Origin of the sequence: Alcanivorax sp. DG881 (genome assembly GCF_000155615.1) — a bacterium.
GTDB lineage: Bacteria > Pseudomonadota > Gammaproteobacteria > Pseudomonadales > Alcanivoracaceae > Alcanivorax.
Genome location: NZ_DS989915.1, coordinates 3,043,225 through 3,095,037, shown reverse-complemented (window position 1 = coordinate 3,095,037; position 51,813 = coordinate 3,043,225). Strand labels below are relative to the sequence as shown.

Sequence of the window (51,813 nt, the reverse complement as noted above, 5' to 3'; positions counted from 1 at the left end):
TAATCCGACGCGAGCTCATCCATCAGCACAAGGCCCGAAGGTCCCCTGCTTTCCCCCGTAGGGATTATGCGGTATTAGCCTGGGTTTCCCCAGGTTATCCCCCACTAATGGGCAGATTCTCACGTGTTACTCACCCGTCCGCCGCTCGACGCCTCCTAGCAAGCTAGGATCGTTTCCGCTCGACTTGCATGTGTTAGGCCTGCCGCCAGCGTTCAATCTGAGCCATGATCAAACTCTTCAGTTAAGAAAAGCGTTTAAAGTGCCTACGCACTTAATACATGCTCAGTTCGTCATCTGAATTAACAAAAACTTTGTTGACTCGTTCAGAACTGAAATCTATTAAAGATTCCATCCCGAACAGGTCCCACACGTTTGCTTGCCTGATTGTTAAAGAGCTTGGAAGCCTTGGCTTCCTGACTGCGTCCTTGGCGTGTTGCCGTGTCCGCCGTCTCTGTGGGGGCGCATTCTAGAGATTTACGGGGGACCGTCAACACTTTTTTCATCACTTTTTTATCAAACGGTCACCTTTTAGCCGGGACGGATGAAAAACCATCAAAAACGGCCTAAAACGCTCGTTTCTTATGCGATTTAAATCCCGAACCAGCAACCTCCCGCTCCAGGAAATACGCAGCCGGGAGAGGAAAATACCATAACCCACCGCTTTTTTTGCGCCAGCTGCCGGTTTTTTCATCACTCCTGTCGCCGCAGCCATCCTCCCCATACAAAAAAGGCGCCCTGCGGGCGCCCTTTATGTGCAACAAAAGCGGTTAATGCTTGCGCAGTTGCCACAAACTCATCAGCAAACCCACCGCCACATAGATCACCGCCACGCTCAGCAATACCAACGGCGGATCCAGAAAAACGATGGCAAAGGCAATAATGACCCCCAGCAGCATCTTGAAGGGCACGCGACCAATGTGAAATTCCTTGAATGAGTGGTATTTCACCGACGACACCATCAGCAGGCCCGCCCCCGCGACCACCACGGCCACCAGCCAGGAGATATCCGCACCTTCGATGCCACGGCTGGCCCCAAGCCACACCAGGGTCGCTACCAGCCCCGCGCCGGTGGGGCTAGGCAAACCGATGAAGAAGCGTTTGTCGGTGGTTTCCGCCTGCACGTTGAACCGCGCCAGCCGCAAGGCAGCACAGGCCACATAAATGAACGCCGCCACCCAGCCAAACTTGCCAAGCCCGGATAGCGCCCAGGCATATGCCACCAGCCCCGGTGCTACGCCGAAGGCCACACAATCGGAGAGGGAGTCGTACTCCGCCCCGAATTTGCTCTGGGTATTGGTCATGCGCGCCACGCCGCCGTCCATCCCGTCCAGGACGCCAGCAATGATGATCCCCAGAGCGGCATTCTCAAAATGCCCGTTCATGGCCGCCACGATGGCGTAGAACCCGGCGAACAGAGCCGCCGTGGTAAACAGGTTCGGCAGCAGATACACCCCCTTGTGGCGAGCGCCTGTGCGATGCTCTGCTTCCACAACCTCAAAGGTTTCCGGCGTATCCGTCGCTGTTGTCTTGTCGTTATCCTGCATGGTTATCCACCCATTAATGATGGCGCTAGTGTAACGCAGTGCCCTCAAACAAAAAACGCGGCCGAAGCCGCGTTTTTTGAAGATCAGGACAAGCGCTTAGTTCTTGCTCTTGTCTACGATCTGGTTCGCCTGGATCCACGGCATCATGCCACGCAGCTTCTCGCCCACCTGCTCGATGGGGTGCGCTGCATTGTTGCGGCGCGCGGCGGTCATGGACGGGTAGTTGTGCGCCCCTTCCGCGATGAACATTTTCGCGTATTCACCGCTCTGGATGCGCTTGAGTGCATTGCGCATGGCCGCACGGGACTCGTCGTTGATCACTTCCGGCCCGGTCACGTACTCACCGTACTCCGCATTGTTGGAGATGGAGTAGTTCATGTTGGCGATACCGCCTTCGTACATCAGATCAACAATCAGCTTCAGCTCATGCAGACACTCGAAGTAGGCCATTTCCGGGGCATAGCCCGCTTCGGTCAGGGTTTCGAAGCCCGCTTTCACCAGCTCAACCGCACCACCACACAGGACTGCCTGCTCACCGAACAGGTCGGTTTCAGTCTCGTCCTTGAAGGTGGTTTCGATGATGCCGGTGCGGCCGCCGCCCACGCCACAGGCGTAGGACAGAGCCAGCTCTTTGGCGCTACCGGACGCATCCTGGAAGATCGCGATCAGGTCAGGAATACCGCCACCTTTGGCGAACTCGGTACGTACGGTATGGCCCGGCGCTTTCGGGGCGATCATGATCACGTCTAGATCGGCGCGCGGCACAATCTGGTTGTAATGGATGGCAAAACCGTGGGCGAAGGCCAGAGTTGCACCTTCTTTCAGGTTCGGCTCGATGTCGGACTTGTACAGCTGTGCCTGGAACTCGTCAGGCGTCAGCACCATTACCACGTCCGCGGCAGCAACAGCAGACGGTACGTCAGTAACGCTGAGGCCATGGGCTTCGGCTTTGGCGATGGACGTGGAGCCAGTGCGCAGACCAACGACCACATCCACACCGGAATCCTTCAGGTTGCAGGCATGGGCGTGGCCCTGGGAGCCGTAACCCAGAATGGCCACTTTCTTGCCCTGGATGATGGAAAGGTCACAATCCTTGTCGTAATACACTTGCATGCTCATAGCTCTGGCTCTTTCAAGTTAGGAGAAAAGGGTAACGGCGCGGCACGCAATACGCGCCCGCCTGATGGGCCAGTACTCTAGGGCATCCGCCTTGTTGCGTAAAATGATATATTTGAAACATTGCATTCCTTTTTCTGCAACAATGGAGCCACAGCACCAACCGGATACCCCATGGACACCAAACCCCTGCGCCTGTTCCTGACCTTGGCCGACACCCTGCACTTCGGACGCACCAGCTCCATGTGCCACGTCAGCCCCTCCACGCTCAGCCGCACCATTCAGCAGCTGGAGGACGAGCTGGGCGTGCCGTTGTTCTACCGGGACAACCGCAGCGTCACCCTGACCCGGGAAGGTCAACGCTTTCAGGAATACGCCCGTGACACCTTGATGCGCTGGGACGGGCTTCGTCATGCCCTGCAAGAGGACCGCCGCATTCTGCAGGGTGAATTGAGCCTGTATTGCTCCGTTACCGCCAGCTACAGCTTTCTCTACGATCTGCTCAGCAGCTTTCGACACCAATACCCGCGTATCGAACTGAAGCTGCATACCGGCGACCCGGCGCAGGCCGTGCAGCGCATCCAGCAGGGCGAAGAGGATATCGCCATTGGCGCGCGCCCCGACCACCTGCCCGCAGGCATCGCCTTTCGCCCTATCGCCCGGTCACCACTGTTGTTCATCGCCCAGGCCGGGCAAACCCAGCAGGCCGAGCGCCTCAACGGCGCGGCGAATAAGTCAGCCTGGGAAGACATCCCCATGATCCTCTCCGAGGAAGGACTGGCGCGGGACCGGGTAGATCGCTGGTTTCGTCAGCTTGGCGTCAAACCACACATCTATGCCCAGGTCAGTGGCAACGAGGCAATAGTGAGCATGGTGAGCCTGGGCTTCGGGGTGGGCGTGGTTCCCAAGATTGTGCTGGATAACAGCCCGTTGGCCGGGCGCACCCGGCAACTGGATGTACAACCCGCCCTGGCACCTTACGAGGTAGGCCTGTTTACCCAGGAGCGACGCCAGGAAGAACCGCTCATCAATGCCTTCTGGTCGCAGGTTAGTGACGCCTGACGCCGAAAGGCCCGATGCCTGACGCTTAAAACCAAAAAAAGCCGCTCCGAAGAGCGGCTTTTTCATCTGGCATACAGCGTCAGGCGTCGGGCTTTCTACAAGCTCAATACCTTTTCACCGCGGGCAATGCCGGACACGCCGGAACGGACCACTTCCAGCACCTGGGTTTCCCCAATGGCGCCGATAAAGGCGTCCAGCTTGTCCGATGCACCGGTGAGCTGAATGGTATAGACCGTGCTGGTCACATCCACGATCTGGCCACGGAAAATATCCACGGACCGCTTCACCTCAGCGCGCTGAGCGCCGGTGGCCTTCACCTTGATCAGCATCAGCTCGCGCTCGATGTGCGGCCCTTCGGTGAGATCCACCAGCTTCACCACTTCGATCAGCTTGTTCAGGTGCTTGGTGATCTGCTCGATTTTCAGATCATTACCGAAGGTGGTCAGCGTCAGGCGAGACAAGGTGCTGTCTTCGGTGGGCGCCACCGACAAGGTTTCGATGTTGTAACCCCGCTGGGAGAACAGACCGATTACCCGGCTCAGTGCGCCCGGCTCATTTTCCATCAGGATAGAAATAATTCGACGCATCAGGTCCGCTCCGTCTTGCTCAGCCACATATCACGCATGGAACCGTCTGCAATCTGCATCGGGTACACGTGCTCGGTGGGGTCAACATAAATATCCATGAATACCAGGCGATCTTTCAGGGCAAAGGCTTCCTCCATGGCCCCGTCCAGATCCTCGATCTTGGTGATCTTCATGCCCACATGGCCATAGGACTCAGCCAGCTTGACGAAGTCCGGCAGGGACTCCATGTAGGACTGGCTATGGCGGCCACCGTACTGCATGTCCTGCCACTGGCGCACCATGCCCAGCGCCTGGTTATTGATGTTGATGACCTTCACCGGCAAGCCATACTGCAGGCAGGTTGACAGCTCCTGGATATTCATCTGGATGGAGCCTTCACCGGTCACACAGGCAACCGTTGCTTCCGGGAACGCAAACTGCACGCCCATGGCCGCCGGCAGGCCGAAGCCCATGGTCCCGAGGCCACCGGAGTTGATCCAGCGACGCGGCTTGTCGTACTGGTAATACTGAGCCGCAAACATCTGGTGCTGACCCACGTCGGAGGTCACATAGGCATCACCCTTGGTGGCCTTGTACAACGCCTGTACCACCTGCTGGGGCTTCATGGGACCGTCTTCGTTGGTCTCATACCGCATGCCATGCACTTTGCGCCAGCCGTCGATTTCTTCCCACCAGCGCTCCAACGCCTTGCGGTCCGGCTCGCCGCCGTGCTCGTCCAGCGCCGCCAGCATCTCTTCCAGCACCTGCTGAACCGGGCCCACAATGGGAATGTGCGCCATGATGTTCTTGGAGATGGTCGCCGGGTCGATATCGATATGGATGATCTTGGCGCCCGGACAGAACTTCTTGACGTTGTTGGTCACCCGGTCGTCCAGACGGGCGCCCACCGCCAGAATCACATCGGAGCTGTGCATGGTCATGTTGGCTTCGTAGGTGCCGTGCATGCCCAACATGCCTACGTTCTGGCGATCGGTGCCGGGGAAGCCCCCCAGCCCCATCAGGGTATTGGTCACCGGAAAATTGAGACGGTGAGCCAACTGGGTCAGCAGCTCGCTGCCCTCGCCCTGCACCACGCCGCCACCGGCGTAAATCACCGGGCGCTTGGCTTTCATCAGCTCGTCCAGCGCCTTGCGGATCTGGCCGGAATGGCCACGGCTGACCGGCGCGTAGGAGCGCATCTTCACTTTCTTGGGATACTCGTAAGGATTCTTGACGTTCGGCGCTGTCTGATCCTTGGGAATATCCACCAGCACCGGGCCGGGACGGCCGGTGGTGGCAATATAGAAAGCCTTCTTCATGATCTCCGGGATGTCTTTCGCGTCACGGACCATGAAGCTGTGCTTCACCACCGGACGGGACACACCAATCATGTCGGTTTCCTGGAAGGCGTCATCGCCAATCCAGTCAGAGCGTACCTGACCGGACAACACCACCATGGGAATCGAGTCCATAAAAGCGGTGGCCAGGCCGGTAATGGCGTTAGTAGCGCCCGGCCCGGAGGTCACCATGACCACACCCGGCTTGCCGGTGGCACGGGCATAGCCGTCCGCCGCATGGGTAGCCGCCTGCTCGTGACGGACCAGAATGTGGCTGACAGAGTCCTGCTGGAACAATGCATCGTAAATGTGCAGTACGGACCCTCCGGGATACCCGAAGATGTACTCCACTCCCTCGTCTTGCAGCGCACGGACCACCATTTCCGCGCCGGATAACATTTCCACGGTTGCTACCTCAAATTTGAATGCATACAACCCACTGCCACGCAGCGGGACGGTGTTCTGCTGCCTGCGGAAAGCACCGTATTTGGGTGCTCAGGGGTCCTGTCGGAGGTGGCCGACACGAACGCAGGCTGGGAAGGGCGACACGGAGGAACTGCAAACCTGAAAGGGAGTACTCCCGCTTTAGCAGGCTGTCAAAAAGCCCCTTGCGTACTCAGCGTGTCCTGAAGCGTGCAGCTGATGTGCTATGTCGCGACGGACAGGGTGGCCCCCTTTCCTAGCGACATAGCGCAGCTGATGGGCGCTTCAGGACTCGCCCTTCGGGTCTTTCAGGCTGGCCCGCACTCGTTGTTGCAATTTCTCGATGGGTCGACACACACCTTCAAAATTGCGCCTAGATTGCAGGCCAGTCTGAAAGACTGAGTTCACAAGCGGCTTTTTAACAGCCTGCCAGGAATGAGAAACCTCCGGAGGCTCCCACAGCGGGACGAGAGTGCAGTGATACTGCTGGCAGGACATCGCGGTAACGGTGCCCCGGGTCCCGGCCTCACACACGCCGGTAAGCGAATGCGGGTCCCGATCTCCGGAAAGCCATAATTTTGGCAGAAATGTGCGGCCAATCAAAGCCCTTGGTCGACTTTAGGTTGCAGAAAATCCCTTTCTCACGTCATGCTAAAGTCTGATGAATCACCCGAAATCATAAGAAGACTGACACCATGACAAAATTCAGCCTGATCCTTGGGGCCGCCCTGCTCGCCATTTCCAGCCTGAGCCCGGCGGCCAAGTTCTATAAGTGGGTGGACGACAAAGGCGTTACCCATTACGACGCCCAGCCTCCACAGGGGGCGAACGCGACCGAAGTAAACACCCGCGCCAATGCCAGCTCGGATCAGAGCGAGGCCATCGAAGCCCTTGAGGCCAAAAGGGAAGCAGCACAAAAAGCCAAGGAGGCTGCGGCCACTCAGGCCAGAGAAGAAAAACGACTGGAAACGGAACCGGAAGCCGTGGCCCAAGAGCGTTGCGAACAGCACCGCAAGAATCTGGAAACGCTGACCAACAAGCCCACCGTACGGCGCAAGAACCCGGAAACAGGCGAGCTGGAAGTGATCGACCAGGACGTCAGGGACAAGATGCTCGCCGACACCCGTAGCGCACTGGAGAAGTGCGAAGCACGCTAATCCCGGGCAAACAGGCACTGCCACAAAAAAGCCGCCGGCATGACACCGGCGGCTTTTCTTTAGCCAAGTCCAAAGGGACGATTAACGGTTAAAGGTAAAGCGCTCATCCTCCACCCCTACATGGATGGTATCACCCTGAAGGTACTCGCCCCTCAATAGCGATTGGGCCAACGGGTTCTCCAGCTGCTGCTGAATGGCTCGCTTGAGCGGCCGCGCCCCGTAGACAGGATCGAAACCGGCATCCACCAACTTGTCCAGCGCCTCGTTGCTGAGTGCCAGACCAATGTCCCGCTCCGCCAGTCTTTTTTGCAAAAAGCCCAGCTGAATCGACGCGATGCCCTTGAGCTGATCCTTCGCCAACGGATGGAACACCACGGTTTCATCCACCCGGTTGATAAACTCCGGCCGGAAGTGGCTACCCACCACCTCCATCACCGCAGACTTCATGGCCTCATAATCACTACCGGATTGCGCATCAGCCCCCGCCAGTTTCTGGATCAGGTCCGACCCCAGGTTCGACGTCATCACTACCACGGTATTGCGGAAGTCCACGGTGCGGCCCTGGCCATCGGTCAGGCGCCCATCATCCAGCACCTGCAACAGAATGTTGAACACATCCGGGTGCGCCTTTTCCACTTCATCGAGCAAGACCACCGAGTAGGGCTTACGGCGCACCAGTTCAGTGAGGTAGCCGCCTTCCTCATATCCCACATAGCCCGGAGGGGCACCCACCAGCCGTGCCACGGAGTGCTTCTCCATAAACTCGGACATGTCGATACGCACCATGGCTTCTTCGGTGTCGAACAGGAAGTTGGCCAGCGCCTTGCACAGTTCCGTCTTGCCCACCCCGGTGGGGCCAAGGAACAGGAAACTACCGTTGGGCCGGTTCGGGTCCGACAAGCCGGCCCGTGAGCGGCGCACCGCGTTGGCCACCGCTTCCACGGCTTCGTCCTGCCCGACGACCCGGTCGTGCAGGGCCTCTTCCATACGCAGCAGTTTGTCTTTCTCGCCTTCCAGCATTTTCGACACGGGAATACCGGTCCACTTGGCCACTACCTCGGCGATTTCCTCGTCGGTGACCTTGTTGCGCAGCAGCTGGGTTTCCGCCTGGGCCTGCTCTTCGCGGTCCTGGGCATCCTGCACTTTCTTTTCCAGCTCCGGAATCTGCCCGTACTGCAGCTCGGACATGCGACTCAGGTCGCCGGCGCGACGCGCCTGCTCCATTTCCACCCGCGCCTGCTCCAGCTCTGCCTTGTATTCCGCAGCGCCCTGCAGGGCAGCTTTTTCCGCCTGCCAGATTTCTTCCAAATCGGCATACTGTTTTTCCAGTTCGTCGATCTCTTCTTCCAGCTTCTCCAGACGCTTGCGGCTGGCATCATCTTCTTCCTTGCGCAGCGCTTCGCGTTCCATCTTTAGCTGGATCAGGCGGCGGTCCAGACGGTCCATTTCTTCCGGCATGGAATCAATTTCCATACGGATACGGCTGCCCGCCTCGTCGATCAGGTCGATGGCCTTGTCCGGCAGCTGCCGGTCGGTGATGTAGCGATGGCTCAAGCGCGCGGCGGCGATAATGGCGCCATCGGTGATATCGACACCGTGGTGCACTTCATAACGCTCTTTCAGGCCACGCAGAATCGCGATGGTGTCCTCCACCGTGGGCTCATCCACCAACACCTTCTGAAAACGACGCTCCAGCGCCGCATCCTTCTCGATGTACTGGCGGTACTCGTCCAGGGTGGTAGCGCCCACGCAGTGCAATTCGCCCCGGGCCAGCGCCGGCTTGAGCATATTGCCCGCATCCATGGACCCTTCGCCCTTGCCTGCGCCTACCATGGTATGCAGTTCATCGATGAACAGAATGATGCGCCCTTCCTGCTTGCCCAACTCATTGAGCACCGCTTTCAGGCGTTCTTCGAATTCACCCCGGTACTTGGCTCCGGCGATCAGCGCGGCCATATCCAGAGACAGCACCTGTTTGTCTTTCAGACCTTCTGGCACTTCACCGTTCACGATACGTTGGGCGAGACCTTCCACGATGGCGGTCTTGCCCACGCCGGGCTCACCAATCAGAACCGGGTTGTTTTTGGTGCGACGCTGCAACACCTGGATGGTGCGGCGGATTTCATCGTCACGGCCAATCACCGGGTCCAGCTTGCCGGACTCGGCCCGCTCGGTCAGGTTGACGGTGTACTTGTCCAGCGCCTCGCGCTTGTCTTCCGCATTGGGATCATTCACCGCTTCACCCCCGCGCACTTCAGCAATTTTTTCCGCCAGCACCTTGCGGGTCACACCGGCGTTCTTGAACAGCTTGCCCAGCTCGCCGTTATCGTCACAGGCCGCCAGCAACACCACTTCTGTAGACAGGTACTGGTCACCGCGCTGCTGGGCCTCACGATCGGCAAGGTTCAGCAGGCGGCCGGTGGCCTGGCCCATCTGCACGTCGCCATTGAAGTTATTCACGGTGGGCAGCTTGTCCACGGCCATATTCAGGGCGGTGATCACATCGGCGCTGTTGGCACCGGCTTTTTCCAGCAAGGGCCGGGCAGCGCCACCCTGCTGCTGCATCAACGCCAGCATCAGATGGACCGGTTCAATGGAGCTGTTGCCTTGCCCCACGGCCAGGGATTGCGCGTCTGACAGGGCTTCCTGCAAGCGGGCGGTGAGTTTATCCATTCGCATTGTTACTCTCCTATCCGGTCGTGATCCGCACAACGCCTCCCTGACGGCAAGGCGCTCTTACCTATAGAGAAGGGATCACCGGTTATCAATCAACTGAGAGTTAAATGGGTCCGATTGGGCCAAACTCAAGAGCAATTAATAGTTAATAATGAATAATTAATAGCTGCGCGTTCAGCGCTGTTGGAACGCTCAAACAATGAGGCCGCGCCCAAACTCTGGGCGCAGCCTCCTGCATTTAAGATCAATCTAAAATCCTGTCGCGCGTTATTAATTATTCATTATTAACTATTAATTATTAATTATTGACCACCGCCATCCAGCCAAATCAGCGACGCAAAACGCCCTGTCTCGCCTTCCTTGCGATAGGAATAAAAACGGGACAGGTCACAGGCTGTGCAGAGATCCCCACCGTGGACATCGTCGACGCCGAGCTGGGCCAGCTCGATGATGGCGGCGTGAGCCACCGAGAATCGCCAGTGGTTGGGAGTAGCATCTTTCTGGAAAGCAGGCTTGAACGCAGGCCGATTCTCGGTAAAGGCACGGTAGACCTCATCCCCCACCTGATAGCACTGCCCACAAATGGCCGGACCCAACCAGGCACTCACGGGCTCACCGTTGGGCGCAATACTGGCCACGCCTTCGGCAATAATGCCGGCCTGAAGGCCCCGCCAGCCGGCATGGACCGCCGCGACAGCCGTTCCATCAGTGCGGGCCAGCAACACCGGCAGGCAATCGGCGGTCAGCACCACACAGGGCCAGCGTTGCTGGTCAATCCAGACCCCATCGGCCTCGTTATCCTGGGCATCGGCGCGTATCACCCGCTTGCCATGGACCTGCCACAACCAGGCGGCAGGGTGATCCGCCTGCAGCAGTTTTTCCACATGATGACGGGCCTGCTCGACCCGCGCCGGCTGGTCACCGCAGTTCAACCCCAGATTGAATCCGTGCCAGGGCCTGGGGGAATGATCACCGGCACGGGTCGTCACGCACACCCGCACGGCCGGGTGTGGATTCCAGTCCGGGCATAGCCATTGGCTCTTGTCAGGCAGTGACATTGCTGGCTCCTTGGTCAGTCGGGGGAACACACCCCTTCCGCCACACGCAACTTGAACAGCACTCCGTGCTGAGACAGGCCGGGAGAACTGAAGTTTCCACCCATGGCATCGCCTCCGGTTCGCACTGGCGCACTGGTCGCCATGTCTGACTGGGCCACATTGCCGTGGATTCGGTGGGTGATATCCGTCACCGAAACAGCTGGCTGGCCCAGTAGCGTCTCACAGCGGCGCTGCAGATAGCCATCCAGCACCGCCCAGTCTGTTCCTTTTTCCGCGTGATAACTTACCGCGTAGGTCTGATCGCCCAAAGGCTGATCCTGATACCCCTTGGCCCCATTCCAGGGGTGGTAGCTGCTGGCGCAGCCGGCCATCAGCAACGTCACACCCAGCCATCCCACGCCTCCCCGAGACAACCCCATACCCTTCACCTCTTATCACTCTTCTTCTTTGATATCGTTTTCCAGTGCGGCAATCAGCCCTGTCATATCCGCCGGCAGCGGCGCTTCGAATTCACGGTATTCGCCCGTGGCCGGGTGAATCAGCCCCAACTTGCGGGCATGCAGTGCCTGGCGGGGGAACTTGTGCAGCGCCTGACGCAGCGCTTCGGTGGCCCCGGCAGGCTGCTTGAGGCGACCACCATAGAGCGGATCCCCCACCAGCGGGTAGTTACGATGCGCCATGTGAACGCGGATCTGGTGGGTGCGGCCGGTTTCCAGTTGCACCTGAATGCGGGTATGGGCCCGGTAGCGATCCAGAACGCGATAGTGAGTCACCGCATTCTTGCCGCCGGTTTTCACCACTGCCTGCTTCTTGCGGTCCACCGGGTGACGCCCCATGGGTGCGTCCACCTTGCCGCCGCCAGTCATCACGCCCACGGCAATCGCCTCGTACTGCCGGAACAGGCTCTTGTCCTGAAGTTGCGCCACCAGGCTCTGGTGGGCCTCCAGAGAGCGGGCCACCACCATCAATCCGGTGGTATCACGGTCCAGCCGGTGAACAATCCCAGCGCGGGGCAAGCTGTTGAGCCGTTCATCAAGGTGCAGCAGACCGTTCAGCAAAGTGCCATCTGCGTGCCCCGCCGCCGGGTGGACCACCAGCCCGGTGGGCTTGTTGATCACGATCAGATCGTCATCCTGGTACACCACGTCCAGATCAATGGATTGGGGCTGATCATCCAGCTCCGGCTCAATTTCCACTTCCAGCGTCAGCGATTCATTACCGGTCAGCTTCTCTTTGGGCTTGGTCTTGGCTCCGTTGACCGTCAGCACGCCATTCTTGATCCAGGTCTGCAGGCGAGACCGGGAAAAGCCGTCAAACAGCTCTGCCGCCACCTGGTCTACCCGCTGCCCGGCGTGCTCCGGCTTCACCTGTTCGGTGCGCTGAATTTTTTCGCCGCCAAGATGTCCCATATAAAAGGTTCCTCAACCTGTGCTTAAATACCGAATTCGCGAATTGTAACCCGTTCAACGAGGAAAGAATGCCACGACTTTTATGGCCACTACTGTGTGTACTGATTCTGGCCGGCTGCGCCGGTAACCCGGAAGATCGCCCGGAACTCACCGAGGCCGATCAATATCGGGAGGCCAGCGAGTCCATTGAATCGAAAAACTACCTGACGGCCATCGACCAGCTCAAGGAGCTGGAGGCGCGCTTTCCGTATGGGGACTATGCCGAACAGTCTGCGCTGGACCTGATCTACGCCCAGTACAAGTCCGTGGACTACCCGGCCACCGTGGTAGCGGCGCAACGCTTCATGCGCAACTACCCCGCGCATCCACGCATGGACTATGCCCTCTACATGCGCGGGCTGGCCAACTTCAACATGGAGAAAGGCCTGTTTGACAACATGGTCACCTCCGATCGCTCCAGCAAGGATATGGATGCTGCGAAAGACGCTTTCCGCGATTTCGAGCGACTGGTTGCCCGCTTCCCGGACAGCGAATACTCCCCCGACGCCCGCGCTCGCATGGTCCACATCCGCAACCAGCTGGCCCGTCAGGAGCTCCACGTAGCCCGTTACTACGCTCGCCGTGGCGCCATTGTTGCCTCCATAAACCGGGCACAATACGTGGTCAAACACTACCAGCAGACCCCGGCGGTGGAAGAAGGCCTGGCCATTATGACCAAAGGTTACCAGCGGCTGGAGCTGCCCGAGCAGGCAGAGAAAAGCCGCGCCGTGCTGGCCCTGAACTGGCCAGACAGCGCCTTTCTGGATGACGACAAGCAAGTGGATCTGGCCTGGTGGCCGGATGAAGATGAAGGGCTGCTGAGCCTGCTGACGTTTGATTTGTTGTAGGACGCCGAATGCTGGACGCCTGAGGCCAGACGCCAAAAAGCCCGCTTACGCGGGCTTTTTTGTTTTTCCGTCAAGCATCCGGCCTCGGGCATCCAGCGTTAAATCAATCCCCCGGGCGCCACCCGTTGGTAATCGGGTACCGCCGGTCCTTGCCGAAGGCGCGGCGACTGACGCGGGGGCCGACGGCCGCCTGGCGTCGCTTGTACTCATTGCGGTCGGTGAGCTTCACCACCCGGTAGACCGTCTCGCGGTCAAAACCATCACGGATCACCGCTTCCGCGCTCATGTCCTGCTCCACGTAACGCTCCAGAATCGCGTCCAGCTCGTCGTAATCGGGCAGCGAATCACTGTCCACCTGGTCCGGGGCCAGCTCGGCTGACGGCGGACGGGTGATTACCCGGTCCGGAATGATTTCGGCTCCGGCTTGCTGGTTACGCCAACGGCACAGGTTAAACACGGAGGTTTTGAAAACATCCTTGAGCACCGAGAAGCCCCCGGCCATGTCGCCATACAGGGTGGCATACCCCACGGCCATTTCGCTCTTGTTGCCGGTGGTCAGTACCACAGAGCCATTTTTATTGGAAAGCGCCATCAACAACACCCCCCGGCAACGGGCCTGGAGATTCTCTTCGGTGGTATCCCGGGCGGTGCCGGAAAATGACTCACTGAGGATATCCATAAAGCCATTGAACGCGGCCTCGATGGGCAACACACGATAATGGACACGCAAAGTACGCGCTTGCTTCTCGGCATCTTCCAGGCTCATGGCAGAGGTGTACTGGAACGGCATCATCACCGCCTCTACCCGTTCCGGGCCGAGGGCATCCACCGCCACCGCCAGCGTCAGGGCAGAGTCGATACCACCGGACAGCCCCAATAGCGCGCCCTTGAAACCATTCTTGTTCACATAATCGCGCGTCGCCAACACCAGCGCCTGGTACATGCCCTCTTCCGGGCCTGGCAACGGCAGCTCCTCCCCACGGGGCTCACAGTGCCCGCCCTGGCACTGCAGATCCACCGGCACCAGCGCTTCGGTAAAACTGGCGGCCTGCACGCAGCGATTTCCCTGGCTATCACAGACAAAGGAAGCGCCATCAAAGACCAGCTCATCCTGCCCCCCCACCAAGTTGCAATACAGCACCGGCAACCCGGTTTCCCGGCTACGGGCCTGCACCTGGGCAAAACGCTCATCCGCTTTGTTGGCACGATAAGGGGACGCATTCAGATTCAACACCAGGTCCGCACCGGCCTGCTGCAATTGGGCTGCCGGGCCATCGTGCCAGATGTCTTCACAGATGGTGATGCCCAGCGTCCAGCCCTCGATATCAAAGGTGCAGATATCCGTGCCCGGCTGAAAATAGCGCTTTTCATCAAATACCCGGTAATTGGGCAGATGCTGCTTGAAATACTCATGACGGGGGCCGGACTCACCGGGAAACACCACGCCGGCCGCATTACGGCGATGCCCGTTGCGCACCGCCGGATAGCCCAGCACCACGGGCACCGAAATCGCCGCACCAATGTCGGCCAGCGCCGCATCGACCCGGCTGTTCAGGCTGGGACGCAACAACAGGTCTTCCGGCGGGTAACCGGTGAGCATCAGCTCCGGGAACAATACAAGGTCCGCGCCTAGCAGTCGGCGCGCTTCGTCTGCAGCGGCAATAACGCGCTGGGCGTTCCCTTCGATATCGCCCACCAGCGCGTTCTGCTGGGCCATAATAATTCGCATGATCAACCGGCCTTTCCTCAAGTGAGCGCTGATTGTACTCTTTAGCCGGCAATCGATGAATGCGCTAAAAACACAGAACACCACAGCAGCTGACAAAAACACCAACCCGAGGGGAGCTCCATGGGCCTGATTCGCCTGATTATTATCGCCGCGTTGATCTATCTGGCCTGGCGGGTCATAAAACGATTGCTGGCCCAGGCCCGGCCCGCAGAATCCGACAATAACGCCGGCAACCCGCAGATCATGGTCAAATGCGCGCAATGCGGCGTCCACGTTCCCACCCCCGAAGCCTTCAGCCACAACGGCCAACACTTCTGCAGCCAGGACCATCAGCGTCAATATCTGGAACACCATGACCGCTAGCCAGGGCTGGACACCGGCACGCATTTATAATGTCTATCGCATTGCCATTGCCTGTGTGCTTCTGCTGCTGCACTACGGACCGGACAAGGCACTGCTCGGCACCCATTTTCCGGCCCTTTTCGAAACCACACTTTTTCTTTACCTGGGCCTGACACTGGCCTCTGCCACCCTGGACAACCGCCGGCACCAGCGGGCTTTCCCTGCCTGGGCACAACCGGCGGCGTTAATCAGTGATCTGGGGATGCTGACGCTGGTCGTGCACTCCAATGGCGGGCTGGAAGGTGGCCTGGCGGTGCTTTTGCTGGTGACCGTTGCCGCCGGCAATATTCTGTTGCGCGGTCGACAGGGCTTTCTTATTGCAGCACTGGCGACCCTGTCCGCCATGTTCGAGCAATTCTATTTTTCCATCCATGCACAATTATCGTCCCCGTTCGCCCTGACCGAATCTGGCCTGCTCGGCATCGCGTTCTTCATGGTATCGCTGATCATCCAACAGATTGCCCAGCGCCTGGAACAAACAGAAAGAATCACCAAACAGCAACAGGTCGCCATTGAACGCCTGGAAGCACTGAACCAACAAATTGTGCAACGCATGCGCACCGGCATTCTGGTTTTCGACGACACCTTCCATGTCCTCATGTCCAACCAGTCCGCCAACAACCTGTTTGACAACCCCATGCTGGGCAAACACTTGCCCGACTCCCTGACCAGCCGCTTTCAGCGCTGGCAAGACAACCCGCTTCTGCCCTTGCCCACCCTGCGCGTCTCGGAACAATCCCCCGTACTGAACCCACGGTTCGCACAGCTGGACACCGGTCACGAAAGCCTGACCTTATTATTTCTGGAAAATACTGCACAAGTCGCGCAGGAAGCCCAGCAAATGAACCTGGCATCGCTAGGCCGGTTGTCTGCCACCCTGGCCCACGAAATCCGCAACCCGCTCAGTGCCATCAACCATGCCACGGACCTTTTGCTGGACGACGAACCCAGCCCGGAAGATCAACACCTGCTGCAAATCATCCGCAACCATGTGACCCGGGTTAACGGCATCATCCATGACGTCCTTGACCTGTCACGACGCCCCAAGGGCCAAGCCGAACGTTTCACCTTGACGGCACTGATTCAGGAAGTGACTGCGCAATGGGAAATGAAAGACGCCACGGGCAGCTTCAGCCTGCATTGTCAGCCCGACGTGGAAGTCCGTTTTGATCGCAACCAGCTTATTCAGGTTCTGGACAACCTGATCGGCAATGCGCTTCGCCATGGTGGCACCCCCTGCACTGTCACACTGCGGTGCGGCCACCACGACCGTACCGGCCTGCCCTGGCTAAAAGTTCAGGATAATGGCCAGGGCATCAGTGAAGAGGCCATGAATTATCTCTTCGAACCCTTTTACACCACCGCCAAAGACGGCAACGGGCTGGGCCTTTATCTGTGCCGGGAATTGTGCCATGCCAACCAGGCCACACTGGACCTTGAGGAAACCCCGAAAGGCGCCAGCTTTGTGATAACCTTTGCTCACCCGCACCGACAATTTCAATAACAGAATCGCCTATGAGTGCAGATACCCCCCACGTACTGGTTGTTGACGACGAAGCTGACCTGCGCGAACTGCTGGTCATCACACTCGGACGCATGAAGCTTCAGGCCACCGCAGCCGACTCCCTGTCTGCCGCCAGGCAGCAGCTCAAAGACGCGCATTACGACCTCTGCCTGACCGACATGAATCTGGGCGATGGCACAGGCCTGGAACTTCTCCAATTCATCTCACAACACTGCCCAACCATGCCCACCGCCGTCATCACCGCCTACGGCAGCATGGAAACCGCCACCGATGCGATGAAATACGGCGCCTATGATTTCATTGCCAAGCCTGTGGCACTGGACCGGTTACGGCAGCTGATCGAAGACGGCCTGGGCATCAGCGAAGTCGAAGAACACCATGAGGAAGAAGACAATCTGATTGGTGACGCACCCAGCATGGTGGCGCTGAAAGCCCAGGTTCGAAAGCTGGCCCGCAGCCAGGCCCCCATCTATATCAGCGGCGAGTCAGGCAGTGGTAAAGAACGTATTGCGCGGTTGATTCATACTCTCGGCCCACGCCGGGAAAAACCGTTTGTCGCAGTCAACTGCGGCGCCATTCCGTCAGAGTTGATGGAAAGCGAATTTTTCGGCCACCGCAAAGGCGCGTTCACTGGTGCCGTGGAAGACCGAAAGGGGCTGTTCCGCGAAGCCGACGGCGGCACCCTGTTTCTGGATGAAGTGGCCGACTTGCCACTGCATATGCAGGTCAAGCTACTGCGCGCCATTCAGGAAAAATCCGTGCGCCCGGTAGGCGAAGCCAAGGAATTCCAGGTCAACCTGCGCATTCTCTGCGCCACCCACAAGAACCTGGAAGATGAAATGGAAGAGGGGCGCTTTCGACAGGATCTCTTCTACCGACTGAATGTTATCGAAGCGCATGTGCCGCCGCTGCGCGACCGACGTGAAGATATTCCCAAACTGGTTCAGCATATTCTCAACCGGCTCAGTCAGGCCTGGGACATACCACCACCCAGCGTCAGCTCTGACGCGGTGAACGCCATAGAAAATTACTCCTTTCCCGGCAATGTCAGGGAACTGGAAAATACGCTGGAGCGGGCGCTAACCCTGTGCGACGGCAACACCATTCTGCCAGAGCACCTGCGCCTGGCATCAGGCCGTTCGACCGCGGCTGCCCCCCGCCATAACGCCCAAGCAACAGCAACGGCATCATCAGTAAGACCCGGTGATCAGCCTCTGGAGGATTTTCTTCAGGAAATCGAAAAGCAGGAAATTCTCAAGGCCCTGGATACGACCCACTGGAACCGCACCGCAGCCGCCAAAAAACTCGGCATGACCTTCCGTTCATTGCGTTACCGATTGAAAAAACTGGAGCTGGATCGCGACGAGGGCGAGGCAGAAGATAACGAATAAGGCTCGGGGTCAGTAAAGGGCGGCTCACCGGCTATCAGTTGAGCGAGCAGTTCTGCACTGGCCGGTGCTGACACCAGCCCGTTGCGATAATGCCCCACCGCGGCAAATATACCGTTGGTACCGGGCACCGGACCGATGAACGGAATATCCCGCTCACAACCCGGCCGCACTCCTGCCCAGTGAAAAGCCGGCGAGCAGGATGCCAACGCCGGCCATAACGACGCCGCCAACCGCTCCAACTGATAACGCCCGGCAACCGTGGGATAGCTGGTATTGTCCCCTTTCCTCAGCGTTGACCCTACCAGCACGGAACCATCCTGCCGAGGGATCAAATACCCTTTCTCCGTCAACATAACCGCAGGCACCTGGCCGGGCTTCATACGAAACAGAAGCATCTCCCCTTTTGCAGGAAAGAGCGGCATCGCCATCCCCATCGGTAACAAAAGCTGCTCCGCCATATGCCCGGCACTGACAACAACCGTATCGCCTTGCCATTTCCTTCCATCAGCAGCCAGAACCTCTGCCCCCACCCTGGTGGGCAGCACCCGGCTGACCATTGCTGATTGAAAACGAACCCCCACCCGCTGCAAATGCGCACGCAGCACTTTCAACAGACCAGGGTTACGAATATTGCCCAGTGACGGGAACAACAGCCCCGCCCCGGCAGCAGATTCTGGCATCCGCTCACTGGCAGACACTGACTGTACAGGGATTTGCCAGCGCTCAGCCCACCGGCGGGCACGAGCCGCATCATCGCCGCCCGTTTCCACCCACAGACCGCCACTATGCAGCAGCGCCTCGCAGCCCGGAACGCCCGCAGCATCGCATTCATCCAGTATCTGTTGATAGCGGGAAAAAGCATCCACGGACAGACGCGTCATGGCATCGGAATAACGCCAGGCATACAACGGAGAAAGAATGCCGCCACCCGCCCAGGAAGCCGGGGGGTATTGAGCCGGGGCATCAATAATCGTCACCGCTCTTCCGCGCCGTGTAAGCTCAAGCGCACCAAGAAGGCCGACAATTCCACCACCTACAACGAGTACATCAGACATGGCAATACGAGGGAACGGAAGACACTAAGGATGGCAACGATAGCATAACCACCAGGCGTATTCTTCCGTAGGCTTCCATAGAAGAGTCACAGGAGCCGCGCCGATGCCCCGTTATCGATACCAACAGCAGCAAGGGTTCACTCTGCTTGAATTATTAGTGGGCCTCTCCGTAGCCGGCATCCTTCTTGTCTGCGTATCACATTCCTGGAACGACCTCCTTCCTCGCTACCAGGTTCGCACGGCCACAATGACATTACACAGCCTGATCCGACAGGCCCGCGCCGGCGCGATCACTGATGGCAACCGCATGCTCTGCGACGGACAGACAGGATGCAGCAAGTTCGAGAAGACACAGAAGGTATGGATGGGGTTTGATCAAAATGATGATGGGGCACTGAGCGCTTCGGAAATCATTGAACACTATCAACTTCCCGGAGCAACTCGCCTGGTCTGGAAGCGATTCAAAGGAGATGCACTCGTATTCCACAACCGAGGCAACAGCCACTTCCAGAACGGCAGCTTCTATCTATGCAACAACGTCGCGGCGAGAAGAATTGTCATGAACTGGATTGGCCGCCCCAGAGTGGAAACGGCCAAACCAGAAGACTGCAATTAGTGCTCTTTCCAGGAATCATCCGTGCCAATAGTGCAACCAGAGACTTTCATGCATGTTTGTCCCTCACTATTGAGCTTCAGCACTTCCGTCCCTGTCATTAAGCCCGTTTTCGGCGTCGTGGTAATTTCATACTGCTGGCTTCCGGTCCCTGTCACTGAAATTGCCGTAGAGAAATAGTCACTATTGGCAAGCACTGGCGACAACTCCGACAATTTAGTATTTGCGTCTTCATAGGAGAAATTCTTGGCGCGGTAACGCTCCAAGGCTCCCGATAAAGCCATCATCTCCCCTTGAGCTTCGGCCTGCCGAGTATCTTGAACATAGCGGGTATAACTGGGGTAAGCGATAGCGGCCAGAATGGCCACTACCACTACTACTACCATCAACTCGATCAGGGTAAAACCCCTTTCATCTTGACTGCGAGTTCCCATCTTGAGCGCTCTCATGGATGCATCGCCTCCACCTTAAACTGGTTGGCTTCATCTTTTTCCATCTGGTACCAGCGACGCTTTCTCAAGTGATCAAACCCTTCATCATTGAGCTCAAGACACTCGGTGCCGACACAGCCGACCCCTTCGGTCGGGCCACCACTGCCATCACTACCACCAGGCATGTCTGTAAGCGCTGGAGGAATCCCGGTCTGCTTGAGCTCTGTTCGCGGAGGCTCATCGGCCACTCCATCATTGTTATAATCAACACCTGAACCGGTGAGAAGGTTAACGCGATACAGGGCTGCAGAACCGTATGTAACGGCACATGGCGATTCCTGTTGATCCTGTCGGGTAGGCGAATAAGAGGTAGCCGCCAGAACCGAAATGGTATTTTTATCATCATCCACCGTGGTATACACGGTTGGAGACGCTAAGATCTTTTCTCCATTAACCTGCATGGGGTAGAACCACCCCTTATCAGTGGTCGCAGGGGTTTCTGCCGATGCATTTGTCAGATCCTCCAGGCCCACTTCTGTCGGTGCCGCCTGGGCTGTCGTCATCGCTGTCTCGTCTTTTACGACAAAGAGCGCATCATCCACACTTTCATCCAGCGGATGCGAGCGGTAACCGGAGCCGGCAACAACATAAAGCTTTTTCTTCCCGTCCTCGACAACGTAGACCACTGCAGGGGCATCGTAAAAACGGCGATTACCGCTGGCCCCCGCACCACCCAATTGAGCCAGCCGGTGCACCGCCATCTTCTTGCCGCCACTCTGATCGATATCGACCCGGAAAATCTGCCCCCCCAAATCGCCGAAATACAGAAAATCAGCCAGACCATCCAGGTTTTTATCAACCACAGAAATACTACCAGGCACGGACCATTTCATTTCACCGCCACTTGTAGACCAGATTAATTTGCCCGTTTCTGCATTCACGATATAAATGGCATTACCCATTGAGTCGCCAGAATTGCGTGCCTTACCCTGTCGATTGTCGTTGTCGTTGGCACTATAGCCGCCACCAAAAACAAGCACTGGCACCTTCTTGTCCCCCACCATTATTTGCGTCAGCGTTGGTATGGACCAGCTTTGCCCAAGGTCAGAAAAACCGTTTGTCACCCCACCCTCGATTTTCCATTTAACTTTTGGAGACGTCTTGCTGGATACGTCCAGTGCATAGTAAGTTCGCCCGCCTCGGCGCATCCCGCCATAGATATAAACGTGCTCAGGCTTTCCGGTTACCGGGTCCGTGGCATTGGGTTTACGCCATGCAACCCAGCTACCGTCCAGGCCATATGTCTGGCGCCGATTATCGTTCGTTAGTGGATACGTCTCAGAGGTATACTTCTCCGCCTGCTGAACAAACTCTTCAGGCATAAACGCGTAACTTTCAGAACCATCATCCGCGTTGATGGCATGTAACATGCCGCCATTCGTGGACACAAAAATCATATTGTTATTTTCATTCCCGCCATAGTTAATTAGCAGCGGAGCACTATGCAGGGGATCCCCCCACTGCACTTTTAGTTTATTGGCAACATCCAGAACTTCATCGTCCGGGGCGTTAGCATCAAGCCCGAAGAATGCCGCCCAATCTTCCGGGTCATCCTCTACTTCTTGCCAGTCCAGCTTTTTGGCTACCGTTCCTGCGTTATAGTAAAGCTCACGATCAACGAGCTCTCCGCGCGCACCGCCTTTCTCCACATCAACCCCATCATCCTCATCACTCCACAGGCTGCGAGAATCCTTCTTGAAGTAGCCCGTATCAGGGTCGATCGCATTTCCGCCGGAAACCCCAACAATCTCACCATTTTTCAAACGGTAGCGCTTGAGGTTCCCTTCCCAGTTACTGTTCTTGTTAGGGGTAAAAACAGCATAGTAAAGCTGGTCAAGATACTGGAAGCGATTCATTTGGTTCACTGCCACACCAGGAGAAGACAGTGTGCGAGAATCCTTGTCCACCAAATCCAGAATTTCTTTAAACTCAGCAGCAAGCTCGTCAGCATTATCAGCAAACCTTACTTCTGCAGAGGGATCACCAAGCCCCGCCTCAGCAACGTTCTTCATATTTCTTGCTTGGCTTGAGTTCTTTCCTACGCCCAAGGCGACTTGCCATGTCTTGACAGACTTCCTACTCCCTTCCACATCCTTGTCATCGTTATATAGCCATTTCGCCAGTTTCGCCTGACAACTATAACTCCCGTTGCAGCCCCCACCAGTAATTTTAGTCACCGATGAATAGTCACTGTCGGATGTGGGATCACCATCAGTCATGACAATAATATGATTGCTCTCGCACTGATTCTTCAAGTTAGTCGGAGAATCATATTTTGAATCATAGACATATTCCCATCTATACTTTTCGTACCCAGGGTACTGGCACCATTGATAGCAAACTCTTTTTCTCTCGACATTGACTGCCCGTCGCGGCTCGTTCTCTACCGCCTCGCCTCTTTCAGCATAATCGGTTGGACTGTAGCCCAACATGTAACGAGCAGCTTCACTGTACGCCTCCATGGTAGGCGTATTAGAAGTACCTTCCAGACCATTTACAATCTGCTTAATTTCGGCCCTGGCGGTATCGTTCATTTCAGAAACAGGGTAGAAAACATACCCACCATAACCTGAATTATCATAACCGCCATTAAACTTTGCCAGCCCTACATCAATATCCGAACCCAGATTATCGATCACTGTTGAAAATGCAGACTGCAATTCCTGCATTTTGGTTCTATTACTATTAGGGGCGTCACGCTCCATACTCCCTGACGTATCAATCAGGAAAAGCACATTAGCCTTTGGTTTGTTTTCCGAGTTATCCGCGTTCGCTTTGGCAAAAAATATTTCGGTATCATCCGCATACACACCCGTAGGTGACAGCGCACAAACCAGCATTAGACCCATGACTGTTTTTACTGTATTCATATCTCCCCCTACTCGATTTCAGAGCCAGGCTTCAGGCCGCGCTTTAGCGCTTCCTGAAGGTGATGGTTGTTCAGGTTAAAACTGGCCATGGAGCTCTCACCCAGCATCGCCACCTTGTAGTCCACATCAATCATTGAACCCGCCGACGTGCCAATTTCAGCCCCTTCCACAAGCGCATACCCATTCAATGTCGAGAAAGACTGCGCGACAATTAATCCTCTGGAATCGAGAGTATCGCCTTGGGCGCAGTTTCCAGCTTTAGCGGTATTTTCTTCCGTCACACATCGGGTGAGCCATTTCCCTCCCGCCAGATTGGTATAAAGGTCCGCACCGGACATGCCATTCAGCTCTTTATAGGCACCCGTCAGGCTGGTTTCCGCAGCCTCAAAAGTCATAGCATCAGCCTGGGTGCCCGTGGCCACCTTTGCCGAAAACACGCTGGATTTCATGGCGGACACCCCAAGCAAGGACACCACCACCAGAATCAGTAATGCGACCACCAAGGCAGCCCCCTGCTGGCGTCGCCATGTCATGATATTGGTATTCATACAGCATCCCATTGGTAGTTACGCATTTTGACTGTGGACATAAAGATGCGACGAACAGAACGGTCTTCTGGCTCATCCACAGTCTTGGTCAGCACATAAAATTTCCGTGTTCCATCGCTTTCAGGTAATGAATTGCTTTCCTCTCTGAGCAAAAGTGAAAATCGAACAGCGATGACAGGTGAACTGCCCTGAGAGCCAGCCTCAACATAGCGACTGACGTTTGCATAACCGTCCTTATTTTCATCAATGCCGTAAAGCACTTCAAAAGCCTCAATACCATCCAGCAACACCACACCATTCCCGCCTGTCAGATTTCCCTGACAGACAAGCTCAGCATCGCTATTCACAAAATACGTATTCACCACTTCCGTCAGGTCGCTCACCACCGAGCCTTCACAATCCGACAGGCCGTGATAGCCGAGCGTCAACCGATCATAATCACTGCCGTTATCTGAACCCGGCACTGTTCCTGAAAGAGTAAACCGAATCCCTTTTTCAGGGGGTAGCGCAGCAATTCCATCCCTTTCAAGACCAGCCCTGCGTAGATCAGACACGAGGAAACGCACGAAAAGTTGCCCGTTTTCCTGAACGCGGGACAACGTCTGCTGCAAGGCAAACGATTGCTGGTTAGCAAGAAATAATTGCAAGGCTGCCCCGGTTATCAGCAGCCCGAGCAACATCGCCACCATTAATTCAACCAAGCTGAACCCTTTACTTTTTTTCATCGCGCCACCTCTAGCACCACGCAAGACGTCCCTTCATCCGTGTTCACCCCATCATTGGTCATGCAGTCACCAGGCTCATCTTCGTTCCAGCTAATGACGACACAACTGATCCCGGCGGCATGCTGGCACTCGTCTACGGCGATCATCCCACCCGGCAACCGATTCGCAGCTTGCCAAGCCAGCATGTTGATATCCCAGGAAGCCAGATCATCGGAACTACAGGACTTGGTAATGCAATCATTCAGCTCTGCCGGCTTTTTCCCAGGAGTCACACTCCTATCTGGCCATTCATCGACATTTGTGTATGCCGCCATTGCTGCTTCATTGGTCAGGAAGCGCTCCAACGCATCCTGACCCAGCAAAGTTGCTTGTGCACGGTTGTTGGCATCTTCTGCCGCTTTCAGGGCGGTAAGCTGCATTCCCGCATAGCCAAGCACGCCGATTGCCAGTACCAGCAAGGCCATCATCACCTCGATAAGCCCCACACCCCGTTGTTGTTTTCCTGTGATCTTCATCAGCTACAACTCTTCACTTCGTTGGTGACCTTGCCAAACGGCGATACGGTTATCGTTCTTCCTTGCTCTCCACTGCGGTCATCGCATAAAGAGAACTCCGCCTCACCCGCACCCGACAGACCATTGCTGCGAAATTCGATTTCGCTTAGTCCATCTTCAGAAACAATTTTTCCGCTACCCGTTGGCTGAAACTGCTGATTTTCTTCTGTGATGACCGATGCCGGATATTCAATCATCCAGCCAGCCCCCCAGTCATTGCCTGAAATCGGTTTGAGGACCACGGAAGTGCGGAGGTTGATCGCCTGAATGCGTGCCGTGTTTACCGCAGCAATAAAGTCAGCGGAGGTAGATCGGAGCGCATTTCTTGCCTGAAAGTCGTTAAACGTCGGTACGGCGATAGCCAGAAGAACGCCCGCCACAACAACTCCAACCATCAATTCGATGATAGTAAAACCACGCTGGTTGCGGCTTTTTGATTCTGTTTTCATCCCTGCCCCGGCCTATCGGTTTTTATTCGTGGTATCACTCTAGCAAGGGCGGATATGCCTTCAATTGAATGGAGACCAGCGGAGCCTTGCTGTCGCCGAACGGTATAAGCTGCTGAAAAACAATAAGTTTTGGTACTTTAGTGTGTGAGAGGGCTCACACTTTAATCGTAGACTGGCGCATTTTTTTGCCTAGTCAAAAGGACTAGGTTTGCTTACGGAAGAATGAACGGTCAAAAAGGCGGGACAGGCGCTACGGGCGTAGCGCCTTGGGCATGGAGAAGCGGATGTTTTCTTCACGGCCGGGAATTTCTTCGGCGTCTTTGCCTCCCAGGCTCTTGAGGGTAGCGATGACCTGCTGTACCAGATCCTCAGGCGCGCTGGCGCCGGCGGTGACGCCGACCGTGGTCTTCCCTTGCAGCCAGTCCGCATCAATCTGCGACGGCTCGTCAATCAGGTAGGCATCGGCACCGCAGCGTTCGGCCAGCTCACGCAGTCGGTTGGAGTTGGAGCTGTTTACCGAACCGACCACCAGCACCAGACCACACTCCAGCGCCAGCTGGCGTACGGCATCCTGACGGTTGGTGGTGGCGTAACAGATGTCTTCTCGCTTGGGACCGAGGATGGCCGGAAAGCGCTGGCGCAAGGCATCGATGACCTTGGCGGTATCATCCACACTCAGGGTGGTCTGGGTGACGAAGGCCAGTTTGCTTTCATCGCACACCGTCAGGCTCGCCACGTCAGCCTCGTCTTCCACCAGATAAATGTCGCCCCCATAGGATTTATCGTACTGGCCCATGGTGCCTTCCACTTCCGGATGGCCGGCATGACCAATCAGGATGCTTTCACGGCCTTCACGGGCATACCGAATGACTTCCATATGCACCTTGGTGACCAGCGGGCAGGTGGCATCGAAAACCTGCAGCTGGCGCCGCTCGGCCTCTTCCTGCACCGCTTTGGATACACCGTGGGCGCTGAAGATAACAATGGCGTCGTCCGGCACTTCGTGCAGCTCTTCCACAAACACCGCGCCGCGCTGACGCAGGTCCTCCACCACATAGCGGTTATGCACCACTTCGTGACGGACATGAATCGGTGGCCCGAACACTTCCAGAGCGCGGTTGACGATGTCGATGGCACGATCCACGCCAGCACAGAAGCCACGGGGATTAGCGAGACGAATTTCCATAATTCAGCTGATAGTTGACTGTGGATAATGGACAGCGGAAAGCCAGAAACATTCCTCCTGCCCGCTGTTTGAACGCCTACCCATAAACGTTCCTCTCTTCACCGGCGGCTGTCCACCGTCAACGGTCAATTGAGGGTTACAGGCTGCTCGGGGGCGTAGCGCTCGATACCGATAATTTCCACTTCAAAGGTGAGATCCCGGCCTGCCAGCGGATGATTGAAGTCCACCATCACCCACTCATCGTCCGCCTTGGCGATCACGCCTGGCAGCTCGGCACCGGCCGCATCGGCGAAACTCAGCACCATGCCGGGCTCCAGGGAATCGTGCTCGGCAAAGGTGTCGCGGGTGAAATGCTGCACATTCTGCTCGTTGTACTCCCCGAACGCCTTGGCGGCTTCCAGGAAAACGCTGCGACGATCACCGGCCTTGAGACCACGAATGGCATTTTCAAAGCCCGGCAGCAGGGACTCATCCCCCCACACAAAAGAGGCCGGCTCACCATCGAAGGTGGAATCCAGGTCCGTACCATCCATCAGGCGCACGGCAAAATGCAGGGTAATTCGGGTCTCCGGGCCTGCTCGCAGTAATTCAGTCATTGTCTTTGGGCTCCTTTCTGGCTCCCAGCAGCATATCCAGCAGAATCAATCCCGCGCCGATAGTGATGGCGGTGTCAGCAATATTAAAGGCCGGAAAATGATAATCGCCCCAGTAAAAGTCGAGGAAATCCACCACATGCCCCAGCACCAATCGATCGTAGAAATTGCCCAGGGCACCGGCAAGAATCAGCGACAGGGCTACCCCTTGCAGTTTCTCGGCAGCGGTAAGCCGGGCCAGCCAGATCAGAATCATCACCGAGGCGCCCACCGCAATAGCCGTAAAGAACCAACGCTGCCAGCCGCCAGCATCAGCCAGAAAACTGAATGCGGCGCCGCTGTTATAGGCCAGGGTCAGATTGAAGTGCGGAAACACTTCCAGCCGTTCATACAGGGAAAACACCGCGACCACTTCATGCTTGGTCCATTGGTCCAACGCAATGATCAAAGCCGTCAGCCACAACCAGCCAAGCTGGCCGGGCAATCGTTTCTTTGCACTGTCCGGCGTCTGGCGTCCGGCATCCGGGGTATTATCAGGCATAGTGTCGAACCTCACCGTCACCATCCACATTGATGATACAACGCCCACACAGTTCCGGGTGTTCAGCGTGGCTGCCCACATCCGGCTGGTGATGCCAGCAACGAGCACACTTACTGTGATCCGAGGCCAGCACCTGTACTTTCAATCCCGCCACAGCAGTGTCTTCCAGTTCCGCCGGCGCTTCCGCCAGTGGCTTGAGCACAGCGGCAGAAGTAATGGTGACAAAACGCAATTCATCACCCAGGCGCTGCAACAACGCATCCTGTTCGGCGTCCACAAACAGCACGACCTCGGCACTCAGGCTACCCTTGATCAACTTGGCAGCACGAGCCCCTTCGATAGCCTTGTTCACTGCCTGCTTGGCGTCCTGCACCTTGTCCCAGAACGCCCGGCCCATATCGGCATCGTCGGCCAGCGCAAACAGGCCGTCGTACCATTCGGTCAGGAACACGGAATCGAGCCGCTCGCCAGGCAGGTTCTCGTAGATTTCCTCGGCGGTGAAGCTGAGCACCGGCGCCATCCAGCGCACCAGCGCCTGGGCGATATGGTACAAAGCCGTCTGACAGGAGCGCCGTGCCACGGAATCGGCCTGGGTGGTGTACTGGCGATCCTTGATGATATCCAGGTAAAAACCGCCCAAATCCAGTGCGCAGAAGTTATGCAGCTTCTGGTAAACCTGATGGAAGTGATAGCCGTCGTACAGGTCTTTGATCTCGCCCTGCACTTGCAGCGCCCGATCCACAATGTAACGGTCCAGCGCCAGCATTTGCTCCGGCTGCAGCGCATCCGTGGCGGGCTCGAAACCGCTCAGATTGGAGAGCAGGAAACGGCTGGTATTGCGGATACGGCGATAGCTGTCGCCCATCTGTTTGAGGATATCCTTGGACACGGACATCTCGCCCCGGTAATCCGTGGCGCAGACCCATAGGCGCAGAATATCCGCACCCAGGTCATTCCAGACTTCCTGCGGGGCAATCACGTTGCCCACCGACTTGGACATCTTGCGACCGTGCTCGTCCACGGTGAAACCGTGGGTCAGGACGGTGCTGTAAGGGGCCGCATCACGAATCGCCAGGCTGGTCAGCAGTGACGACTGGAACCAGCCACGATGCTGATCCGAGCCTTCCAGATACAGGTCCGCCGGCGCGCGCAGCTGCTCGCGCTGGTCCAGCACGCAATAATGGGTAACACCGGAGTCAAACCAGACGTCCAGTGTATCGGTGACCTTGCTGTACTGATCCGCGTCGTCACCCAGCAGCTCCGCCGGCTCCAGATCAAACCAGGCATCAATGCCTTCTTTCTCCACCCGCTCGGCAACCTGTTCGATCAGTGCCGGGGTTTGCGGATGCAGCTCGCCGGTTTCCCTGTTCACGAACAGGGCGATCGGCACACCCCAGGTGCGCTGGCGGGAAATACACCAGTCGGGGCGATCGGTCAGCATGCCTTCGATGCGCGCCTTGCCCCACTCGGGCAACCACTGCACCTTGTCGACTTCCTGACGGGCACGGGGCAACAGGCCCGCTTGATCCATGGACACGAACCACTGCGCCGTCGCACGGAAAATCAACGGCGTTTTATGACGCCAGCAATGCGGGTAGCTATGTTCAATTTTCGCCAACTTGACCAGATTGCCGCTGTCTTTCAGCGCCTCGATCACCGGCTCGTTGGCCTTGCTCACATGCAGGCCACCCACCACCGGCAGATCATCGCGGAACAGGCCGTTATCCAGCACCGGGCTGATCGGATCCAGGTCGTACTGCTTGCCCACCACAAAGTCGTCGGCACCATGGCCCGGGGCGGTGTGTACCAAGCCGGTACCCGCGTCGGTGGTAACGTGCTCACCGAAGATGACCGGCACCTGGGCCTCCAGGAAGGGATGCTGCAAAGGCATCATTTCCAGCTTGCTGCCTGTGACGGTCGTCGAACGGGACACATTGTCCAGCCCCCAGCGCGCCACCAGATCATCGGCCAACGCCTCAGCCACCAGCAACTCACGGGCCACGCCGTCCTGCTCGCCGGAAAGCAGCACATAATCCAGCTCCGGGTGCACTGCCACCGCCCGGTTGGCCGGCAGAGTCCAGGGGGTGGTGGTCCAGATCACCAGCGCCGGAGCGCTGGCTTTAATGCCTGAGCGGGCAACGAAGTCCGCCACATCCACCACCGGAAACGCCACATCGATGGCCGGCGAGGTTTTGTCTTCGTATTCCACTTCCGCTTCCGCCAACGCGGAGGCGCAATCCAGACACCAGTGCACCGGCTTGAAGCCCTGTTGCAGATGGCCGTTGTCCACGATCTTGCCCAGCGAGCGGATGATGTTCGCCTCGAAGGCAAAGTCCATGGTCAGGTAGGGGTTATCCCAGTCGCCAAACACGCCCAGACGCATAAAGTCCGACTTCTGCCCGGCCACCTGTTTGCTGGCATATTCCCGGCATTTCTTGCGGAAGGTACCGGCGTCCACCTTGTGTCCGGCCTTGCCGACTTTCTTCTCCACCATCAGCTCGATGGGCAGACCATGGCAATCCCAGCCCGGTACATAGGGCGCATCGAAGCCCGCCAGAGTGCGGGACTTGACGATCATGTCCTTGAGAATCTTGTTCACCGCGTGGCCGATATGAATATCGCCGTTGGCGTAGGGAGGGCCATCATGAAGAATGAACTTGGGCCGACCGGCAAAGGTCTCGCGAATCTTCTGGTACAGCTGTTTTTGCTGCCACTCTTTGAGCCGCGCAGGTTCACGCTGGGACAGGCCGGCTTTCATCGGAAAGCCGGTTTGGGGAAGGTTTAGCGTTGCCTTGTAGTCCGTCATGATTCCGCTTATTACACCGTAGGCATATCAAAAAAAGCCCGAACCGCGTCCACATCCTGCCGGATGGCAGTCTTGAGTTGGTCCAGATCCGCGAATTTTTCTTCCGGGCGCACATAATGGCGAAAAGCCACGGTCAGGTGTGCGCCATAAAGGCTGTCTTGATGCGTGCGCTGCGTGTCGCCCGAACCAGACCCACCCGCCGAATCACTGTAATCCAGCAGATAGACCTCCAGGCGATTTTCCGTGCCATTCACCGTAGGCCGCGTGCCCATATTGGCCGCCCCTGGCTGATCCACCAGCCCGGCGCCGGTGACCGTCACCGCAAAAACGCCGTGCAAGGGAGACTGCAACCGCTTCAGCGCCAGATTCACCGTGGGCAGGCCGAGGGTCCGGCCGATCTTGTCACCATGGCGCACCCGCCCACTGATGGCAAAAGGCCTGCCCAGCAAGCGCTCTGCCAGGGCGAAATCGCCATCACACAGGGCCGCCCGCACGCGCGTACTGGACACCCGCTCACCATCGACCTCACAGGTAGCGGTATCCGTCACCGCAAAACCGAACTGCTGGCCGGCCTGTTGCAGGTAGGCAAAATCACCGTCCCGACCACAGCCGAAACGGAAATCATCCCCTACCACCAGATATTCCACGCCCAGGCCATCCACCAACAGGGCTTTCACAAAGGCCTCTGCGGTCAGTGAGCGGAAACGCTCATCAAAGCGCACACACAGCACCTGATCCACGCCGGCTTCGCGCAGGGCGATCAACTTATCGCGCAGCGACATCAGCCGCGGCGGCGCGGTCTGCGGGGAAAAGAACTCCTGGGGCTGCGGCTCGAACAACATCACCGTGGATTTCAATCCACGACGACGGGCCTCTGCGATCACCTGATCCAGAATGCGCTGATGGCCCTGATGCACCCCATCGAAATTGCCGATGGTGGCCACACAGCCGCGATGCGTGTCGCGCAGATTGTGAATGCCGCGAATCAGTCGCATCTCACCCTCATATCAAAAGACGCCCGATTATACAGAGTTGCGCAGGCCCACGACACACGCCCGGGCGCCACAATGCGAAATCACTACCGGCGCAGATGGCGCACCCGCAAACCTAACACCACCAGTGACGACAGATAAATCACCACGCCGGCCGCCACAATCAGCGACAACCAACCAACCCGCAACCACACCCCGGCCTCATTCCACACCGTCGTCTGCAACGACAGCCAGTAGCAGGCCACCACCATGGCGGCCCCTGCCAGCAGCATTCGCAGCCACTGCAGCGCCCACCCCGACAAAGGCTGGTACACGCCACTGCGGCGCAGCCCCAGATACAGCAACCCGGCATTCAACCAGGCCGACAGCGCCATGGCCGAGGCCAGCCCCACATGGCGCCATTCCCACACCAGCAGTGCGCCCAGCAGCATATTGGCCAGCATGGCCAACACCCCGATCCGCACCGGAGTGCGGGTGTCCTGGCGGGCATAGAAGCCCGGCGCCAACACCTTGATCAGCATGGCCGCCAACAACCCAGCGCTATACGCCCGCAGCGAGGCCGCCGTCTGCGTCACATCAAAGGCAGAAAATTCCCCGTACTGGAACAGCGTAGACAGCAGCGGCTCGGCCAGTGCGAACAACGCCAGCGCCGCGGGCAAGCCTATCAGCAGCACCATGCGAATGGCCCAATCCAGAGTGCGCGAGAACGCCTCTGGCGAGGCATCCGCATGCTTGCTGGACAGGCTGGGAAGAATCACGGTGCCAATGGCCACCGCAAAAATGCCCAGCGGCAGCTCGATCAGCCGGTCCGTGTAGTACAGCCAGGTCACCGACCCGGTTTCCAGCATGGAGGCCAGAATCGTGTTGACCAGGGAGTTGAGCTGGTAGACCGACGCCCCGAACAGGGCCGGCGCCATCAGTTTCATGATCTTGCGCACACCCGGGTCACGCCAGCCCATGCGCGGAATCGGCATCAGATTCAGCCGGGCCAGGAAGGGCAATTGGAATAACAACTGCACCACCCCGGCGATCAACACCCCCCAGGCCAGCGCCACCGCCATGCGGTCTTCGGCAAAATGCGGCGCCAGAAACAGGGCGCAGCCAATCAGGCTCAGGTTCAGCAATACCGGAGTGAAAGCCGGCACGGCAAAGCGGTTCCAGCTATTGAGGATGCCACCGGCGAACGCCGTCAGCGCAATAAAGAAAAGATAAGGGAACGTCAGGCGCAGCATCTCTACCGTCAGCGCCCTTTTTACCGGATCATCGCCAAAACCGGGTGCAAACACCCAGATAATCGCCGGCGCGGCCAGCACACCCACCAACGTCACCAGCACCAGGGTGCCCCCCAGGGTGCCGGCTACCCGGTCCACCAGCAATTTCGTGGCGGCCATGCTGCCACTGCTGCGGTATTCGCTGAGCACCGGCACAAAGGCCTGGTTAAAGGCCCCTTCGGCAAACAACCGGCGCAGGAAATTGGGAATTTTCAGGGCCACAAAAAAGGCATCGGCGCCGGCGGACGCGCCCAGCATTCGGGCGATCACCACATCACGCACCAGCCCCAGCACCCGCGACAGCATGGTCATGGTCGCCACCACGGCGGTGGAGGCCAGTAAACCTGCCTTTTTCGGGGGTTGCTCGGGGGTATCAGTCATGGTCGCTCCAGGAAACCGGTGAAGGTTAACGAAAGGCCACCCAAACCGCCAGAGAGGCGCATGCCAATCATCATTTCAGCAGGCTTTTCCCATTGACACAGGCCGCCTTGATCGGCATAGTTGCGCGTCTTTAGACCGTGACCCGTGTGTTTTTTGACCATAGATTGGCTTCCAATACTCAGGTCGGCCCACAGGGCCAGTGTCGTAAACCGAATTTGACCTCGAATTTTAGATAGGAGCAGGACCTTGGCTAACTCACCGCAAGCACGCAAGCGTGCGCGTCAGGCGGAAAATCGCCGTCAGCACAACGCAGCGATGCGCTCCATGGTGCGCACATACCTGAAGAAGGTGAACGCGGCTATTGCGTCCGGCGACCAAGGCAGCGCTCAGGAAGCTTATAACCAAGCGGTGTCTGTGCTGGACAAAGCCACCCGCAAGGGCAAGTTTCACCCGAACAAGGCCGCTCGTCACAAGAGCCGCCTGAACACCAAGATCAAGGCGATGGCTGCCTGATCCCTTGGTGGACATAAAAAAACCGGCCTTGAGCCGGTTTTTTTATGTCTGAAAATCAGTAGCGAGTTGCGAAGCGAGTTTCGAAAATCCAAACCGGTCTTGCCTTTCGCTTCTCGAAACTCGCTCCTCGCTTCTTCGCGTCAAGCCTCCGGCGTCAGGCTTCCGGCGTCAAACACCACCAGATTATCCCGATGGATCAGCTCTTCCTCATTCATGAAGCCCAGAACCTCTGCGATCTCGGCGCTCTTCTTGCGGCAAATTCGGCGCGCATCCGCCGCATCGTAATTCACCAGGCCACAGCCGATCCGCTCGCCCTGCTCATCCTCACACGCTACCATCTCGCCACGGGAAAACTGGCCAAACACATCCACCACTCCCACCGGCAGCAAGCTCGAGCCGCCATCACGCAAACGCGCCACCGCACCGGCATCCAGCACCAGGCGCCCGCGCATCTGCAAATGCCCGGCCAACCACTGCTTGCGGGCGTTCATGGGCGAGGTATCCGGCAACAACGTCGTACCCGGCCCCTGACCATCCGCCAACTCGATAAGCACTTCCGGGCTACGCCCGGAGGCAATAGTGGTAATCGCACCCGAGCGAGCGGCCAACTTGCCAGCCCGCACCTTGGTGGCCATACCACCGCGCCCCAATAAACCGCCGCCACCAGCGACACGGGCAATGGTAGGGTCCGAGGCTTGGGCCTCGCGAATCAGATTAGCATCGGCATTGTTGCGCGGATCCGCATCGAACAGACCTTCCTGATCCGTGAGAATCAGCAGCCGGTCCGCCTCTACCAGATTCGCCACCAGCGCCGCCAGGGTATCGTTATCCCCAAAACGGATTTCGTCGGTGACCACGGTATCGTTCTCATTCACCACCGGCACCACACCAAACCCCAGCAGGGTCAGCAAGGTAGAGCGGGCATTGAGATAGCGCTTGCGATCAGACAGATCGTCGTGGGTGAGCAGCACCTGGGCGGTATGCAACTGATGCTGCTGAAAGCGGGACTCCCAGGCCTGCACCAACCCCATCTGCCCCACCGCAGCGGCGGCCTGCAATTCATGCACGGAATCCGGGCGCACCGACCAGCCCAGCCGGGTCATCCCCTCTGCCACCGCCCCGGATGAGACAATAACCACTTCGATGCCGCGCTCACGCAGCGCCACCATGCGGTCCACCCAGGTTTGCATGAGCGCGCAGTCCAGCCCCTTGCCATCATTGGTCAGCAAGGCACTGCCTATCTTGATTACCCAACGCTGGCGATCCGCCACGCTCACTCCTTATTCCCGGGGCCGAACATCTGATAATACTTGCCGCTCGCGCAGCAAAAGCTTCTCACTAGGGCTCGTAGACGATTTCCACATCGTGATCATCATCGTCGTCGTCATCACTGTCGTTTTCACGAGCACGTCGAGCCTCAGCCTTGAGCTCTTGTACTTTTTCGCGAGCCTCTTCCTCAAGCCGGGCGCGCAGATCCAGCTGCGCCGCAGCATAGGCCGGGTCTTCCTCTTCAAGCCGTCGGCGGTCCTCAATAGCATTCATCAAGGCATAGACCAGATCGTCACAGCCCACACCAGCGGCAGCCGAAACCTTGAAGACCGGCCCCTGCCAGCCCAGTTCATCCACGATGGCATCCGCCTGCTCCTGGGCCTCGTCATCGGCCATCAGGTCGATTTTGTTGAAGACCAACCAGCGCTCCTGCTCCGCCAGTGCCGGGGAAAACCGGTCCAGCTCATCAGCGATCGCATCAATATGATTCGCCGGGCTGGAACCGTCCATGGGCGCCAGATCCACCACGTGCAATAACAAACGGGTGCGCGCCAAATGCTTGAGAAAACGGATCCCCAGGCCAGCGCCATCCGCCGCCCCTTCGATCAGGCCGGGAATGTCCGCCACCACAAAGCTGCGGTAGCGGTCCGCCTTCACCACCCCGAGATTCGGGATCAAGGTAGTAAACGGATAATCCGCCACTTTCGGCTTGGCCGCGGAAATGGCACGAATCAGCGTGCTCTTGCCCGCATTGGGCATACCCAACAGCCCCACATCCGCCAGCACCTTGAGCTCCAGACGCAAGCGCCGGGACTCGCCGGGCTTACCCTTGGTGGTTTTACGCGGCGCCTGGTTCACACTGCTCTTGAAGTGGATATTGCCCAGCCCGCCACGACCGGCCTGGGCCACCATCACTGGCTTGTCGGTGGCAGTGAGGTCCGCCAGCACCTCTTCCGTATCCAGATCAACCACGGTGGTGCCCACCGGCACATACAGAATGACATCGTCAGCGGATTTGCCGGTCATCTGCCGACCCTTGCCCGGCTCACCATTCCGCGCCTTGAAAATACGGTCGTACCGGTAATCCACCAGGGTGTTGATATTGGTATCGGCCTGCACATAAACATGACCGCCGGCACCACCGTCTCCGCCGTCCGGCCCGCCGAACTCCACGTATTTCTCGCGACGAAAGCTCAGACAGCCGTCACCGCCCTTTCCGGCATGGACATCAATAGTGGCTTCATCGACAAATTGCATGGGGAACAGACTCTCAACGGGGTAGATGCCATTTTACGGCATAAGGTACGACTTGGAACACGGAAAACACATACAAAAAAGCCCCGCGGGCGAGAGCCTCACGGGGCTTTGAGAACCTGTTCGCGCTCTATACACAGCAGCGCCGGAGTCAATTTTGTCGCCAGGTCGTGATTGCGTTTGTGTCGTGTAGTCATTCTACATAAGCAATCGCAATCGCGGACTGGCGGCAAAAGGGGCCCGGCCCTTCGGGTTGCCACTGAAAAAACCGCCATGCTGTGTTGTGAACCTTGAACTTGACCCGTCAGGCCCTACGGTTCACGCCTTGCCTGGCGGCTTTTTCAGTGGCAACGCTGTTGCGTATAGAGCGCGAGCAGGTTCTTACCGATCCCTCAGGATCAGGCCACAGGCTCGATTACCACATATTTGCGGCTCAGCGGGCCTTTGACTTCAAACTTCACACGACCGGTTTCCTTGGCAAAGATGGTGTGGTCTTTGCCCATGCCGGCGTTTACGCCAGCGTGGAATTTGGTGCCGCGCTGACGAACAATGATTTCGCCTGCACTAACAACCTGGCCGCCATAGCGTTTCACGCCAAGGCGTTTACTTTCCGAATCGCGACCGTTACGAGTACTACCACCGGCTTTTTTATGCGCCATGTCTCAATCCTCTCTACTCAATTTCTAAAAATCAGGTCTTAAGGATCAGCCCTGGATCCCGGTGATTTTCACCGCAGTGTACCACTGACGGTGACCCTGTTGCTTACGGGAATGCTTACGGCGACGGAACTTCACAATCTTGATCTTCTTGTGACGGCCCTGCTCCAGCACTTCCGCGGTTACCTTGGCACCATCCAGCATGGGCTGGCCGACTTTCACGTCGTCGCCATTGGCAACCAGCAGCACCTGGTCGAAATCAACGGATTCGCCGGTAGCTACTTCAATTTTCTCGATGCGAACAACATCGCCTTCTTCAACGCGATACTGCTTACCACCGGTTTTGATTACTGCGTACATGTGTGTGCTCCAGCACAACTCCACTCAGGCGGGCGATCCACGGCCTCCACAACACTGTAACAGTGCGGGAAACAGTCACCACCACTTGCAAGCCAGGCAGAGGATGAAATTGGGTCGCGAAGTGTACGCGAAGCAACCAGGACCTACAAGCCTTTCCTGCCCGCCTTGACCCAGTGATCACGCGGGCTGCGGTTTCCTTGACTACCCGCCAGCCACTGCTAGCATTGCCCGCTGTCGCGCCACCCTTTGTCTGGACCTGAATACATGGATTTCAAGGCTATCTATGCCGTCGTCGATGACGACTTCGAGGCGGTGAACCAGTTTATCAGTCACCACCTGGATTCCAACGTCCCCCTGATCCGCGAAGTGGGCGATTACATCATTCAATCCGGCGGCAAGCGGCTACGCCCGCTGATCGCCATTCTTTGCGCCCGGGCCGCCGGCTATCAGGGCGATCGCCACGTGGACGTGGCCGCCATTATTGAGTTTTTGCATACCGCCACCCTGCTCCATGACGACGTGGTGGACGAATCCAACCTGCGCCGCGGGCGCCCCACCGTCAATGCGGTGTGGGGCAACGCCGCCAGCGTACTGGTGGGCGACTTCCTGATTTCCCGCGCCCTGCAACTGATGGTTGCCCTGCGCCACCCGCGCCTGCTGGACATTTTCTCCCAGAGCACCAACACCATTTCCGAAGGGGAAGTACTGCAGCTGATCAATGTGCGCGACCCCAACACCAGCGAAGAGAACTACATGCGGGTGATTCACCACAAAACCGCCAAGATGTTCGAATCGGCGGCGGAAACCGGTGCCGTGCTGGGCGCGGACGAGGTCAGCGATCATGTGGACGCCTTTGCCACCTATGGCCGCCACCTGGGCATCGCTTTCCAGCTGATCGACGACGTACTCGACTACCAGGGTGACGCCAGCGAACTAGGCAAGAACGTGGGCGACGACCTGGCCGAAGGCAAGCCCACCCTGCCGCTGATCTACACCATCGCCAACGGCTCCCCCGAACAAGCCACCCTGATCAAGGACGCCATTCGCAGCGGCGGACTGGAGCATCTCGAACAAATCGTTGAAACCGTTCGGGCCAGCGGCGGTCTTCAATATACGGTGGACAAAGCGGCAGAACAGACCCGCATCGCCCTGGAGGCCATTGCCCAGGTGCCTGCCTCACCCTACAAGGATGCACTCTTCCGCCTGGCGGAAGAGTCGCTGAAGCGTACCTACTGAGCGTACAGACCAAGGAGTTACCATGCTGCGTGCAGCCCTGATTTTGACCGCGACCACCCTGTTTGCCGGTTGCGCCCTGAGCCCCCAGATGATCAACGTGACCCCCAAGGCAGACGTTGAAGCGGCCAATATCGGCCAGAATCAGCCGGTGCAGGTTATCGCTGTGGATTCCCGTGACCAGAGCGCCTTCGGCACCCGCGGCGGCGTCTACAAGGAAACCGCCCTGGTTCAGCCCGCCAACGACGTGAAAGCCGCCATTGAAGACGCCGTGCGCAAAGGGCTGCAAACCCAGGGCTTTAACGCCTTCAACGCCGGTGCCGACGCCACCCGCCTGGAAGTGCGCCTGGAACAGCTGGACTACGTGCCTGAGGAAGGCTCGGTGGTAAACGAAGTCACCCTGTCGCTGACACTTCTCGCCGAAGCCACCCGTGGTGATGTGGTGCACACCGGCACCTACAAGAGTAGCGTGGTCCACGACCTGCCGCTCACCCCCACCGCCGATCGCAACCAGACCATGGTCAACGAGATTCTCAGCGGCGCCATCACCCGCATGCTCAACGATCCCGAGATGCAGCGCTTCCTGGCAGGCAACAATACCCCCTGATGCTCGCCAACCGCGTTGTCATCCATTATTGTAGCCAGTGCAACTGGCTGCTGCGTAGCGGCTGGTATGCGCAGGAGCTGCTCGCCACCTTCAGTGATGAACTGGACGAAGTCGCCCTGCAACCGGGCACCGGCGGCGTGTTCTGGATTGAGGCCAACGGGCAACCAATCTGGGACAGGAAAAAGGACGGCGGCTTTCCGGAAATCACCGAGCTGAAACGAAGGGTACGGGATGCAGCCTGCCCGGAGCGGGCGCTCGGACATATAGATCGCAAAGACGCCTGACGACACTGCATATCTAATCGCGCCGCAGGAGCGTCGCTGGCGGCGCGATAAATCAGGTGCGAAAAGCGAAAATCATCAGACTTTAATCGTGTTTTGGGTTTGCCTTTCGAAACTCGCTTCTCGCAACTCGATATTCTGGTTATCGCACTGCCAACGACGCCCCCCCCTAAATCGGCCTCAGAACAACGCCCCATGGAGCTGACTACTCGTTCTCCGGCCGCACATCCACCTGCGGCTCTTCACTGCCAAACGGCACCGTCACCGTAAACAACAGCGGCTGGCAGCACACCTGGCAGTCCTCCACGTATTCCTGCTCTTCCACCGAAGGATCCACCAACACCTCGATGGACTCCCAGCAATGCGGACACTGAACCGTCACTGGCAACAACCCCGCCATTAACGCCCTCCTGTGGTTTCCACGTCCCCGGCCAACCCCAACTGTGCGATCCAGCCCGGTTCCTGATTGTCTGGCCAGGGTTCAGGTTGCCCCTGCCCCCACACCGGCCCAGGCCAGCAAGGGTCATCCGCAAAGCGGGCGATAATATGCACATGCAGCTGCGGCACCATGTTACCCAGCGCACCGATGTTGATCTTGTCTGCGCCGGTCACCTGTTCAAGCTGACCTGCCAGCGCATTCACCTGCGCCAGCAACGCCTGCTGCTCATCCACGGGCAGATGATGCCATTCGCGCAGTCCGCCCCGCTTGGGCACCACAATAATCCAGGCAAACCGCTGGTCGTTCATCCACCGCAACCAGCAAAGCTCTGTTTCTCCCAGAGCCCGGGTGTCGGCAGCAAGACGGGGATGAAGCGAGGCCATAATCTCTCCTTAAGCAATACAACCCATGGCACCACAGACCGGATTCAACGCCAAACCGGCGCCAACCGACCATCCAGCCTTACGGTTCAGGCGCCATGCTATGGGCGATAATCTGACGGACTGCGGGCGGTCCAGCGGCGGAACGCGCGGGCAAAATTCGACGCATCGGAATACCCCAGCGTCATCGCAATTTCGTCCACGGTTTTTTCGGACTGGGTGAGATACTCCACCGCCAACCCTTTGCGCAGCCCATCCAGCACTTCCTGGTAACTGGTACCCAGCTGCTGCAGCTTGCGCTTCAGGGTCCGCGATGACATATGCAGCTCGCCGGCCACCTCTTCCACCCCGGGGAAACGGCCACCACCGCCCAGAATAATCCGCCGCACCTGCCCCAGCAGCGGCGGCGGCAGCTTGATGCTGGCCATTTCCTGCTCACACTGGTCCGCCGCCATTCTCGCCAGGCGCGGATCCGCAAACTGCAGCGGGTACTGCATCCGCTCCACCGGAAAACGCATCTGGTTATACGCACAATCGAAATAGACCGGTACCGGCATCACCGGGCGCATGCGCGCAAAGTAGTCTGGCTCTGGGTAAGAAAAACGCAACTCGCCAATTACATCCAGCCCCGGCACCAGCTTCTCGCCCATGAAATGGAAACTGGAGAACAAGCTTTCCATGATCAACGGTGCCAAGTCACCCAATGCCAACAGCTCGTTGATCTGCATCACGGCCATGTCGCCATCGGTAAAGGTTTCCAGCTGCACCAGGGTGCTGCGGGTACGGAAATATTTCACCGCCAGCTCCAGCGCCTCTCCCAGAGTGGCACTGCTCATGGCCGCATAGCCAAGAAAACCATGGGACGACAGAGTCATGGACGCGCCCAGCTCCCAGCCCAGCCAGGGTTCACCGGATAACGCCATGGCCCGTGTCGCCACCACTTCAAAATCCTGGGCGGTGATGCGCGCCTGGGGGTCGCGCCAGCAACCGGGTTCAATGCGGGTGTCTGCCAGCAACGTTTCCGTGGGCACACCACGCCGGGACAACACATCCAGCAACAACGCCAGATATTCTGCTGATACGGAGTACTCCGTCGGGTCCATTTTTAGAATTGTCATGACTGCATTCCGATTACGCTACGCTGGCCCCAAATGACCGAATAGGCCACCATAGCGTCACCGCGCTGCAGAGACAAGTAACTCTCGTTTACTTGCCAACAAACCAAGCGCTTGGTAGGTTTCCTCTTTAATCTGCATAAAGCTCGGGAGAGCAGCATGAGTACACCGTCACTAAAAGGGAAAACCCTGTTCATCACTGGCGCCAGCCGCGGCATTGGCAAGGCTATCGGGGTGCGTGCCGCCCGCGACGGCGCCAACATCGTCCTGTTCGCCAAAACCACCGAACCCCACCCGAAACTACCCGGCACCCTGTATACCGCCGCTGACGAGATTCGCGAGGCCGGCGGCACACCGTTGATCTGCGTGGGAGACATTCGACACGAAGACCAGCTCCAGGCTGCCGTGGACAAGGCGGTTTCCACCTTTGGCGGCATTGATATCCTGGTCAACAATGCCAGCGCCATTGCCCTCACCGGCACCGAAGCCACCAGCATGAAGTCCTATGACCTGATGCATCAAATCAACAGCCGCGGCACCTTCCTCGCCAGCAAGCTGTGCCTGCCACACCTGCGCAAGGCGGAGAACCCCCACATTCTCAACCTGTCCCCGCCACTGAACATGACTCCACACTGGTTTGGCCGCCATGTGGCCTACACCATGGCCAAATACGGCATGAGCCTGTGCGTACTGGGGATGGCCGATGAATACCGGGGGAAAGTCGCTGTGAATGCGCTGTGGCCGAAAACCGTGATCAACACCGCCGCTGTGCAGAATCAGCTCGGCGGCGTACCGGCGGTGCAGGCAGCGCGCCAGCCCTCCATCATGGCCGATGCCGCCCACGCCATCCTGTCTCGCCCCATGGCCAGCGCCTCCGGGCAGTTTTTCATTGATGAAGAGATTCTGAGAGAAACCGGCACGACGGATTTCGGCCCGTATCGGGTCGACCCGGCACTGGAAGACAACCAGCTGCTACCGGACTTTTTCCTGGACTAAGCAGACCAGGCAACCGCACAGGGCGGGCTCGCGGCAGGGGTTACCAAAATTGTCACTTGCTGCCGCACCCCGCCGGCCACCCTGTACCCTTTTTCATAGCAAATTTTTAAGTCTTTGTTATGAAAAGAGAAAAGTAGCAACCCTCGACTGGCACAGTTCTCGCTTTATTGATCCCAAACCACAGGGAACAGTGCCATGAGCAAGATACTGACCTTACACAAACACCGCCCCGAAACGGCCCTGAAGAACCTGAACCGGCTCACCGGGCTGGATTTTCAGAGCTGGCCGGAATCGCTGATCGACAACGGCGACGCCACAGTGCGTGCGCAGGACAGCGAAGACACGGACAGGCGGCCGGCCGCACCGCAACGCGTCAGCCGACAAGGCTGACACAAGCATTCAGGCAACCGACTGTACGGAAAGCAGAATCAGTAGTTGGAAATCAACTTGTCGGAAGACTTCAGTGCCGCACCGCGTCGCTGCATGAACAGCTCCTCCACCACATGGGTCATGGCGGGGTCCGCCAGACGCAGGGAAATCTGCACCTGCTCCACCTCGGCACTCAACTTCAACCGAATGGACCCTGACAACAGGGCACTGCCCTCGCCGCCCACATCGGCCGTATCCACCAACACCGCCTTGTCATTCTTGTTATCGATATAGCGCACCAGCAGCTGCACCTTGCCCGGTGAACCAGCGATACGCACCCAGGACGCCACATTGAACTCGGCCTCCCATTGGCGGGCACGGGCCGGGCGGCCATCCGCCCAGATTCGGGAGGGCACCTTGGCGATAAACTTTTCAATCATGTCGCTCTCTCTAAGCCGGTACAGTCTTTTTTGCCAGTGTACGCATGAGACGAAATCCCGACCATGGTCGGTTTGGCGTACTGACTTTGATGGATATCACACCTTGGAACTTCACCGTCACTTTTCCCGTGTCCAATTGTTAGACACTTCCTCGCTGCTCTACCCGAAAGAATCCTTACTCTTTGTCCACGCAGCGCGACAAACGTTGCAGCGAAATTTTTTCTTTTTCACCGGACAACGTTAAGGAATGATCGAAATGGGCGAACTGAAAGATCTCCGCGAACAAAGCGAATCTCTGGTAAACCGTGCCAAGGAACTGGGCAACAAGCTCTACCTGGCAGGCTTGGGCGCCTATGAAAAGGCCGAAGAAGGCTCCGAAGAGCTGCTCAACAAATACGTCGAGAACGGCTCCAAAGCCTTTGGCGACGATGCCGAAAGCAAGCCCAAAGCCCTGCTGGCAAGCCGTGGCGCCCTGGTTGCCGCCCGCGAACTGCTCGACAGCGCTCCGGAAAAGCGTCAGGCCCTGTACGAGAAACTGCTGGAAGCCGGCAAGAAAGAGCGCGGCGAGAAAGCAGAAGAAACCAATGAATACCTGCTGGCCGGCCTGGGCGCTGTTGCCACGGCTCGCGAAGAAGGCGAGAAACTGTTCAACGAACTGGTTTCCACCGGCGAAAAACGCTCCTGATTCTGTTTTACCGTTAATGCTGTAAACCGTGTTGTTTTAATTCTGCTTACTCTCCTTTTGGGGCCCCGATTTGGGCCCCTTTTCTTTGCCTTCCCTCTCACAGGCGCCACCCGCCCCTTCTGTCACCATTTCACCTTGTGCACACGCCTCCCATGGCGCTAGCCTTGATGCAACTGTAGACATAACAAGAAAACCCGCGAGGTTTTACCCATGGCCGACGACCGTCGCCGAAAACGCCCCACTACCGCTACTGGCCGCTTGTTCCGCCTCACCGGCATGACCACCTCTATCGCAACCCGGGTGGCGGGCCACCAAGTCAAAGGACTTTTTCAGTCGGACCAGTCCAAAGCGGCGGACCGGGAAAAGCTGCTGCAACACATCGGCAAGGAAGTGGCAGCAACGCTTGGTGAGATGAAAGGCGCGGTCATGAAAGTCGGCCAGATTGCCTCCCAGATGCAGGACATCCTGCCTGCCGAAATCAGCGATCAACTGAAAGTCCTCCAGAATGCTTCCGCCCCCATGCCGTTCCATGTGATACGACGGCAACTGGAGCGTGAACTCGGCGCGCCGCTCAACGAATTATTCACCCGGTTCGATGAACAACCCTTTGCCGCGGCCTCCATTGGCCAGGTGCACTACGCGCTGACCCCGGACGGCGCCGAGGTGGTGGTAAAAGTGCAATACCCGGCAGTCAAGGAATCCATCGACTCGGACATGAAGCACCTGCGCCGCATTCTGCGCCTGGGCAGTTTGCTGAAAGTGGATGAAGCGGCACTGGATGCGGTATTCAGGGAAATTCGCAATCAGCTCCATGAGGAACTGGATTACCGGCAGGAAGCCAACAACCTGGAGCATTTTCAGGTCTTCCACCAGGATCAGCCCTGGCTGGTCATCCCCCGGGTTTTCCCGACCCTCTCCAGCGAGAAGGTGCTGACACTGAGTTACGAAACCGGCACCGCACTGGACCAGGTGGACGATGCGCACGGCTTCGACCAGAGCACCCGTAACCAGCTGGGTGAGCGACTCTTCGATGCCATCGGCCAGCAAATCTTTCAGTTACGTGCGGTCCATTGCGACCCTCACCCTGGCAACTTTGCCTTCCGCCCGGATGGCACCATCGTGATCTACGACTTTGGCGCGGTAAAGCGCCTGCCAGAGCAGGATGCCGAATTGCTGAAACGCCTGGTGCGCACCGCCATCAACAAGGAATGGGGGGCTCTGGACACCCTGCTGCTGGAGCTGGGTGCCCGCAAAAAAGATACCCGGGTCAGCGATGATTTTTATGCGGTCTGGATCGAGCTGTTACTGCGCGCCTTTGATGACGAGCCCTACGATTTCGGAGATTCACAGCTGCATACCGACATCATGCGTCAGGTGAAGCGCACTCCACTGGAGCAGATGCTCAAATTCCAGCCCTCCTCGCGCAGCCTGCTGGTCGAACGGGTCATCAGCGGGCATTACTGGACCATGATGAAACTCGGCGTGAACACCGCATTTCGCCCCAACCTGGAAAAAGCGATCAACGCAGCAGCCCCCGGAGACTGAAGCACGCCAACAGGCAGCCTCTGCCACCACCAAAAAACCCCTCACTGGGAGGGGCTTTTTGGTGTCCTTGTGTTGGCTACCGCAATCAGAACGCGGAACGCAGCCCCACGCTGATACCCGAAATCTCCTCTTCATCGGTATCCACATAGCGCATGTATTCAAGGTTGGCGCCAACGGTATCGGTGATATTGAAATCCAGGCCGGCACCATAAGACTCGTCTTCAAACGTTTCGGTATCGCTGTAGGAGTAGTCCACACCGGCTACCGTGCCATTGGCCGATACCTTGCCTTTCACCTTGGTATAACCGCCGATGACATACGGGCGGATTGTTTCGCCAATGGGCGCGCCGAGCTTCACGTAACCCCCGTACAGGTGGTCCATTTCGAAGTCCGCGATACCCTGAGAATCTTCATCAAACCCCAGGCCACCACGCGCTTCCAGCGCCAGAAAATCGGTAAACTCAAACCCGGCATTAACCGTGGCCGAGTCGATTTTCAGGGTGTCCGTATCGAATTCTTCATTGTCGTACTGGATCTGACTGTAGTTACCGCCAATGTAGGGACCGGCCGCAAACGCACCCGGGGCAGCAATCAGTGAACAGGACAATACCAGTGCATTACGCATAATGACTTTCATACAGGACTCCTTTTCCGTTAAGTCACCCATTTCGAGACGTTGTTTGTCGCACAGTTCCAGTGACTACGGTAAATTCTGTAAAATGAATCAGTAACACCAACTCCGTATCCACATAACAGTGATAACAGGATCGGGAATGACACAGGGATTCGTCATCTTCAGGCAGGGAATTGCCAGCCTTTTGCTGCTCGTGCTGGCCACGTCAGCCCACAGCTTGACCCTCACCAATAACCAGGACAGCTACCAGGCGTCTCTGGGCATGCAATGGCTCGCCGATAGCCAGCACGCCTATAGCCCGAAAATGGCTTTGCAGGCCTTTATCGATGGCGAAGGCGAAGAAATTCACGACAAGTACCCTTCACTGGGCTTTCGTGAAGGATTGCAGTGGTTCCTGGTACCGATCGACAACCAGAGCCAACAGGCCTTGTGGTTTGTCCGACTGGGACGCCCCCACCTGGACTATCTCGACCTCTACCTGTTCGACCGGCAAGGCACACGGCTGTGGCACAACCGCCTTGGCGATCGCGTTCCCTTCGACACCCGCACCTTTGCCCACAATCACCTGGTCTCCACCCTTGATCTGCCGGTGAATGCGCAACGTTATCTGCTGCTGCGTGCCCAGGGCGACAATGTCATTGAGCTGCCGATCTCGCTGATGTCGCCCATCGCCTTCAATCAGCAAGACACCCAGGTGTCCATTTTTCATGGGCTGTATTTCGGCGCCATGGTGGCCATCTTTCTGTTCAACCTGCTGATATTTGTCTCCATCCGGGACCGCAGTTACCTGCTTTATGTTCTCTATCTGGGCACGTTCACCCTGAACCTGTTCACCCGCGAAGGGCTGAGCTATCAGTGGCTCTGGCCCCAGGCCACGCTTTGGAACCATTACTCATTACCAATCCTGAACCTGCTCACGCTGGCATTTTCCATTCTGTTTACTTGCCAGTTTCTGGAGCTGAAAAAGCGCGCCCCCGCCATCAATCGCTGGCTGGTGGCCACCGCCAGCGTATTGGCGCTATTTGCACCGCTGACGCTGATAAATTTTCATTTTTTCATCCAGGCCAGCACTGCCGTTATCCTGCCCTGGCCGCTTATCGCCATCGCCCTGTCTATCTGGTTGATCCGGCAGGGCTACAGCCCCGCCCGCTATTTTCTGTTGGCATTTACCGCCGTGGCACTGGCCACCATGGCCTATATTTTGAAAACCTTTCAGCTTATCGATGGCGGCTGGATACTGGAAAACATCATGCAGCTGGGCACCTTTACAGAAGCACTGCTGTTATCGTTTGCGCTGGCACATCGCATGACCGTACTGAAAAGCGAGAATGCCCGCATTCAGCGCGAAGCCAACGAAGTACTGGAGCAACGCGTCACCGAACGCACCGGCGAGCTGAACGCTGCACTCAGTGCGCGCAGCGAATTTCTGGCCGTCATGAGCCACGAAATTCGCACGCCGCTAAACGGCATTATCGGCACCGTGGACATGCTCAAGGGCACCCCCCTGGATGATGAGCAACGCCACAACCTGAACGTGATTGAACAGTCCGGTAACAGCCTGCTGAACCTGATCAACGACATTCTCGATTATTCCCGCATCGAAGCGGGCAAAATGCCCATCGAGCAAACCAGCTTCAACCTGTTCAACCTGATCAATGAATCCCTGGCCCTGTTCCAGCACAAGGCCCACGTTCACTCCAACACCCTGACCCTGGAGATTGCTCCTCACGTGGGTGAACGCTGCCTTGGCGACCCGGTGCGGCTACGACAAATTCTGGTAAACCTGATCAGCAACGCGGTGAAATTCACCGACAACGGCACTATCACCGTGCGGGTGCAACGGGACCCGGACAACGCGGATTACGCCTTTTTTGAAGTGCATGACAGCGGTATCGGTATTTCCGAGGAACAACAACGCCGACTCTTCGATCACTTCCAACAAGGCGACAGTTCCACCAGCCGGCGTTACGGCGGCACCGGCCTCGGGCTTGCCATTTGCCGGCAACTGGTAGAAATCATGGGAGGAGAAATCGGTGTGGACAGCCAGCCCAAACAGGGCTCGCGCTTCTGGTTCCGGCTCCCCATTCCATCCACGGAACGCGCCGATACCTTTACCTCGGAACCCGTCGCAGACAGCCTGCCAGGCCTGTCCGGCGGCCGCCTGCTGATTGTGGACGACAACCACATCAACCTGATGGTGGCCGAAGGGCTGTGCCAAAAACTGGGCTACGAGACAGAAGTGGCGGAGAGCGGGCTGGAAGCGATCGCCGTCTTGATGTCCGCAGAACAGCCCTTCGACCTGGTACTAATGGATTGCGAAATGCCGGACATGGACGGCTTTGAAACCTCGCGGGCAGTGATCAAGCTGCAACAGGAAGGCCGCCTGCCCTGGGTGCCCATTATTGCCCTCACAGCCCACGCCATACCGGACAAGATCCATGCCTGTCACGATGCGGGCATGATCGGGCATCTGGCCAAACCGGTTAACCTGGCACGCCTGCAAACCACCTTGCGGCAAATCCTCCGTGACGGCGGAACACGACCGCCAAAAAACCATAACGGCTAATCCCCGGACTAATCCCTGGATAACGCCTAGTTCAGTCCCTTGAGCAACGAATCCACAATTCGCTCAAGATTATCCAGCGAGGCGCACTGGCGGGCCAGCCGGCAATGGGGCAGATAACGATCCATCACCGCATCGCCACTGTTCCAGCGAGAGCGGGCTTCCGGGTTCAGCCACCAGACCTGCTTTACCCGCCGACGAATCTGCTGCAACACCTCCGCGCCTTCCGGGAGATAGTTGTTGCGGGCATCGCCGAGAATGATAACCGTGGTGTGGCTATCCAGCTCCCGCTCGCAACGGCGCCAGAAATCCGCAAACATTTCGCCGTAATCGGTACCACTACCGGAAAGCCGATCCAGCACCCGCCCCACCGCCACGTCAGGACTGTAGCGCTGAAAATCCTCGCTGATTTCATCAAACCGCGATGCGAACGCAAAGCTGCGCACCCGTGGCAGCACATCGTTCATGGCGTAGAGAAACTGGAGCAGGAAACGGGCGGCATCACTCACCGAACTGGAAACATCACAAATCACCATCACCCGGCTTTTCTGCACGGGCCGCTGGCGCCAGTGCAATCGGGCGGGAACCCCGTCGTGACGAATACTGGCCACCAGGGTCCGCCGGGCATCCAGCATGCCGCGACGACTTTTTTTCATGCGCCGCTGGTGGAGGCTGGCCAGGCGCCGAGCCATGCGACGCACCAGGGTTTTCACTTCCTGGAATTCACGCAAATGGCGGAACGGCACAGCACGCATGGTCTGTTCCCGCAACGCCCGGCCCTTGCCGGCACCGTGCAGCAGAAACTGGCGACGCACATGGCCGGCAGCCTGTTCGCGCACCTCTCGCCGCCACTGGCGCAACATCTCTGCCCGCGCCTGGCCGGGCGCATCGCCCTGGTCCAGCTGCAGAATGCGATCATCCACCGCGCCCATGCCCATGTTCATCAGCAAACGACGGGTGTACAGGCCCTGCTGGGTAATCACCTCCATCTGGGTAAAATCCATTTGTGCCGCGGCCTCGGCCAGCCGCTGGTCCAGCTCGGCAGGGGTTTGTGTCGTCAGATCGGCAGCATCGCTCTCTACGCCGTCCCCCGCCAGCCCCTCATCCCCCTCGCCCGCATCCCCTACAGGAGCCGGCATGGCGCTGTCTTGCGGTGCGGCCGACGCCACGCCGGACGTCACCGCAAAGAAACGCGCGAAGGTTTCCTCAAACGCAGGGCGATCGTCTTCGCGCTTCACCAGCGTCATCGCCAACGCATCATGGAAACGTTGCCGCCCTTGATAGCCCACCAGCGCCGCCGCATCCATGCCTTGGGTGGCCTCATCCGGCGATATCCGCAAGCCCGCCCCCCGCAGCGCCTGCACAAATTCTGAAAGGCGACGGACCGGCATCAGCGTTTGCCCAGTTTGCGCAACCAGGCAGGCAACAATTCCCGCGCCAAAGTCACGTCCTGCTCGGTCTTCAAAACCAGATTGAGCGTATCCGCTACCTGCTCCTGCTCCAGCGAATCCGCATGCAACAACACCAGAGCCCGGGCCCAGTCCAGGGTTTCGGAAATGGCCGGCAATTTTTTCATGTCCTGCTCGCGCAGGTACTGGATAAACGCCACCAACTGCTCACGCAATCGGGCATCCAGATCCGGCACTCGCGCCGCCACGATCTGTACTTCCAGCTCGGCTTCGGGATAGGGAATATACAGGTGCAAACAGCGGCGCTTGAGCGCATCGGACAACTCACGCTGGTCGTTACTGGTCAACAACACCAGAGGCTGATGGCGCGCCTTGACGGTGCCCAACTCGGGAATGGAAATCTGGAAATCCGACAATAACTCCAGCAGAAACGCCTCGAACTCCTGGTCAGCCTTGTCGATCTCATCGATCAACAGTACCGCAGGTTCCTCACTGCGTAGCGCATGCAACAGGGGGCGCGGCTCCAGGAAAGTTTCACTGTAGAAAGCCTCACCCAGGTCGCCCAGGCGATCCATGCTGGCTTCCAGGCTATCCGTATCGGCCAGCATGCCACCGAGCTTGTCGCGCAGCAGTTGCGTATACAGCAACTGCTTGCCGTACTTCCATTCGTATAGCGCCCGGCTTTCATCCAGCCCTTCATAGCACTGCAAGCGGATCAGCGGCGCCTCCAGAAAGGCGGCGGCCGCTTTTGCCAGCTCGGTTTTGCCCACTCCCGGCGGGCCTTCCACCAGCACCGGCTTGTGTAACTGCGCCGCCAGGTACACCGCCAGCGCAATACGCTCGCTGCAAATGTAGCCCTGCTCGGAGAAGCTGCGAATAATGTCTTCGACAGAGTCGATACGGGTTTTCATGGGCACTCCTGCACAACCTTGCCAAGGCACAGCGAAAGCCGGACCTTGCCTGAGCCAGACAGAGTAACGCAGAGCACGACGGGAGACACTGGCCAACCACGACACAACACCGACCGGAAACGGCGGCATGGCAAAAATCAGCGAAGAAGAATCAATAGACGGGCACGGAACGGCTCGTCCGGGGCATCAATGCAGAATGATGTTATCCGCCAGCACCACAGGGGCGATCTCGCTGACATCCTCGACAATGGGATCGCCATCCATGCTGGACACATCAAAGCGAGCCGAGGTGACATCGCCATCGATCATGTCGGGAATGGCATCGAGAAAGGCGTCCACATGTTCAGAGCCAAAATGGATTTCCAGCGCATCCAGGTTCGACCACTGCTGCCACACCATGATTACCCTGGGCGCATCCGCCTGCAGATAGACCTCGTAGGCCAGACACCCTCGCTCCCCCCGCGACGCACTGGCAAGCGCCTGCACCAGCTCCAACGCATGGGGCTGTTCGTCTTCTTTCACGGGGAAGGAGCCTTTCACTATGATCATTGAGGGTCACTACGCTGGGAAAACGAGCATTGTAGCACAATCGCGCTGCGACTGCCGGCCCTCCCTGCCTTCAGCGCGTGGACCCGGCGGCTACACGCTATCGCAAAACTGCACTGAATCGGAGACAGGCACCCGATCCACGCGGGCCTTGTTCGCCGCGACATCCGGGTCCTCGTACCCAAAGCTGATCCCCAACACGATGGCCGTGCTGGACGGAATTCCCAGCATTTCCCGCACATCGTCGGGAT

General features: G+C 57.9%; 53 protein-coding genes and 1 rRNA gene (2 of these 54 cut by a window edge). 16 read left to right on the top strand and 38 right to left on the bottom strand.

The features are described 5' to 3' along the window. From ADG881_RS14045 to ilvC, 4 genes are all read right to left on the bottom strand, one after another. Positions 1–244: ribosomal RNA gene (locus tag ADG881_RS14045) — 16S ribosomal RNA — on the bottom strand; it reaches 1,299 nt to the left of the window's first position. Between the two features lie 258 nt (positions 245–502). Beyond that, positions 503–712 (bottom strand): hypothetical protein, encoded by a 210-nt coding sequence (locus tag ADG881_RS17620; protein ID WP_007149015.1) that lies wholly within the window; start codon positions 710–712, stop codon positions 503–505. Between the two features lie 55 nt (positions 713–767). Then, positions 768–1,544, bottom strand: coding sequence for a CDP-diacylglycerol--serine O-phosphatidyltransferase (pssA, locus tag ADG881_RS14040; RefSeq protein WP_007151102.1), 777 nt, complete (start codon positions 1,542–1,544; stop codon positions 768–770). Between the two features lie 96 nt (positions 1,545–1,640). Next, complete coding sequence (gene ilvC, locus ADG881_RS14035) at positions 1,641–2,657, bottom strand: ketol-acid reductoisomerase (RefSeq protein WP_007151182.1); 1,017 nt, start codon at positions 2,655–2,657, stop codon at positions 1,641–1,643. Between the two features lie 177 nt (positions 2,658–2,834). Here ilvC and ilvY point away from each other — a divergent pair, with 177 nt between their 5' ends. After that, entirely contained in the window at positions 2,835–3,722 is an 888-nt protein-coding gene (gene ilvY / locus ADG881_RS14030; RefSeq protein ID WP_007149256.1) for an HTH-type transcriptional activator IlvY, read from the top strand. Positions 3,723–3,817: 95 nt separating this feature from the next. Here the strand turns inward: ilvY and ilvN are convergent, their stop codons facing one another. Together ilvN and ADG881_RS14020 are read right to left on the bottom strand one after the other, a co-directional pair. Further along, on the bottom strand, positions 3,818–4,309 hold the full coding sequence (gene ilvN / locus ADG881_RS14025; protein ID WP_039926852.1) for an acetolactate synthase small subunit: 492 nt from the start codon (positions 4,307–4,309) through the stop codon (positions 3,818–3,820). Next, complete coding sequence (locus tag ADG881_RS14020; protein WP_007148449.1) at positions 4,309–6,030, bottom strand: acetolactate synthase 3 large subunit; 1,722 nt, start codon at positions 6,028–6,030, stop codon at positions 4,309–4,311. Before ADG881_RS14020 ends, ilvN begins: the two co-directional genes overlap by 1 nt. A 713-nt stretch (positions 6,031–6,743) precedes the next feature. Between ADG881_RS14020 and ADG881_RS14010 the strand changes: the two genes are divergently transcribed. Further along, positions 6,744–7,205: a DUF4124 domain-containing protein gene (locus ADG881_RS14010; RefSeq protein ID WP_007148357.1), complete on the top strand. Its 462-nt coding sequence runs from the start codon at positions 6,744–6,746 to the stop codon at positions 7,203–7,205. Positions 7,206–7,286: 81 nt separating this feature from the next. Here the strand turns inward: ADG881_RS14010 and clpB are convergent, their stop codons facing one another. The 4 genes from clpB to rluD all read right to left on the bottom strand — a co-directional run bounded on the left by clpB (position 7,287) and on the right by rluD (position 12,348). Continuing rightward, positions 7,287–9,884: an ATP-dependent chaperone ClpB gene (gene clpB, locus ADG881_RS14005; RefSeq protein ID WP_039926848.1), complete on the bottom strand. Its 2,598-nt coding sequence runs from the start codon at positions 9,882–9,884 to the stop codon at positions 7,287–7,289. Between the two features lie 299 nt (positions 9,885–10,183). Next, the gene (gene pgeF / locus ADG881_RS14000; RefSeq protein ID WP_007149701.1) at positions 10,184–10,939 is read right to left on the bottom strand and encodes a peptidoglycan editing factor PgeF; all 756 of its coding nucleotides are present in this window, start codon (positions 10,937–10,939) and stop codon (positions 10,184–10,186) included. A 14-nt stretch (positions 10,940–10,953) separates the two neighbouring features. Beyond that, the gene (locus ADG881_RS13995) at positions 10,954–11,358 is read right to left on the bottom strand and encodes a hypothetical protein (protein ID WP_039926846.1); all 405 of its coding nucleotides are present in this window, start codon (positions 11,356–11,358) and stop codon (positions 10,954–10,956) included. Positions 11,359–11,373: 15 nt separating this feature from the next. After that, positions 11,374–12,348, bottom strand: a complete 975-nt coding sequence (gene rluD / locus ADG881_RS13990) for a 23S rRNA pseudouridine(1911/1915/1917) synthase RluD (protein ID WP_007148636.1) — start codon at positions 12,346–12,348, stop codon at positions 11,374–11,376. Positions 12,349–12,416: 68 nt separating this feature from the next. Between rluD and ADG881_RS13985 the strand changes: the two genes are divergently transcribed. Then, the gene (locus ADG881_RS13985) at positions 12,417–13,235 is read left to right on the top strand and encodes an outer membrane protein assembly factor BamD (protein WP_007148454.1); all 819 of its coding nucleotides are present in this window, start codon (positions 12,417–12,419) and stop codon (positions 13,233–13,235) included. A 103-nt stretch (positions 13,236–13,338) separates the two neighbouring features. On the opposite strand, the gene ADG881_RS13980 is transcribed toward ADG881_RS13985, so the two are convergent. After that, positions 13,339–14,964 carry an NAD+ synthase gene (locus ADG881_RS13980; RefSeq protein WP_039927477.1) on the bottom strand — a complete coding sequence of 542 codons (1,626 nt, stop codon included), beginning with the start codon at positions 14,962–14,964 and terminating at the stop codon, positions 13,339–13,341. Positions 14,965–15,084: 120 nt separating this feature from the next. On the opposite strand from ADG881_RS13980, the gene ADG881_RS13975 reads away from it, so the two are divergent. Genes ADG881_RS13975 through ADG881_RS13965 form a run of 3 tightly spaced genes read left to right on the top strand, consistent with a single transcriptional unit; the run spans position 15,085 to position 18,282 of the window. Then, positions 15,085–15,327: a PP0621 family protein gene (locus ADG881_RS13975; protein WP_007149672.1), complete on the top strand. Its 243-nt coding sequence runs from the start codon at positions 15,085–15,087 to the stop codon at positions 15,325–15,327. Next, positions 15,317–16,870, top strand: a complete 1,554-nt coding sequence (locus ADG881_RS13970; RefSeq protein WP_007150889.1) for a PAS domain-containing sensor histidine kinase — start codon at positions 15,317–15,319, stop codon at positions 16,868–16,870. Before ADG881_RS13975 ends, ADG881_RS13970 begins: the two co-directional genes overlap by 11 nt. Positions 16,871–16,881: 11 nt before the next feature. Continuing rightward, positions 16,882–18,282 (top strand): sigma-54 dependent transcriptional regulator, encoded by a 1,401-nt coding sequence (locus tag ADG881_RS13965; RefSeq protein ID WP_007148328.1) that lies wholly within the window; start codon positions 16,882–16,884, stop codon positions 18,280–18,282. Here the strand turns inward: ADG881_RS13965 and ADG881_RS13960 are convergent. After that, positions 18,222–19,337, bottom strand: a complete 1,116-nt coding sequence (locus tag ADG881_RS13960; protein ID WP_083787486.1) for an FAD-binding oxidoreductase — start codon at positions 19,335–19,337, stop codon at positions 18,222–18,224. The genes ADG881_RS13965 and ADG881_RS13960 overlap by 61 nt on opposite strands. A 103-nt stretch (positions 19,338–19,440) precedes the next feature. On the opposite strand from ADG881_RS13960, the gene ADG881_RS13955 reads away from it, so the two are divergent. Next, on the top strand, positions 19,441–19,953 hold the full coding sequence (locus ADG881_RS13955) for a GspH/FimT family pseudopilin (RefSeq protein WP_039926844.1): 513 nt from the start codon (positions 19,441–19,443) through the stop codon (positions 19,951–19,953). On the opposite strand, the gene ADG881_RS13950 is transcribed toward ADG881_RS13955, so the two are convergent. The 13 genes from ADG881_RS13950 to ADG881_RS17615 all read right to left on the bottom strand — a co-directional run bounded on the left by ADG881_RS13950 (position 19,950) and on the right by ADG881_RS17615 (position 33,518). After that, positions 19,950–20,399 (bottom strand): type IV pilin protein, encoded by a 450-nt coding sequence (locus ADG881_RS13950; RefSeq protein ID WP_050760169.1) that lies wholly within the window; start codon positions 20,397–20,399, stop codon positions 19,950–19,952. The genes ADG881_RS13955 and ADG881_RS13950 overlap by 4 nt on opposite strands. Beyond that, complete coding sequence (locus ADG881_RS13945) at positions 20,396–23,311, bottom strand: PilC/PilY family type IV pilus protein (RefSeq protein ID WP_039926843.1); 2,916 nt, start codon at positions 23,309–23,311, stop codon at positions 20,396–20,398. Before ADG881_RS13945 ends, ADG881_RS13950 begins: the two co-directional genes overlap by 4 nt. 8 nt (positions 23,312–23,319) lie before the next feature. Beyond that, the gene (locus tag ADG881_RS13940) at positions 23,320–23,859 is read right to left on the bottom strand and encodes a PilX N-terminal domain-containing pilus assembly protein (RefSeq protein WP_007148366.1); all 540 of its coding nucleotides are present in this window, start codon (positions 23,857–23,859) and stop codon (positions 23,320–23,322) included. Further along, positions 23,856–24,584 carry a PilW family protein gene (locus ADG881_RS13935; RefSeq protein ID WP_007150709.1) on the bottom strand — a complete coding sequence of 243 codons (729 nt, stop codon included), beginning with the start codon at positions 24,582–24,584 and terminating at the stop codon, positions 23,856–23,858. The genes ADG881_RS13940 and ADG881_RS13935 overlap by 4 nt, the downstream gene beginning before the upstream one ends. After that, positions 24,581–25,099: a type IV pilus modification protein PilV gene (gene pilV / locus ADG881_RS13930; protein ID WP_007150959.1), complete on the bottom strand. Its 519-nt coding sequence runs from the start codon at positions 25,097–25,099 to the stop codon at positions 24,581–24,583. The genes ADG881_RS13935 and pilV overlap by 4 nt, the downstream gene beginning before the upstream one ends. Then, positions 25,099–25,587, bottom strand: coding sequence for a GspH/FimT family pseudopilin (locus ADG881_RS13925; RefSeq protein WP_007150673.1), 489 nt, complete (start codon positions 25,585–25,587; stop codon positions 25,099–25,101). Before ADG881_RS13925 ends, pilV begins: the two co-directional genes overlap by 1 nt. A gap of 250 nt (positions 25,588–25,837) precedes the next feature. Then, complete coding sequence (gene ispH, locus ADG881_RS13920) at positions 25,838–26,773, bottom strand: 4-hydroxy-3-methylbut-2-enyl diphosphate reductase (protein WP_007150942.1); 936 nt, start codon at positions 26,771–26,773, stop codon at positions 25,838–25,840. A gap of 125 nt (positions 26,774–26,898) precedes the next feature. After that, on the bottom strand, positions 26,899–27,369 hold the full coding sequence (locus tag ADG881_RS13915) for a peptidylprolyl isomerase (RefSeq protein WP_007150396.1): 471 nt from the start codon (positions 27,367–27,369) through the stop codon (positions 26,899–26,901). Further along, a complete protein-coding gene (gene lspA, locus ADG881_RS13910; protein WP_007151163.1) occupies positions 27,362–27,907 on the bottom strand; it encodes a signal peptidase II in 546 nt (181 codons plus the stop codon). Before lspA ends, ADG881_RS13915 begins: the two co-directional genes overlap by 8 nt. Continuing rightward, positions 27,900–30,713, bottom strand: a complete 2,814-nt coding sequence (ileS, locus tag ADG881_RS13905) for an isoleucine--tRNA ligase (RefSeq protein WP_007148602.1) — start codon at positions 30,711–30,713, stop codon at positions 27,900–27,902. Before ileS ends, lspA begins: the two co-directional genes overlap by 8 nt. An 11-nt stretch (positions 30,714–30,724) precedes the next feature. Beyond that, positions 30,725–31,708, bottom strand: a complete 984-nt coding sequence (gene ribF / locus ADG881_RS13900; protein ID WP_007150098.1) for a bifunctional riboflavin kinase/FAD synthetase — start codon at positions 31,706–31,708, stop codon at positions 30,725–30,727. A gap of 83 nt (positions 31,709–31,791) precedes the next feature. Continuing rightward, positions 31,792–33,357: a murein biosynthesis integral membrane protein MurJ gene (gene murJ / locus ADG881_RS13895; RefSeq protein WP_007148886.1), complete on the bottom strand. Its 1,566-nt coding sequence runs from the start codon at positions 33,355–33,357 to the stop codon at positions 31,792–31,794. Continuing rightward, positions 33,354–33,518 carry a hypothetical protein gene (locus ADG881_RS17615; protein ID WP_007149328.1) on the bottom strand — a complete coding sequence of 55 codons (165 nt, stop codon included), beginning with the start codon at positions 33,516–33,518 and terminating at the stop codon, positions 33,354–33,356. Before ADG881_RS17615 ends, murJ begins: the two co-directional genes overlap by 4 nt. 85 nt (positions 33,519–33,603) lie before the next feature. On the opposite strand from ADG881_RS17615, the gene rpsT reads away from it, so the two are divergent. Next, entirely contained in the window at positions 33,604–33,870 is a 267-nt protein-coding gene (gene rpsT / locus ADG881_RS13890; protein WP_011587742.1) for a 30S ribosomal protein S20, read from the top strand. 140 nt (positions 33,871–34,010) lie between these two features. Here the strand turns inward: rpsT and proB are convergent, their stop codons facing one another. The 4 genes from proB to rplU all read right to left on the bottom strand — a co-directional run bounded on the left by proB (position 34,011) and on the right by rplU (position 37,409). Further along, on the bottom strand, positions 34,011–35,141 hold the full coding sequence (proB, locus tag ADG881_RS13885) for a glutamate 5-kinase (RefSeq protein ID WP_039926841.1): 1,131 nt from the start codon (positions 35,139–35,141) through the stop codon (positions 34,011–34,013). Positions 35,142–35,208: 67 nt separating this feature from the next. Continuing rightward, positions 35,209–36,396 (bottom strand): Obg family GTPase CgtA, encoded by a 1,188-nt coding sequence (gene cgtA, locus ADG881_RS13880; RefSeq protein WP_007148414.1) that lies wholly within the window; start codon positions 36,394–36,396, stop codon positions 35,209–35,211. 395 nt (positions 36,397–36,791) lie between these two features. Continuing rightward, positions 36,792–37,052 carry a 50S ribosomal protein L27 gene (gene rpmA, locus ADG881_RS13875; protein ID WP_007149973.1) on the bottom strand — a complete coding sequence of 87 codons (261 nt, stop codon included), beginning with the start codon at positions 37,050–37,052 and terminating at the stop codon, positions 36,792–36,794. Positions 37,053–37,097: 45 nt separating this feature from the next. Further along, on the bottom strand, positions 37,098–37,409 hold the full coding sequence (gene rplU / locus ADG881_RS13870; protein WP_007148862.1) for a 50S ribosomal protein L21: 312 nt from the start codon (positions 37,407–37,409) through the stop codon (positions 37,098–37,100). A gap of 264 nt (positions 37,410–37,673) precedes the next feature. Between rplU and ADG881_RS13865 the strand changes: the two genes are divergently transcribed. The 3 genes from ADG881_RS13865 to ADG881_RS13855 are packed head-to-tail and all read left to right on the top strand — an operon-like array spanning position 37,674 to position 39,533. Beyond that, the gene (locus ADG881_RS13865; protein WP_007149285.1) at positions 37,674–38,645 is read left to right on the top strand and encodes a polyprenyl synthetase family protein; all 972 of its coding nucleotides are present in this window, start codon (positions 37,674–37,676) and stop codon (positions 38,643–38,645) included. 22 nt (positions 38,646–38,667) lie between these two features. Next, on the top strand, positions 38,668–39,249 hold the full coding sequence (locus ADG881_RS13860) for a YajG family lipoprotein (RefSeq protein ID WP_039926839.1): 582 nt from the start codon (positions 38,668–38,670) through the stop codon (positions 39,247–39,249). Continuing rightward, on the top strand, positions 39,249–39,533 hold the full coding sequence (locus ADG881_RS13855) for a SelT/SelW/SelH family protein (RefSeq protein WP_007148587.1): 285 nt from the start codon (positions 39,249–39,251) through the stop codon (positions 39,531–39,533). Before ADG881_RS13860 ends, ADG881_RS13855 begins: the two co-directional genes overlap by 1 nt. Before the next feature lie 202 nt (positions 39,534–39,735). Here ADG881_RS13855 and ADG881_RS13850 read toward each other — a convergent pair whose 3' ends face one another. The 3 genes from ADG881_RS13850 to ADG881_RS13840 form a co-directional block, all read right to left on the bottom strand. Next, the gene (locus ADG881_RS13850) at positions 39,736–39,930 is read right to left on the bottom strand and encodes a CPXCG motif-containing cysteine-rich protein (protein ID WP_039926837.1); all 195 of its coding nucleotides are present in this window, start codon (positions 39,928–39,930) and stop codon (positions 39,736–39,738) included. Then, the gene (locus ADG881_RS13845; RefSeq protein WP_039926835.1) at positions 39,930–40,352 is read right to left on the bottom strand and encodes an HIT domain-containing protein; all 423 of its coding nucleotides are present in this window, start codon (positions 40,350–40,352) and stop codon (positions 39,930–39,932) included. Before ADG881_RS13845 ends, ADG881_RS13850 begins: the two co-directional genes overlap by 1 nt. Positions 40,353–40,450: 98 nt before the next feature. Beyond that, entirely contained in the window at positions 40,451–41,467 is a 1,017-nt protein-coding gene (locus ADG881_RS13840) for an AraC family transcriptional regulator (protein ID WP_039926833.1), read from the bottom strand. Between the two features lie 156 nt (positions 41,468–41,623). Between ADG881_RS13840 and ADG881_RS13835 the strand changes: the two genes are divergently transcribed. Together ADG881_RS13835 and ADG881_RS13830 are read left to right on the top strand one after the other, a co-directional pair. Further along, the gene (locus ADG881_RS13835) at positions 41,624–42,460 is read left to right on the top strand and encodes an NAD(P)-dependent oxidoreductase (RefSeq protein WP_007149169.1); all 837 of its coding nucleotides are present in this window, start codon (positions 41,624–41,626) and stop codon (positions 42,458–42,460) included. 195 nt (positions 42,461–42,655) lie between these two features. Beyond that, a complete protein-coding gene (locus ADG881_RS13830; protein ID WP_007149915.1) occupies positions 42,656–42,850 on the top strand; it encodes a hypothetical protein in 195 nt (64 codons plus the stop codon). Positions 42,851–42,888: 38 nt separating this feature from the next. On the opposite strand, the gene ADG881_RS13825 is transcribed toward ADG881_RS13830, so the two are convergent. Next, positions 42,889–43,269 (bottom strand): hypothetical protein, encoded by a 381-nt coding sequence (locus ADG881_RS13825; protein ID WP_007148508.1) that lies wholly within the window; start codon positions 43,267–43,269, stop codon positions 42,889–42,891. 256 nt (positions 43,270–43,525) lie between these two features. Between ADG881_RS13825 and ADG881_RS13820 the strand changes: the two genes are divergently transcribed. Beyond that, positions 43,526–43,954 carry a phasin family protein gene (locus ADG881_RS13820; RefSeq protein WP_039926830.1) on the top strand — a complete coding sequence of 143 codons (429 nt, stop codon included), beginning with the start codon at positions 43,526–43,528 and terminating at the stop codon, positions 43,952–43,954. 210 nt (positions 43,955–44,164) lie between these two features. Continuing rightward, positions 44,165–45,499 (top strand): AarF/ABC1/UbiB kinase family protein, encoded by a 1,335-nt coding sequence (locus ADG881_RS13815; RefSeq protein WP_007149835.1) that lies wholly within the window; start codon positions 44,165–44,167, stop codon positions 45,497–45,499. 85 nt (positions 45,500–45,584) lie between these two features. Here ADG881_RS13815 and ADG881_RS13810 read toward each other — a convergent pair whose 3' ends face one another. Further along, entirely contained in the window at positions 45,585–46,136 is a 552-nt protein-coding gene (locus ADG881_RS13810) for a porin family protein (protein ID WP_007150559.1), read from the bottom strand. A 136-nt stretch (positions 46,137–46,272) separates the two neighbouring features. On the opposite strand from ADG881_RS13810, the gene ADG881_RS13805 reads away from it, so the two are divergent. Further along, on the top strand, positions 46,273–48,699 hold the full coding sequence (locus ADG881_RS13805; RefSeq protein WP_050760168.1) for a hybrid sensor histidine kinase/response regulator: 2,427 nt from the start codon (positions 46,273–46,275) through the stop codon (positions 48,697–48,699). 26 nt (positions 48,700–48,725) lie between these two features. On the opposite strand, the gene ADG881_RS13800 is transcribed toward ADG881_RS13805, so the two are convergent. The 4 genes from ADG881_RS13800 to ADG881_RS13785 all read right to left on the bottom strand — a co-directional run. Next, positions 48,726–50,087 carry a VWA domain-containing protein gene (locus ADG881_RS13800; protein ID WP_007151286.1) on the bottom strand — a complete coding sequence of 454 codons (1,362 nt, stop codon included), beginning with the start codon at positions 50,085–50,087 and terminating at the stop codon, positions 48,726–48,728. After that, positions 50,087–51,016, bottom strand: coding sequence for a MoxR family ATPase (locus ADG881_RS13795; protein ID WP_007148627.1), 930 nt, complete (start codon positions 51,014–51,016; stop codon positions 50,087–50,089). Before ADG881_RS13795 ends, ADG881_RS13800 begins: the two co-directional genes overlap by 1 nt. 186 nt (positions 51,017–51,202) lie before the next feature. Beyond that, positions 51,203–51,565 (bottom strand): putative quinol monooxygenase, encoded by a 363-nt coding sequence (locus ADG881_RS13790; protein WP_007150411.1) that lies wholly within the window; start codon positions 51,563–51,565, stop codon positions 51,203–51,205. Positions 51,566–51,655: 90 nt separating this feature from the next. Then, positions 51,656–51,813: the 3' portion of a nitroreductase gene (locus ADG881_RS13785; RefSeq protein WP_007151480.1), read on the bottom strand. The gene runs 526 nt beyond the window's last position; the window shows 158 of its 684 coding nt (coding positions 527–684); its start codon lies beyond the right edge, outside the window — the gene reads right to left on this strand; the stop codon is at positions 51,656–51,658.

Excerpts from the sequence above, each read along its gene's own strand:
- ADG881_RS17620 (WP_007149015.1), bottom strand. The coding sequence starts at position 712 with ATGGCTGCGGCGACAGGAGTGATGAAAAAACCGGCAGCTGGCGCAAAA.
- pssA (WP_007151102.1), bottom strand. The coding sequence starts at position 1,544 with ATGCAGGATAACGACAAGACAACAGCGACGGATACGCCGGAAACCTTT.
- ilvC (WP_007151182.1), bottom strand. The coding sequence starts at position 2,657 with ATGCAAGTGTATTACGACAAGGATTGTGACCTTTCCATCATCCAGGGC.
- ilvY (WP_007149256.1), top strand. The coding sequence starts at position 2,835 with ATGGACACCAAACCCCTGCGCCTGTTCCTGACCTTGGCCGACACCCTG.
- ilvN (WP_039926852.1), bottom strand. The coding sequence starts at position 4,309 with ATGCGTCGAATTATTTCTATCCTGATGGAAAATGAGCCGGGCGCACTG.
- ADG881_RS14010 (WP_007148357.1), top strand. The coding sequence starts at position 6,744 with ATGACAAAATTCAGCCTGATCCTTGGGGCCGCCCTGCTCGCCATTTCC.
- clpB (WP_039926848.1), bottom strand. The coding sequence starts at position 9,884 with ATGCGAATGGATAAACTCACCGCCCGCTTGCAGGAAGCCCTGTCAGAC.
- pgeF (WP_007149701.1), bottom strand. The coding sequence starts at position 10,939 with ATGTCACTGCCTGACAAGAGCCAATGGCTATGCCCGGACTGGAATCCA.
- ADG881_RS13995 (WP_039926846.1), bottom strand. The coding sequence starts at position 11,358 with ATGGGGTTGTCTCGGGGAGGCGTGGGATGGCTGGGTGTGACGTTGCTG.
- rluD (WP_007148636.1), bottom strand. The coding sequence starts at position 12,348 with ATGGGACATCTTGGCGGCGAAAAAATTCAGCGCACCGAACAGGTGAAG.
- ADG881_RS13985 (WP_007148454.1), top strand. The coding sequence starts at position 12,417 with ATGCCACGACTTTTATGGCCACTACTGTGTGTACTGATTCTGGCCGGC.
- ADG881_RS13980 (WP_039927477.1), bottom strand. The coding sequence starts at position 14,964 with ATGCGAATTATTATGGCCCAGCAGAACGCGCTGGTGGGCGATATCGAA.
- ADG881_RS13975 (WP_007149672.1), top strand. The coding sequence starts at position 15,085 with ATGGGCCTGATTCGCCTGATTATTATCGCCGCGTTGATCTATCTGGCC.
- ADG881_RS13970 (WP_007150889.1), top strand. The coding sequence starts at position 15,317 with ATGACCGCTAGCCAGGGCTGGACACCGGCACGCATTTATAATGTCTAT.
- ADG881_RS13965 (WP_007148328.1), top strand. The coding sequence starts at position 16,882 with ATGAGTGCAGATACCCCCCACGTACTGGTTGTTGACGACGAAGCTGAC.
- ADG881_RS13960 (WP_083787486.1), bottom strand. The coding sequence starts at position 19,337 with ATGTCTGATGTACTCGTTGTAGGTGGTGGAATTGTCGGCCTTCTTGGT.
- ADG881_RS13955 (WP_039926844.1), top strand. The coding sequence starts at position 19,441 with ATGCCCCGTTATCGATACCAACAGCAGCAAGGGTTCACTCTGCTTGAA.
- ADG881_RS13950 (WP_050760169.1), bottom strand. The coding sequence starts at position 20,399 with ATGAGAGCGCTCAAGATGGGAACTCGCAGTCAAGATGAAAGGGGTTTT.
- ADG881_RS13945 (WP_039926843.1), bottom strand. The coding sequence starts at position 23,311 with ATGAATACAGTAAAAACAGTCATGGGTCTAATGCTGGTTTGTGCGCTG.
- ADG881_RS13940 (WP_007148366.1), bottom strand. The coding sequence starts at position 23,859 with ATGAATACCAATATCATGACATGGCGACGCCAGCAGGGGGCTGCCTTG.
- ADG881_RS13935 (WP_007150709.1), bottom strand. The coding sequence starts at position 24,584 with ATGAAAAAAAGTAAAGGGTTCAGCTTGGTTGAATTAATGGTGGCGATG.
- pilV (WP_007150959.1), bottom strand. The coding sequence starts at position 25,099 with ATGAAGATCACAGGAAAACAACAACGGGGTGTGGGGCTTATCGAGGTG.
- ADG881_RS13925 (WP_007150673.1), bottom strand. The coding sequence starts at position 25,587 with ATGAAAACAGAATCAAAAAGCCGCAACCAGCGTGGTTTTACTATCATC.
- ispH (WP_007150942.1), bottom strand. The coding sequence starts at position 26,773 with ATGGAAATTCGTCTCGCTAATCCCCGTGGCTTCTGTGCTGGCGTGGAT.
- ADG881_RS13915 (WP_007150396.1), bottom strand. The coding sequence starts at position 27,369 with ATGACTGAATTACTGCGAGCAGGCCCGGAGACCCGAATTACCCTGCAT.
- lspA (WP_007151163.1), bottom strand. The coding sequence starts at position 27,907 with ATGCCTGATAATACCCCGGATGCCGGACGCCAGACGCCGGACAGTGCA.
- ileS (WP_007148602.1), bottom strand. The coding sequence starts at position 30,713 with ATGACGGACTACAAGGCAACGCTAAACCTTCCCCAAACCGGCTTTCCG.
- ribF (WP_007150098.1), bottom strand. The coding sequence starts at position 31,708 with ATGCGACTGATTCGCGGCATTCACAATCTGCGCGACACGCATCGCGGC.
- murJ (WP_007148886.1), bottom strand. The coding sequence starts at position 33,357 with ATGACTGATACCCCCGAGCAACCCCCGAAAAAGGCAGGTTTACTGGCC.
- ADG881_RS17615 (WP_007149328.1), bottom strand. The coding sequence starts at position 33,518 with ATGGTCAAAAAACACACGGGTCACGGTCTAAAGACGCGCAACTATGCC.
- cgtA (WP_007148414.1), bottom strand. The coding sequence starts at position 36,396 with ATGCAATTTGTCGATGAAGCCACTATTGATGTCCATGCCGGAAAGGGC.
- rpmA (WP_007149973.1), bottom strand. The coding sequence starts at position 37,052 with ATGGCGCATAAAAAAGCCGGTGGTAGTACTCGTAACGGTCGCGATTCG.
- rplU (WP_007148862.1), bottom strand. The coding sequence starts at position 37,409 with ATGTACGCAGTAATCAAAACCGGTGGTAAGCAGTATCGCGTTGAAGAA.
- ADG881_RS13865 (WP_007149285.1), top strand. The coding sequence starts at position 37,674 with ATGGATTTCAAGGCTATCTATGCCGTCGTCGATGACGACTTCGAGGCG.
- ADG881_RS13860 (WP_039926839.1), top strand. The coding sequence starts at position 38,668 with ATGCTGCGTGCAGCCCTGATTTTGACCGCGACCACCCTGTTTGCCGGT.
- ADG881_RS13855 (WP_007148587.1), top strand. The coding sequence starts at position 39,249 with ATGCTCGCCAACCGCGTTGTCATCCATTATTGTAGCCAGTGCAACTGG.
- ADG881_RS13850 (WP_039926837.1), bottom strand. The coding sequence starts at position 39,930 with ATGGCGGGGTTGTTGCCAGTGACGGTTCAGTGTCCGCATTGCTGGGAG.
- ADG881_RS13845 (WP_039926835.1), bottom strand. The coding sequence starts at position 40,352 with ATGGCCTCGCTTCATCCCCGTCTTGCTGCCGACACCCGGGCTCTGGGA.
- ADG881_RS13840 (WP_039926833.1), bottom strand. The coding sequence starts at position 41,467 with ATGACAATTCTAAAAATGGACCCGACGGAGTACTCCGTATCAGCAGAA.
- ADG881_RS13835 (WP_007149169.1), top strand. The coding sequence starts at position 41,624 with ATGAGTACACCGTCACTAAAAGGGAAAACCCTGTTCATCACTGGCGCC.
- ADG881_RS13830 (WP_007149915.1), top strand. The coding sequence starts at position 42,656 with ATGAGCAAGATACTGACCTTACACAAACACCGCCCCGAAACGGCCCTG.
- ADG881_RS13825 (WP_007148508.1), bottom strand. The coding sequence starts at position 43,269 with ATGATTGAAAAGTTTATCGCCAAGGTGCCCTCCCGAATCTGGGCGGAT.
- ADG881_RS13820 (WP_039926830.1), top strand. The coding sequence starts at position 43,526 with ATGGGCGAACTGAAAGATCTCCGCGAACAAAGCGAATCTCTGGTAAAC.
- ADG881_RS13815 (WP_007149835.1), top strand. The coding sequence starts at position 44,165 with ATGGCCGACGACCGTCGCCGAAAACGCCCCACTACCGCTACTGGCCGC.
- ADG881_RS13810 (WP_007150559.1), bottom strand. The coding sequence starts at position 46,136 with ATGAAAGTCATTATGCGTAATGCACTGGTATTGTCCTGTTCACTGATT.
- ADG881_RS13805 (WP_050760168.1), top strand. The coding sequence starts at position 46,273 with ATGACACAGGGATTCGTCATCTTCAGGCAGGGAATTGCCAGCCTTTTG.
- ADG881_RS13800 (WP_007151286.1), bottom strand. The coding sequence starts at position 50,087 with ATGCCGGTCCGTCGCCTTTCAGAATTTGTGCAGGCGCTGCGGGGGGCG.
- ADG881_RS13795 (WP_007148627.1), bottom strand. The coding sequence starts at position 51,016 with ATGAAAACCCGTATCGACTCTGTCGAAGACATTATTCGCAGCTTCTCC.
- ADG881_RS13790 (WP_007150411.1), bottom strand. The coding sequence starts at position 51,565 with ATGATCATAGTGAAAGGCTCCTTCCCCGTGAAAGAAGACGAACAGCCC.